Below are 57,671 nucleotides of genomic sequence, written 5' to 3'. Positions count from 1 at the left end.
TACATATTTAAATTATGACCTGCCTTGATGGCCCCTCTACAAGATGCATAAGCTAACATTTCATGTCGTAATTGGGCCTTAGTAGGCTGTTGATGATCATGTAAGTAAGAGAATATATATTGCAGAATTTCAAATGCTTTTGACTCTACTAAATCTACTGGAGCCCCTACTAATTTTATCTTAGTAGGACCACCTAACTCTACATCAAAGCCAAGATCAAGTAATGTTTCTCGTTCTTCCTCTACTAAATTCATTTCATCATTTGTGGCCTCACTATACTGAGGAACCAAAATAGATTGCATAGGAATCGATTCAGAAGACTTACACAACTTATCATAACGCACACGCTCATGTGCAGCATGTTGATCTATGATATATAGATCATCACCTTTTTTAGCTAATATATAACAAGATGCAACTTGACCCATTGGTAAAAAGCCCGAGTTTTGAATTGTACGTTCTTCTATCTCTTCGTTACGAATATCGTGAGACAAGGATTTAAACTTCTCTACATCTTCCGAAGTATAACTAGTGTATGCAGTAGGAACAGCTTCAAAACTTTCATCTACAAAAGAGGATTGTTCATAAGTAGCTTTAGGTGCAGGTGGTGTATACCCCTTTGTTTTAAGATTTTCCACAAACTGCGAAGTTTCACCGCGCATGACTTCATAGCCTTTTGTACGGCGTCCACCAAAAACCTTATCATAATCTATAGCTGTTGCTATATGTTCAGCTGACTGCATCGAATCGTGTACAACAGTAGGTGCTTGATAAGAATCATAAGTAGTATTACCAGCTAAGAATGTACTATTAGAACTAAAATTCTTAATATCACTATTACTATTACTATTACTAGCAATATCATTACCATATTTATCGGATATGTTAGCAACTGTACCAGTCATATAAGATGATGACTCTCGTTCGTATCTCTCATGGAGTGGATTATTTAAAGCATTTAAGATACCGTGATATACGGCTTTAAATATAATCTTATCATCTGAGAATTTAACTTCACTCTTGCGAGGATGTACGTTTATATCAACCATTCTCGCAGGCACAGTAATATTTAGTACCACTAAAGGATGACCATTTTTCGGCAATAGTGCATGGTATGCATTATCGATAGCCTTCATTATGGTTTTATCAGAAATCACGCGATTATTGACGATAATGGTCTGCCATATCCTTGTACTTTTAAGAAGTGTGGGCTTACTCACTACGCCATCGATATAGATAGAATCACTTTCATAAGCAACAGTAAAAATATCATCTTTGGTTTTATATCCATATAGCGCAGCTACAGTATCACTAATATCGCCATTTCCTGGTGTGATAATAGCTACCCGATCATCTATGATAAGCTTAAAAGAAATATGTGGATTACTTAGAGCTAATTTCCCTACAATATCTTGAATTTTAGAGGCTTCTGTACGCTCCGTTTTTAAGAATTTACGACGAGCCGGCGTATTATAAAATAAATCTTTAATTTCGATAGTTGTACCAGGTGCCGCACCATAAGGAATGCAATCGGTAAAAGTGCCGCCATCAACAGTAATACGAGTCCCCAAATCAGAGTCTGCTTTACGAGTAGTCAAAGAGAAATGAGATACAGAGGCAATACTAGCCAAAGCCTCCCCACGGAAGCCTAGGGACGCAATATCAAAGAGGTCCTCTACTTGTTGAATTTTAGAGGTTGCATGACGTAGAATCGCCAAGCGAGCATCTTCCTCCGTCATACCGATACCATTATCAGTAATCCGCATATAGGCCACACCGCCTTCACCAATTTCAACCTCAATATTAGTGGCAGACGCATCAATAGAGTTTTCAATGAGCTCTTTAATAACTGATGCGGGACGTTCAACGACTTCACCGGCAGCTATCTTATTGATTGTCGTTTCATCCAATACGTGAATGGTTGCCATTATTTCCCGCCTCCTTTACGAGCCTCCTCTTGTAGTTCATATAATTTATTTAATGCTTCAATTGGAGTCATGCTCATTACATCGACTTCCAGTAAGCTATCTACTACGGAATGGGTAAATAAATTGCCTAGTGGAGAATCACTAACTTGCTTAACCGCTGGTTTTGCCACATTAGTAAGTTGAGCACCCATAACTCGATTATTTAAGTCACTTGCATCATGACTTTGATCTTCCAAGGATTCTAAAATCACTTCAGCTCGTTTTAATACAGAGTTAGGTAGGCCCGCCAGTCTGGCAACATGGATACCATAACTGCGATCTGCACCACCTTTAATGATACGACGCAAGAAAGCAACATCTTTCCCTTTTTCTTTAACTGCAACGGTATAATTTTTTAATTTACTATAGCTTTCTTCTAAGCAAATCAATTCATGGTAGTGCGTTGCAAATAAAGTCTTGCTATGAATGTGCTTACAAATATGTTCCACTACGGCTTGTGCGATACTCAAACCATCAAAGGTACTCGTACCCCGACCAATTTCATCGAGAATAATTAAACTATTATGAGTAGCATTTTCTAAAATATACGCTACCTCTTTCATTTCTACCATGAACGTGCTTTGACCAGTAGAAATATCGTCGCTAGCACCGACACGTGTAAAAATACGATCCACAGGTGAGATAGACGCTTCACGAGCAGGGATAAAGGAACCAATCTGTGCCATAATCATTAAGATAGCCGCTTGACGCATGTAAGTAGATTTACCTGCCATATTAGGGCCTGTAATGAGTAAAAATTCTTCTTCATCATGATTTAAAACGATATCATTTGGTACGAATACCTCACGTTTTAAGAACTTTTCAATAACAGGATGACGACCATCACGAATATTGATTTGACCATTCATCACAATAGTTGGACAAATATAGTTTTCTTCGTATCCAACTAATGCTAATGAGCATAATACATCAAGGTCTGCAAGAGCACGAGCCGTTTCTTGCACATCTTTGATAACGAGTTTAATATCATTACGCAATTGTTGATATAGTTCGTGCTCTAAAGCGATGATTTTATCTTTTGCGCTGAGAATTTTAATTTCAAACTCTTTTAACTCAGGCGTAATATAGCGTTCAGCATTGGCCAGGGTTTGTTTTCGTATGAAATAGTCTGGTACTTGTTCTGATTTACTATGGGATACCTCGAAATAGTAACCAAACACTTTATTGTAACCAGTCTTAATTTTTGAAAGCCCTGTAGCTTCTTTAATATCCGCTTCCATCTTAGCAAGCCATTGCTCGCTATTAGTCGCTAAAGAACGTAGCTCATCTAAATCAGCATTAAATCCATCTTTAATAACACGACCGTCTTTTAATGTCAACGCTGGTTGCTCTGCAATAGCTCGACATAATAAGTCATAAATATCTTTATGATCTTGCATGCGCTCATTAATAGATGTTAAAGCTAGACTTGAACATGTACCTAATACATTCTTAATATCAGGTAGAACTGCTAATGACTCACGAAGAGCCGTTAAATCTCTGGGAGACACAGATCCGGTTTCAACACGACCAACGATGCGTTCAAAATCGTAAATACAATCTAAAAAGTTACGAATATGAGAACGTTCAGCACCGCGTGTAATAAGTTCTGAAACGGCTGCTTGACGACGTTGTATTTGATTTATATCAGTTAATGGACTTTCAAGCCATTGTTTTAAAAGGCGTGCCCCCATTGGTGTCAACGTACGATCTAGTACATCCAGTAAAGTACCTTTTTGTCCACCATCGCGTAAATTATGAGTAATTTCAAGGTGCCGCAAAGAAGATGTATCAAGAATAAGGCGATTACCTACACTTAATTGATGTACATAGTTGATATGAGAAATTTCAGATTTAATGATATCCTCTAAATATAAAAGCATATAACCTAATGCTTCCCATACATCCTCTTCCATAAGGCCTAAATCACCGAAATGAGTTACAGCTTTTTCAGCTACTTCACGTTGTGTATAGTATGTAGAAAAAGGAGAAAATACGACATTACTAAATTGATTTTCAATAAAATCCTGAATATCTTGCGGTAATATCGTTCCTTCAGGCAATATGATTTCACTTGGTCTATACATGCTGAGTGCATCGTACATATCACTGCGTTTTTCACAATCAGTAATGCGGTGCCAAATAACTTCCCCTGTAGATACATCAGAAAACACAAGAATCCACATATCTTTTACCATATAAAATAATGATAAAAAGTTATTTGACCGTGCATCGTTACCATTTTCTGTCATCACTGTACCAGGAGTAACAACTTTAATGACATCGCGCTTAACAATGCCTTTAACTGCTTTAGGATCTTCTAGTTGTTCACAGATAGCAACTTTATATCCTTTTTTTACAAGCGTTTCTATGTAGCTTTCAGCCGCATGAAAAGGAACGCCACACATCGGTGTGCGTTCCTCATCTCCTGTAGGACGACCTGTTAAGGTAATATTAAGTTCACGTGATGCGACTAAAGCATCCTCATTAAATAATTCATAAAAATCACCTAATCGAAAGAACAATAATTCTTCAGAGTATCTAGATTTAATATCTAAATACTGCTCCATCATAGGTGTTTGCTTTTTACTCATATTCACCTCATATATTATGAGTCATATCACAGATTCCGCTTATATTCGTATATTCCCATACGATTATTAAACAAATATATAAACGGGTATAATAATTTATAAACAATAGGTGCTAAGGACAACATACTTCCTGTAAAATTAATCAATCCAGTCTGTTTAAGCTTAGGATTCATAACTACAATTTCATGACCGTCCTTAGTTCCCCACTGAAAAGAAACATTCATTTTACTAAGCATATCATGTTGTTTAGTGCGTTTCGCCACATATGGAGAAATCATATCAAGATATAACGTAAACTCTTCAAAAGAATCAGTCAGCAAGCCTAAAAACTGCTTCATTTCATCCAATGTAAGATACATAACTACACCTTCACTAACAAGCAGTAGTTTTCGTCCATTTATCTCAATATTTTTAGTCCACAATTCATCAGTTATAGAACTCACTAAATTATGGACTCGTTCATGAGGCTCAAAAAATTGTGTACGTGCTTCAATCACTCCGGCAAAATCGATATTATACCAATCAATATAACCGTTGTCGACTCGATAAAACATAGTATCTAAACCGGCACCTAATGATACGACGATACAATCTGGATATAGAGATATAAAGTTTCGTATCTCTTCATCGATTACTTTTGCTCGTCCTAAAATTCCATAATAAGACATCTTAACATCTTTAAATTGATCAAAATCATAATCAATATGCTTTAAAATATCCCAGGATTTCTGATCCTTTAATACAGATTGATCTGACTCATAATCTTTCGCTCTTGCATATAGTGTCAATAATGCCGTTTCGCCTACAGCGTTTAAATCAAGTTTCATAGTTACACCTTCTTTGTAAAAATACAAAATGTAAATGGTGTTCATACCTATGAATGTCTTCAATATACAACTTTTATATTATTTTATTATTATAACACATATGATTTCTAATCAGCATCTATGGTAAAAAAGAACATCGCCACCACATGTTTAGCAAACTAATTTTAGATAAAAATTCTAACCTTAGAGTTAACATAATAGTGACGAGTTCTTTTTGATTCTAATAGTTTATTTTACAATACTACCATAACAAACCCATGTTTGAGCTTTATCGATATGAGCTGGTACAGTTTGACCAATTGATAGGGAGTCATCCTTAGGGAATAAAACCATTTTATTACCAGATGTACGACCGAACCACATGTCTTCATCACGAGGACTTGGTCCCTCTACAATAATATCAAATACTTGTCCTTCCATAGGTTTATTTAATTCATAAGAGATTTCATTTTGTACATCCATCAATGTTTGTAAGCGAACGCGCTTAATCTCTTCTGGAATTTGATCATCCATAGTTGCTGCTGGCGTTCCAGATCGCTTAGAGTAGATAAACGTATACGCCATGTCATAGCGCACATCTTTTAATAATTGTAATGTAGCTTGAAAATCTTCCTCAGTTTCTCCTGGGAAACCTACAATAATATCCGTAGTCACCACCACATCTTTTATTTTTTCACGGCAATAAGAAAGTAATTCTTTATAATGCTCTACCGTGTAATGACGATTCATTTTCTTTAAAATACGATTGGAACCAGATTGAATAGGTAAATGTAAATGCGTCACAATATTGGATGACCTACCAAGAGCATCAATCATAGACTTACTCATATCTTGAGGATGACTTGTCATATAGCGAATACGTTCTATACCAGGAATACCATCAAGAGCATCAATTAATGTACCAAAATCTGTACCATCTTTAAAATCTAGGCCATAAGAGTTTACATTTTGCCCCAATAAAGTGATCTCTTTAAATCCTTTAACCCCTAGGTCTGTAACCTCTTTAACAATGGCCTCTACAGGACGGCTAATCTCTCTACCACGTACATGGGGAACAATACAATAGGTGCAAAATTTATTACAGCCATTCATAATAGGTACCCATGCATAAAAAGAGCTATTTGGTTTTGCCTCTAATTCAGGCAATACAGAGTTATCCATATCTACGCTGATTTGATGCGTATGTCCATGTTGTACTTCTTCAATCATCTCGTTAATATGTTGAATATTATGAGTACCCAATACAATATCAATATGAGGAGCTCGTTTAAACATTTCTGCTTGATTTTTTTGAGCCATACATCCTGTGACGGCGATAATCAAGTTTTTATTATTACGTTTTAGTCTTTTTAGCTCACCTATACGCCCATAAACTTTAGTTTCTGCATTTTCACGCACTGCACAAGTATTTAGCAGAATTAAATCTGCAGTTTCAACATTCTCTGTTGGTATATACCCAACAGATTCCAGCTGATGCGATAATCGCTCAGAGTCGGCGGTATTCATTTGACAACCATAGGTGTAAATATAATAAGACTTCATTCTAACTCCTACACTTTAACAATCTTACGTTTTGTTTCAATAATATTCTTAACTTTAATGGACATGCGTTCAATAGACATGCCGGTAATATATTCAATTTCATTGCGAACAGATTTTTGTACCTGTTGCATCAACGGTTTAACAGGATATCCATGTTCAATAACTACAGCCATATCAACAACAAGACCGTTTTGACCTTTGTCGCTTTTTTTAAAAGAAATTATACTGGTCTCATCGACACCAGCTACTTTTTTTAACCCATTTCTAATCAATTTAATAATTACTTCATCGTCAAAAGTGAGTCGACCATAGTAGCTAAAAGCAGGCCGTACAACAGAACGTTCAAATCCTTCAGAACCAATTTGACCTAAGGTATCTTGATCTTGTTTTTTCAAAGTCCTGCGGCGCCACATGGTTTTGATTGGATCAATCAAATACCCCCTAAAGTGTGGCTTTAATTCCATAGTCGGCACAGGAATTATATGTTTACCCTCTTTAAGACGTGCATGTTGTGCCTTTTCAATTTCCTTAGGTGTTGCAACATCTTCTATACGAATATATCGATCAGGTTCTTGTAAGCCTAAAGCTTTAGTAATCTTCTTAACCATATTATCAGAAGTGCCGATAATCATAAGCTTATTAGGTTTAATCTTATCTAATTGTTCTCGTACGGATTTAACTTGTACTTCGTCTTGAAAAATAGCACGACGAACAGCTTTTAAACGACTAGACTCTTTTTTTGCAGAAAAGCCAGCTACAATTTTATTATCATGAATCAAAATACCATCATCGATGATACATTCAATTTTATTTTCATGAGCAACTACGAGGGCACGATGACTTTTACCTGTGCCACTACTACCTACAAAAGCAACGACTTCCATAGCCTACCTCGTCATTTATAACAAACTAATAAATTCTGATACATCCTTACCAGATACTAAGTAATCACCAAATCTATCAGGTTTCTTGCCTACAATACCATGGTAATCAGAACCACCAGTAATAAATAGCTTATGCTTTTTAGCGAATTCTTTATATCGCTCCACATCATCATCATTATGCTTTGAGTGATATACCTCCATACCATCAAAATCATAATTTAACATTTCCAACACATATTCATCACTGGTAACCAATTTAGGATGAGCCATAACAGCAAGTCCTCCAGCTTTATGTATAATATCAATAATATAAGGAACCTCTACTTTTACCTTAGGAACATAGCAAGGACTATCTTTTCGAAGAATACCTTTAAATACATCATTAATATCCTTGGCATAACCACCATCAATTAAAAGTTTACCAATATGTGGGCGACCATAAGCTTTAGTATCAGGAAATTGTTTAATGAGCTCTTCTTTTGTAATATAATATCCTTCATTATTACAACGACGGATAATTTCATCGATACGTTCTTCACGTTTTCCTTTAAAAAACGTAATAAAATCGATTAAATCTTTATTATTTTCATCAAAACAATATCCTAAAATATGAATTGACTTATCTTTATAATCAGCACTAAATTCACAGCCATTTACGATTTTAATAGATTCATTAGGATCTAACTTCTTTTGAGCAGCACGCAATGCTTGAATGCCGTCTATTTCATCATGATCGGTTAAAGCCATCATAGATACATTACAGTCTATGGCATGTTGCAATAGATCTTTAGGTGTTTCAACACCATCTGAAAAGATGGAATGCATATGAAAATCTACAAGCATATAGCACCTCCATTCCAAATATTCTATCATTTAATTATGACTTATTTAATCTATTAATTCAAGTTTAGAAAGAAAAATTGCGACCCTAATGAACATTCACTAGAATCGCAATTCTATTATAAGTTTTGAAGCAATTCTGTTACTTTATCAGATACAGAATCAATAGCACATGGAAGAGCTTCTCCAGACTTACGGATTTGAATTTCTACTTCGTTATTCTCAAGAGTATTTTTACTTACTGTAATGCGAAGTGGATAACCAATCAAATCAGCATCTTTGAACTTAACACCTGCACGATCTTTACGATCATCTAACAATACATCTACACCAGCATTTTGTAATGCAGTATAAATAGTTTGACTAGTAGACATTAATGCTTCGTCTTTTGCATTAATTGGAACAATAACTGCTTCAAATGGAGCGATAGAACGTGGCCAAATAATACCATTTTCATCGTGATATTGCTCAATAGCAGCAGCTAGTGTACGAGATACACCGATACCATAGCAACCCATAATCATTGGATTAGGACGACCATTTTGATCTAAGAATGTAGCTTGTAATGCTTCAGAATACTTTGTACCCAATTTAAATACTTGACCCACTTCGATGCCTTTAGCATGTTCTAAAGCACCCCCACATTTAGGACACACATCGTCCTTCGTGATTAAACGAATTGGAGCAACAATAATATCTTCTACATTAAAGTCCCGTTTTGGATTGATATTAACGTAGTGAGCATCTTTTTTATTAGCGCCACCACAAACATTGTAAGTTTCCATAACAGATTCATCAACAACAATAGCAAATTCTTCTGTTTGTTTTAAACCAATAGGACTGATGAAACCAGCTATTAAACCTACTTTTTCCAATTCTTCAGGGGTGGCCATCTCAGGCTCTACAGCACCAAGAACGGCATGTTGTACAGCGACTTCATTTACTTCATGGTCACCACGAACAATGGCTAATACCACTTTACCATCAATAGAAAATACTACCGCTTTGATAGTTTTATGTAATGGTAAATTTAACATGTCTGCCACAGCTTCAATAGAACTTGCATTTGGTGTATCCACAACAGATAACTCATGAAGAACTTCTTCGTCTTGCTTCATGATACCAGGCTTGCCGATTTCAATGTTAGCTGCATAATCACACTTAGTACAATATACGATATCAGCTTCACCAGCTTCGGCAATGGCCATGAACTCATGCGTACCACTACCACCGATTGCACCACTATCAGCCTCTACTGGGCGGAATGTAAGACCACAACGTGTAAAAATACGTGTATATGCATCGTACATAGATTTATAGGATTCATCTAAACCCGCTTCATCTACATCAAAAGAATAAGCATCTTTCATAATGAATTCACGGCTACGCATCAAGCCATAACGTGGACGACGCTCATCACGGAATTTACTTTGAATTTGATATAAGTTGACTGGTAATTGACGATATGAGTTAATCTCATTTTTAACGAGGGTTGTAATCATCTCTTCATGTGTTGGTCCTAGACAAAACTCATTATCATGACGATCATTGATACGCATCATTTCTGCGCCATATGCGTTCCAACGGCCAGACTCTTTCCAAATTTCTGCAGGCTGTAAAATTGGCATCATAATTTCTTGAGCACTAGCACGATCCATTTCTTCACGTACAATAGCTTCAATCTTTTTAATACTTCTCCAACCTAATGGTAAAAAACTATATAAACCATTTGCAGTTTTACGCATAAAACCAGCGCGAAGCATAAGCTGTTGGCTTACTACATCAGCGTCAGATGGAACCTCACGCAATGTAGGTGCATATAATTTAGTGGCTAACATAAAGACTCCTCATCTAAATTTTCTAAATATTGGTCAATTTCTCTAAACAATGTATCTACTAATTCGGCTTCTGGTACAGTCTTAATAACTTTCCCTTTACGGAAAATAATACCTTGACCATCACCACCAGCAATACCAAAGTCGGCCTCACGCGCTTCCCCTGGACCATTTACAACACACCCCATAACGGCAACCTTAATAGGCGCTTTTATGGATGCTAGACGTTCTTCTACAATACCAGCCATATCAAATAAATTTACTTGGCAACGACCACATGTAGGACAAGATATCATAGTGGCCCCAAAATTTCTTAATCCTAAGCTACTTAAAATACTTCTACCTACTTCAATTTCGTGAATTGGATCTCCAGTTAAGGATACCCGTAATGTATCACCAATGCCATCGAGCAATAATGCACCAATCCCCATAGCAGATTTAATAGTGCCTTGTTTAATAGTACCAGCTTCTGTTACCCCTAAATGTAACGGATAAGGAATCTTATCAGATAACTTACGATATGCTTCCACCATTAGAGGTACTTCCGTGGCTTTAATGGATAATTTCATTTGACGATAATCGAGTTTTTCTAAAATTCTTACGTGTTCTAAAGCTGTTTCAACCATACCATCCGCTGTAGGATGTCCTCCATGAGCATCGAGAATATGCTTTGGTAAAGAGCCTGCATTAACACCAATGCGAATTGGGATTTGTTTAGGTTTTGCCTTTTCAATAACGGCTAAAACCTTATCTTCACCACCAATATTTCCTGGATTAATGCGCAATCCATCAACATTATTTTCAATAGCTTCTAAAGCTAATCTATAATCAAAGTGAATATCGGCGATCAAAGGAATTGAAATGCCCGCTCTAACAGCCTTTAAAGCCTTTGCAGATGCCATTGTAGGAACGGCGACACGAACCAGTTCACAACCAGCCTCTGCTAAATGATTAATTTCTGCAATTGCCTTCTCTGTATGTACTGGATCCGTAGTAATCATAGATTGAATACTTACCGGTGCATAATCGCCGATTTTAACTGTACCTACATAGATACCATTTGTTGGTTTACGTACAATCATTGTAATCTCCCATCTGTCTTATAGTAAACGGAAAATATCCTGCGTTGTTACATATAAGAATAATGCTACCATTAAGGCAACCCCAACCATTTGTATATACATAAGAGCTTTAGCAGGTAATCTACGGCCTGTTATAGCTTCCGCCAAGATAATAATCAAGTGACCACCATCTAAAACAGGTAATGGTAAAAGATTAATAACCCCTAAGTTAATACTAAGGAATGCAGCAAAACTTAATAGTGGTGCAAATCCTGATTGTGCAATAGTACCTGCCATTTGGGAAATTCCTACTGGACCAGATAATTCGGCTGCTTGTGTGCCACGAATCATATCATAAATCCCACTGACCATAGCAACAATAGTTTGCCCCGTCCGACTAACAGCAAGGCTCAAAGATTCACCAATACTATAAGTTTCACGAGTAAAGCTAGGGTAGATGCCAATCTTAGGACTATCTTGTTCCATTTTAGGTATTACCGTAGTCTCTATAGTTTTTCCTTCACGCTCTACAACAACAGTTACACCATGGTTTGCTGTGCCTTGTAAACTAGGACGAATATCATCCCAAGTACTAATTTTTTTACCATCAATCGTAATAATTCTATCGTTAGCTTCTAAATGAGCCTGCTCTGCAGAACTACCCGCAATAATGTTACCAATTACAGGTTCATTTGTATATGTAAGATTTCCTACAGTCACATTTAGGCCAAAGAAAAGTACAATGGCTAATATAAAGTTAAATACAGCCCCTGCAGAAATAACAATAAATTTTTTCCACGCAGGTTTATTATAAAAGGAGCGCTCATTAAGAGGCTCGTCAGGTGTCATACCAGCAATACGATTAAATCCTCCAAGAGGAATTATACGAATAGAATATAAAGTTTCCCCTTTTTGTACTTTAAATATAGCTGGACCAAAACCTATAGCAAATTCATCAACTTGCATACCTGACATCTTAGCTGTAATAAAATGGCCTAATTCATGAATAAACACGATTAAACCAAATACAAATATTGTGGCTAATGCCGTAATCATATATTCTCCTATAACATCAACGATGTTGCCTTTTCACGGGCCCATCTATCGATGGATAATAAATTATCTAATGTAAAATCATCTTCTGGTCCCATAGATTCAAGAACAGAAGTAACGACTTTATAAATATCACCAAAGGCGATTTTATCTTCTAAAAAGGCATATACTGCCGTTTCATTAGCTGCATTAAATACAGCAGGTTTAAATCCACTAGCACGTCCCACCTCATACGCAAGTCGAAGTGCAGGAAAATCGTCATACCGTGGAGGTAAAAACTCCAATTGTAGTGCTTGACTAAAATCAAGATGATTCATACTTAAAACTTCACGTTTGGGATACGTCAAAGCATATTGAATGGGCTCGCGCATATCTGGATTACCCATTTGCGCTAATATCGCACCATCCTTCATACGTATCATAGAATGAACAATACTTTGAGGATGTACTACTACATCAATATGATCAAAATCAAAACCAAATAACCAATGAGCTTCTATTACCTCTAAGCCTTTATTGAATAAAGAGGCAGAGTCTATAGTTATTTTATTACCCATATTCCAGGTAGGATGTCGCAAACAATCTGCAGCAGTTGCAGTTTGAATTTTACTAGAATCCCATGTGCGTAAAGGTCCACCAGAAGCAGTGACAATTAAAGAATCAACATTGTCACGTTTCTGTCCTTCTAAGCACTGAAATATAGCACTATGTTCACTATCGATAGGTAGGATTTGTACGCCATGTTCTTTAGCTAAAGCCGTAATTAATGGACCTCCAGCAACAAGAGTTTCTTTATTAGCAAGACCTATAGTCTTCCCTTGTTTTATAGCTTCCACTGTAGGCTCAATTCCCGCAGCACCTACAATAGCAGTAACAATCATTGTTGCTTCTTGAATTGTAGCTGCTGCAATGAGGGCTTCCTTACCACCTATCAATTTTGTAGGACCTGTATAGCGTGCTTGTAATTCTTTAAAAGCACCTTCATCTACAAGACCCGCCACCAAAGGTTTATATTCTTTAATCTGATGTTCTAAGAGGTCAATATTATGATGTGCCACTAAGGCAACCACCTTGAATTGATCTGGATGTTGAGACACCACATCAAGCGTCTGTGTACCGATTGAGCCAGTACTGCCGATAATACTTAGGTATTTCATAAGTGTACCTCTATGAAATTAGTACGAAAATAGTAATATATATACTAATGTAATAGGAGCCGCAAATAATAAACTATCAAAGCGATCCAATACACCGCCATGACCTGGTAATAATGTACCAGAATCTTTTACATTACATAGTCGTTTAATCTTTGATTCAAACAAATCACCTAATGGTGCTAATATACCGCTAATCATACCTACATGGATTCCCATCCACCAAGGAATGCCAACGATATACGAAAATACTGCACCTGTAAGGATACAGCCGATAAATCCACCAATAAAACCTTCTAGTGTTTTATTAGGACTAATGGATGGTACTATTTTACGTTTACCAAAAGCTCGACCTGAAAAATATGCAAAGGTATCACTAGCCCAAGTAGTAAACAATAATAACCAAAGTGTAATAGTGCCCCAGTTATATAGTTCAAAAGGCATTGATAAATTCATGTAAATTGAGTCATGACGAATCAAGAGCAATGAAGTCATACCCATACCAATATATAATAAACCAAATACACTAAAGGATACACTAGACATCGAGTACTTAGTTTCACCAAATGTACACAACATATAATTGGCAAATAAACTTAATACTAAAATAGCTATAGCTATAATATACTGATGACATGCAAGAGCAATCATTAGCAATAAAATGCTAATATATCCCCATATAATGGATATCCAAACACGTTTAGCTTTACCAAGTAATACAAACTCACGCCACCCTAATAAAGCTAAAAGTGTAATTAGCACATCATACACTAATCCACCAAATGTAATGGCCCCTAAGGCAATAATAAAACCAATAACAGCGGTAATAACACGTGTTTTTAACATTTTTTATTCCTCATCACATAAGCCACCAAATCGGCGTTCTCGTTTCTGATATGCCGCCACAGCATCAAGTAAAGTTTCCTTAGTAAAATCTGGCCAATGCAAATCGGTAAACCAAAATTCAGCATACGCTAGTTGCCATAACAAAAAATTACTAATTCTAAAATCACTACTAGGACGAATTAATAAATCTACATCACTAAACTCTTTAGTAAATAATTGAGAACTTACATATTCTTCAGTAATATTGTCCATTGTAATAACGCCATCCGTAACAGATTTTGCAATGTCGCGGATAGTTCTAACTATTTCATCACGCCCACCATAGTTAATTGCTAACTGTAATGTGAGGCCTGTATTATTCTGAGTTAATAATTCCGCATCTTGAATGATTTTTTGTAGGTCTTCTGAAAGCCCTCCAATAAAACCAATAAATCGAATGCGTACATTATGTTCATGCATATACTTAACATTATTATTTAAGTATTCTTTTATGAGAGACATAAGTAAAGAAACTTCCTGTTCAGGACGTTTCCAGTTCTCCGTGGAGAAACCATATACCGTAAGAGCTCTAATTCCGATCTCATCTGCGGCCATAACAATTTCTTTTAATACATCTGCACCAGCACGATGCCCCATGGAGCGCGGCATGCCTCTGCGTTTAGCCCATCGTCCATTACCATCCATAATAATAGCAACATGTTGTGGAATTATATTACAATCAATGACAGGCGTATCAGAACGTTTACGGTTAAATAATTTCTTTAGCATAGTCTACCTCGATAGAATTTCCGAAGTCGCTGGCAATCATTGGTCTATATAGTAGTATATGTAAGCACTCATCAACCTTTGTAATACGTGCCACATAAAATCCTTTATCTGAAATTTCAAAGAAGCGATTAAAGGATCCACCAATCATTACCTTAAAAGGAATATGGGCAGCCTGCAAACGAGACTTTGCAAGCTGCCATGGTATTCCAATAAGGCTATTAGAATCAAACATTATACTTCTAATACGTCCTTTTCTTTTACTACTTTTAACTCATCGATTTGCTTAACTTTAGCATCGGTAAGCTTTTGGATTTGATCTAAACCGTCTTTAGCATCATCTTCAGTAATCGTTTTAGCTTTCTCTTCTTTTTTTAATGCTTCATTTACATCGCGACGAATGTTGCGCACTGCAACTTTTGCATCTTCAGCCTTTTTATGAACTACTTTAACGATTTCTTTACGACGTTCCTCAGTTAATTGAGGAATACTTAAACGAATTTGTGCACCATCATTACCAGGGTTCAAACCTAAATCAGATTGTAAAATTGCTTTTTCAATAGCACCAATCATTGTTTTATCCCAAGGTGCAATCACAATCATGCGAGGTTCAGGCACGGAGATATTCGCAACTTGATTAATGGGTGATGGACTTCCATAGTAATCAACCATTACTTTATCAAGTAGTGCTACACTAGCACGGCCTGTACGAATAGATGCGAATTCATGTTTTAAAGCCTCAATAGACTTATTCATGCGGTCTTCTGCTTGTTGTAACAATTCTTTAATTTCCATATGAATTATTCTCCTCGAACAATGGTCCCTATTTCTTCACCTTTAGCAGCTTTTGTAATATTACCAGGAATATCCATGCTAAATACAATAATAGGAATATTGTTATCTTTACATAAAGTTGTAGATGTAGCATCCATTACTTTTAATTCTTTTGTGATAATCTCGTTATATGTTAATTCATCAAATTTAACAGCATTAGGATTTGTCTTAGGGTCAGAATCATATACGCCATCAGCAAATTTCTTTGCCATTAAAATAGCATCGGCTTCAATTTCAGCGGCCCGTAATGCAGCTGTTGTATCTGTAGAGAAGTAAGGTTTACCAAGACCAGCACCGAAGATGACGATACGTTTTTTTTCTAAATGACGAATAGCGCGACGACGAATATAAGGTTCTGCAATTTCTTGCATTTCGATAGCCGTTTGTACACGTGTATCTACACCAGCTTGTTCTAATGCATCTTGCAATGCTAAGGAGTTCATCACTGTTGCAAGCATCCCCATATAGTCAGCAGTAGCACGATCCATACCTTGATTGCTACCAGCTAAACCTCTCCATAGGTTACCACCACCAACAACAATTGCGATTTCTAAATCAGTGGATTTTGCTAAAGCAGCAATTTCTTTTGCAAATTCTTCGACAACATCAGGATTAATACCAAAACCTTGTTCACCTGCTAATGCTTCACCACTCAACTTTAAAACAATACGTCGAAAGTTTCTTTTTGCCATATTTTTACTCCTCTATTGCAAAATAAGAGAACACTGTACGGTGTTCTCTTATTGTTTATTAATTATTTACCAACAGATGCCATTACTTCTGCTACGAAGTCATCTTGGCGTTTTTCAATGCCTTCACCTAAACCATAGCGAACAAAACGACGTACGTTGATGTTTTCACCGATTTTTGCAATACTTTCATTAATGATGTCTGTAACAGTTTTATCACCATCTTTAATGAATACTTGTTCTAATAGGCAATTTTCTTTATAGAATTTTTCAATACGGCCAGCAACCATTTTTTCTAAAACAGCTTCAGGTTTTGGTTTACGACCAGCTTTAACGTCTTCTTCAGCTTCTACTTTAGCTTGTTCCAATAATACTTGTTTTTCGTGTTCAATGACTTCAGTAGGAACTTCTTCACGGTTCAAGTATGTAGGATTTACAGCCGCAATTTGCATTGCGATATCGCGTGCTAAATTTTGGAAATCATCAGTTTTTGCAACGAAGTCAGTTTCACAGTTAACTTCCACTAAAACACCGATACGACCACCAGCATGAATGTAGGATTGTACTACACCCTCAGCTGCAATACGACCAGCTTTTTTAGCTGCCGCAGCCAAACCTTTTTCACGAAGAAGGTCAACCGCTTTATCGATATTACCGTCAGTTTCAACCAATGCTTTTTTAGCGTCCATCATACCTGCGCCAGTCATGTCGCGCAATTCTTTTACCAAAGCAGCAGTAATTGCCATTATTTTGTTCCTCCTAGTATTAATTAAGGTAAGGATATAGTCCTTACCCCAATTATATATGTTATAGATTTATCTTTCAAATGCTAATACGACAACGATTAAGCTTTACCGTCTCGAACCATTTCAGCAGAGTCAGCTACCATGTTATCTAATGCTTCTTCGAAGGATTCGCCTTGACGACCTTCAAGAACAGCGTCAGCCATTTTACCAGCCAACAATTTAACAGCACGGATAGCGTCGTCATTTGCTGGAATTGGGAAATCAACTTCATCTGGGTCACAGTTAGTGTCAACTGTTGCAACCACTGGAATGCCCAATTTTTTAGCTTCCGCAATAGCAATTTTTTCTTTTTTAGGATCTACTACGAAAAGAGCACCTGGCATTTTAGGCATATCTTTGATACCACCAAGGTATTTTTCCAATTTATCCATTTCATGACGAAGACCGATAACTTCTTTTTTAGGCAATACTTCGAAAGTACCGTCTTCTGCCATAGCTTCCAATTGTTTTAAACGTTTAATACGAGTTTCAATTGTTTTGAAGTTAGTCAACATACCGCCCAACCAACGTTCGTTAACGAAGAACATGTTAGCACGGATAGCTTCTTCTTTAATAGCTTCTTGAGCTTGTTTTTTAGTACCTACGAACAAGATTACTTCGCCTTGGGAAGCAACTTCACGCAAGAAATTGTAAGCTTCTTCTACTTTTTTAACTGTTTTAGACAAATCAATGATATAAATACCATTGCGTTCAGTGAAGATGAATTTCGCCATTTTAGGGTTCCATCTTCTAGTCTGATGACCAAAGTGTACACCAGCCTCTAATAATTGTTTCATTGATACTACTGCCATTGTGGCACCTCCTGTTAATTAACCTCCGCCGCTTCATCCTTCGGGTCACCCAAAATTAGGCACAGTACCGAAGTCCACTGACGTGCATATTTTTCATACCTAATAATTCTAACAAAAAATCATAGCAAAAGCAAGCAAGGAGTGAGGAATTCTTTAAGTATTCCTCACTCCTTATTTTAAATACATTCTCTTTCTTATTGATGTACGATCTTATGTTCAAATTTGAATTATAGAATATTATGAAACTATTTATTCAATTATTGCGAATGGAGTCAATCATACTTGCACGATTTTCTGCTCCAAACACTGCAGAACCAGCAACTAAAACTGTAGCCCCCGCTCTTTTAATCGGTACACAAGTAATATCGTTAATACCACCGTCCACCTCAATGACTGCCGTTGAATTGTCTACTTCTTCTAACAATATCTTAGCTTGTTTAACTTTTTTTATGGCATTCTTAATAAAAGATTGTCCTCCAAATCCTGGATTCACAGACATAATTAAAATCATATCTAAATCTGCAGCTACATCTTCTAGTAGAGATACAGGTGTACTAGGATTCAATGCTACACCAGCCTTCATCCCACACTGCTTGATATGTTGAATCAAACGATGCATATGAGGTACAGTTTCTTGATGAAAAGTAAAATATTCTACACCAATTTTTGCAAATTCTTCTACATAATCACCAGGATTAGTAACCATCAAATGCACATCAAATGGTAATTTTGTATATGGACGAATGGCTTTCACAATGGGAGCACCAAAGGTTAGATTCGGAACAAAGTGTCCATCCATGATGTCGATATGTAATAAGTCAGCCCCCGCTGCTTCAATAGATTTTAATTCTTCGCTTAACACCGCAAAATTTGCGGAAAGCATAGATGGTGCAATTTTTATCATATTAAAACCTCTTTCGTTGACTTTCTATATCATTACGTATAGACATATAAGCATCATATCGTCCTTGATGAATATGACCAGCTTCTAGAGCAGCTTTAATCCCACAAATGGGTTCATGTTCATGATAGCAAGGATTAAATTTACAAGTATCAACATATTCACCAAATTCTGGGAATAATGTAGGCAATCTTTCAAGGGAAACATCATTAAATTCAATAGCACTAAATCCAGGTGTATCCATGATAAAAGAATCTGCATCTAAACTATATAAAGAAGCGTGACGAGTAGTATGTTTACCACGTTTAATCTTATCACTTACCTCCCCAGTCTGGAAGGCAAATTTGGGGTCTACCGCATTTAAAAGACTACTTTTACCAACACCAGATGGTCCTGCAAAAGCCGTTACCTTATGTTGAAGCACATGACGCAAATCATCAATGCCTGTCATATTATATGTGGATGTCATCAAAACCTCATAGCCGATTGATTTATAAAGATCAACCATAGCTTTCGTCTCTGAATCCATCAAGTCACATTTATTGATACATAGTACGATAGGTATATCCGCATGTTCAATCATAACGAGCATTTTATTGAGTAATAACTCATTAATATCTGGTTCATGGGCAGCCACAACTAATACAACTTGGTCAATATTAGCTACTGCAGGGCGAACCATCGAATTATGACGTTCATGGATGGATTCAACGAACCCATCCTCCGAAATCGTAACGCGGTCCCCTACAAGTAAACTATAGCGTCCTTGCTTAAGTCTGCCACGAACCTTACATTCATGAATGGTACCTGTATCATCTTGTACATAAAAGTACCCATTCATATTTTTGACAACAATGCCTGTAATCATAGTACCTCTTATAATGCAGTTTCTTGCACTAATGCACCATTGAGGTACACCTCAATACGTACATTACCTACACCAGACACTTTTTTAACAACACGATCTCCAGGTTTATTCGTATCATCATAGATTACGGCAGAACCTTCATCATCTTTTACGACAATTTTAAGTTCTTGATTTTTAGAACCAGCTGGTACAGTAACATCTATAGTACCAGTTGTTTTATTACCACTGTTTCCTTCTTTTTTATCGGATTTCTTTTTATCATCTTTGAACTCAGTCGTAAGATTTAATGTGGAACCTTCGTCAATTTCGTCGCCAGCTTTAATGCTTTGCTCTATAACCACAGATTTTTCTTCCACAGATCCAGATACTTGGTTTACACCTAGTTGAATATTACTCAATGTATCACGAGCATCTTTTAATGTCATACCAACAAGATTAGGTACTTTGACTTTCTTAGCCTTCGCTTTATTTACTACGAGATCAATTGTTGTCCCTTTAGACACTTTAGAATCTCCTGAAGGACTCTGAGCAATAATTACACCATCTTTTTTACCATCTACAGATTGTTGTGTTATTTTCCCCACAACTAAACCTAAATCTTTAAGTCGTTGACGGGCTTGATCGACAGTTAAATCAGTTAAATCTGGCACCGTAATATCGCCTACACCTTTAGAAACTACAAGGTGAATTGTCCGTTGCTCTTTAACCTTTTCTCCAGCCCCAGGTGTTTGAGAAATAACTTGACCAGCTGGCACATCAGGATTCGTAACTTCACTTGTAGACACACGCAAATGTTTATCTTCTAAGATATTTTTTGCTACAGAAACTTGTTTGCCTACCACATTAGGTACATCTACTGTTGTATTACTCCAGAAATTTCCGTAGCTTAAGAAAGCACCTAAAAATGCTACTAAAAAAATGACAGCAGCACCTAGAACGATGTATTTTTGTGGAATCGATGCAATTTTACTTAACATACTCTTCTTTTTACCCTCGTCTTTACGTTCTTCTTGAATAGTACTTAGATCTTCAAGTGCTTCAGGATCAACCGCAGGAATCATTTGTGTAGCAAAATCATATGGTTCATGACGTTGTGTTTTCCCCATTGTAAAACCTTGAGATAACCGCAAATCACTGATCATATCAGAGATAGAATCAAAGCGATCTGCAGGATTTTTAGATAATGCCTTCATAACAACAGCTTCTAAAAGCGGAGGGATTGATGGATTATATCGAGTTGGAGGTTCTACCTTCTCACGAACGTGTTTTAATGCTACTGCAATTGGCGTTTCCCCTTCAAATGGTACACGACCTGTAAGCATTTCATACAATACAACACCCAATGAATAGATATCTGTATTTCCATCTACTGGTTTACCACTAGCTTGCTCTGGTGATAAATAGTGTGCAGAACCCAAAATCGAATTCGTATACATAACTGTGTTAGTTGCATTTATTGCACGAGCAATACCAAAGTCAGTTACTTTAACGCGCCCCGTATTGGTAATAATAACATTATGTGGTTTTATATCACAATGAACAATACCCATTGTATGAGCGTGTTCTAAGCCTTCAGCTATGGCAATAGTAAATTTAACAGCCTCATCTATAGACAATCTTCCATGACGAGTTATATATTTTTTTAAGGTTTCACCATCTACATATTCCATAACAATGTAATGTAAATTTTGGTCAAAACCTACATCATACATATTTACAATATTGGGATGATTTAATTTACCTGCCGCTTGTGCTTCTCGTTTAAATCGAGTCACAAATTCATCATCATTTGCAAAATTAGCATGCAATACTTTTATTGCTACTTGTCTACCTAGTAAGGTATCTTCTCCAAGGTATACATCAGCCATTCCACCAACGCCAATTTTATCAACAATACGGTAGCGGTTATCTAGAAGTATGCCTTTTATATTCATAGTACTCATTATTTCTCCATTTCTAGATTAGATTGTTCCCACCACAATGGTCACATTATCTCCTGCTCCGACTTCATATACAGCTTCCATCAATGATTCAATAACCAACATATCATCATCCGTTGATTGTAATGCAGAGGCAATTACATCATCAGATACATAGCCACTTAATCCATCAGTGCAAAGTAAAATACGATCACCGGGAAGAATAGACTCTACACCACTATCAACCTCTAAGATTTCATCAACACCGACTGCACGGGTTAATAAATTACGTTGAGGGTGATTTAGCATTTCATCCTTTGTAATCTCTCCAGCTGTTAATAATTCTTGTACCATAGAATGATCCGTAGTAATTTGTCGTAAATGACCATCTCTATATACATACAAACGACTATCACCAACACTTGCCCAGTAAAGTTGATTACCATTTATAGCTGTAACTACAGCGGTAGTACCCATACCAGCAAGTCGTTCTTCACAAGCAACGCGATTTACAATACGTTGATTAGCGTGAATGATAGCATCACATAAGTCTTGTTGACCTATCGTTTCAAGGGAGGACAAATATTCTTTTATTTCATCTACAGCATAGGTACTTGCAATTTCACCACCGCTATAACCACCCATGCCATCAGTAACAGCACAAATATGGCCATCAATGAAAAAACGGTCCTCGTTACGCTGGCGTACAAGCCCAATTTTACTTAAACCAACAAAATTATTCATGATTCTCCTTTTTCCGACCATGAGCAGCCTTTAACTGTCCACATGCGGCTTGGATTGCATCGCCCATTTCCTTTCGTACCGTTACTGATACGCCATAGGAACTAACGATGTCTTTAAATGTATTCATATTCGTAATAGATGGTTTATATAATTCAATATGTTCATTGCCATTAACTGGGATCAAGTTAACATGACAATTTGGGAAATCTTTACAGATTTTCCCCAAAGCATGAGCATCATCTATAGATGCATTTACAGAATCTATAAGAATATACTCAAAGGTAACACGACGCTGTGTCGTATTATAATAGTATTTTACCGCATCTAAGACTTCCGTCAATTCATAACGTGCCCCAACGGGCATAATACTACGACGAACTTCATTATTTGTAGCATGTAATGAAAGTGCTAAGGTTATTGGCAAACCTTCATCAGCTAATTTATAAATATTAGGAACCCAACCACAAGTGGAAATCGTCATCTTACGATAACTAATATTACAAATCATAGGATCATGTAGTAGTTGTAATGCTTGTAATACATTATCATAATTTTGTAACGGCTCCCCAGCGCCCATAACGACAACAGAGTGTATTTCCTCTTTAGTAAGAGCCCCAAATATGACAACTTGTCCAATAATCTCAGCGACTGTTAAATCTCTGTATAAGCCACCTTGTGTAGAAGCACAGAATACACATCCCATAGCACACCCCACTTGAGAGGAAACACATACAGAATACCCATAGTGTTGCTCCATCAAAACTGCTTCCACACGACTTTGATCTGACATCTCTACAAGTATTTTGCGAGTCTTTCCATCAGGGGCAATAGACTCTGTAATTAATGTAGGTAAAGAAATAACACAATTATCACCTAGCCATTGACGCAAGTCTTTCGGAAATTGTGTCATGTCTTCAAAATCAAAAATATATCTATGATAGATATATTCAATTAACTGTTTCGCTCGAAACTTTTGTATATTATGGGTCTTAAAGATAGATTGTAATTCTTCTAAAGACTTACCCAATAATTCTATCATGGTGCTCCATTTCTTATATTATGATAAGCGTTTCATGCGAACCATAAAGAAACCATCCATATGATCTCGCGGTGGATAGGTTGTAATCATACCATCTATAGCTTGTGGTGCCCCTTTATATGATACAGGATCGATGATAAAGTTCTTATGAATTGCCAAGAATTTATTTAGAACAGCTTCATTTTCACCACTATTCATAGTACATGTGGAATATACTAAATATCCATTAACCTTAACCATTTCAGAAGCTTTTTCTAATATTTCAAGTTGTAACGGCGGCAACTCAATAAGTAAAGACTCTGTTTTACGCCAACGCATGTCTAATTTCTTTTGTAATATACCTAGACCAGAACAAGGAGCATCAACTAAGACGCGATCAAATTGTTCTTTCCAATTATCAGGAAGATAACGACCATCTTGAAGCTTAGTAGAAATAATAGATACACCTAATCGCTCAGCATTTTGATTAATCAGTTCTAATTTATGGTCGTAAATATCACAACTCATAATAGCTCCTGTATTATTCATAAGACTTGCCATATGCATAGACTTGCCACCTGGTGCAGCACAACAGTCTAAGATAAGCTCTCCTGGTTGAGGATCTACCACATGGGCTACTAACATAGATGCTTTATCCATAAAAGTAATATGACCTTCTAAAACAGGTTTAGCTTTTTCTAAATGACCTTGATGTCCATCAATATAAACTACTTCAGGAATATATGTATCCTGTTCTACAATCCAATCTAAATCTTCTAATTCTTTTAAACAATCCTCAATAGATACTTTCACTGTATTTATGCGAGCCGTCAAACGAGGTTGTTCATTAAACCAAGAACAAAGATCTACGGTCTTATCTTTTCCCATTTCTTTTATCCATAAGTTGACAAGCCATAATGGTTGATTGTAGATAAAGGAAATTTCTTCAGCTTCGGACTTAGCTAGTTCACCGATAGAAATGCTATCACTTTCACGTAAAACCGAACGCAAAACAGCATTTACAAAACCAGATAAACCTCTAGTTAGCTTTTTGGCGAGTTTAACAGATTCGTTAACAGCCGCACTTTCAGGAACCTTATCCATATAGATAATTTGATAAATACCAAGTCTAAGGATTTCCACAACCATAGAAGATAGTTTCTTTAAGGGTCGCTTTGCAAAGTGAACAATAATAGCATCCAAGTAATTTTTTCTACGAATGACCCCATACACAAGTTCAGTAAAGAATCTTCGATCTAAATCGGATAGATGATATTTCTGTAAATACTCTTGCAACTTTATATTTGCATAAGCACCATTGCGATTAATTTCACTCAATGCTTTTACAGCGAGCAATCGAATATTTTGTTGTTGATTAGTCTTTACCTCTATCATTACTATTCCTACCAATCAATTGTTCTACTACTGCTCGAACACGTTCAGAATCGACTGTTGTATTACAACATGGCCCATTAGGACGTTCATTTAATACCCCAATAACTGGGATGGGAAATACATCAGCCATTCCACTTGCTAAATCTCGTTCGCAAGCTATTGCTACAATAGCTTTTGGGCGTGCTTCCTTTACCTTCATCCGCGCTAAGGTGCCTCCAGTGACAACTATAAATTGACAACCATAGTCCTTAGCCACTTGCAACAAATTACCAACCTGGCATCGCCCACACTGCTTACAATTATATACATCATGTGTAACCTTATGAACACACGAACTTTCTTGTAAACAGTGAGGAGTTAATAATAATATACGTTCTGGATCTACCGTATACATATCTAGCATTACTAAATGATTGATTAAATCAATCATAGACTGTCGGAGTTGATCCTTAGTAACCCCTCTCACCTTACCAATCGCCAAAGTTAATGGAAATAATCCATAAATAAACTGATTGGCTAGTCTTAAAACAATAGGATGTAACCTTATAATACCTGTGCTAGCAACAATTAAAGATAAGCACAAAATCCATATAATAGCAATAAGTATAGATATAACTACACTACTTATAATTGATGCAAATGGATGCAATTGTAAAAGTCCTGGTTCTAATATATACATTAGAAAGGCTAGTACTGCTGTGAGCAAAGCACATGTAATAGTTGATAAAATCAAGTATAACGGATACGTTTCGTACTGCTTATATTGAGTCCCCAAAAACGATACCTTCCTTTATTTGATGACCATTTATAAAATCAATTGCAGAAATGCGTTTTTTATTTTCTGGTTGGACTTCTGTTAATAGAATTATATTTCCATCACCACAAAATACACCTAAACCGGCTATTTTAGATACGATTGTACCAGGCACAGTTGTGGCTGATATAGCAATTGGTACATGTTTACCATGGACATCTATCAAACAGTGAGTCGTATCACTGGGAACCACTTCTCCAGACCATACTTTTAAACGTTTTCCATCGAGATATGTATAACATCCAGGTGCTGGATTAAGTCCTCTAATGAGATTTGCAATTTCATTAGCCGGCTTAGACCAGTCGATCTGCCCCATTTCCTTTGTAATCTTAGTAGTATGTGTAGCCATTGAATCATCTTGTGGTGTAGCCACAATTTCTCCATTAACCCAACGAGTTAATACAGGCACTATAGTTTCACCCCCCAGTACAGCTATACGTTCAAATAACTGTCCTGTCGTTTCACCGGGTAAAATATCTATCTCCACAATGTCAATGATATCACCTGTATCAAGGCCATCATCCATATGCATTATGGTAACACCCGTTTTAGAGTCTCCATTAAGAATTGCATAATGAATTGGCGCAGCGCCTCTATAACTAGGTAAAATAGAGGCATGAACATTAATACAACCATATTGCGGCAATCGAATAAGCCAAGGAGGTAATATTTTACCATACGCAATAACAATCACTACATCTGGTTGTAATGCTTCTAATTCGGCTCTCACTTGTTCATCACGCAAAGTGACTGGTTGATATACAGGCAAGTCATGCTCTAAAGCAGCTACTTTTACAGGGGGCATTTGAACTTGTTTACCACGCCCTTTTTGTTTATCAGGCTGGCAATACACACCGACAATAGAATGACCAGCTTGAATCAAAGCCTCTAAGGTAGGCACAGAAAAGTCTGGTGTCCCCATAAAAACGATGCGTAATTGTTTATTATCAGACAATTTCTTTCTCCTCTGGATGATCAGTAATTAATCGTAAGTTAGTTGCTTTTTCAATAAACAAATGACCTTCCAAGTGATCAATTTCATGTTGGAAAATACGCGCCAAAAAACCTTCAGCTTTTATAGTTACCTTCTTATTATGTGGATCAATACCTTTAACAGTGACTTTATTAAATCGTTCCACATCTCCGAAATATCCTGGCACACTTAAGCATCCTTCAGGTCCAACTTGAGAACCTTCAGCATGAGTGATTTCAGGGTTAATTAGCGCAATAAGACCACTACCAGATTGGTCATCTACAACGATAATACGTTTAGCTACAGCCACTTGAGGTGCTGCAAGACCAACCCCTTCAGTCTTATACATAGTTTCAGCCATATCATCGATAAGGGCTCTAAGTTTTTTATTAACATGCTCTACAGGTTCCGCCACTTGTTTTAAAACGGGATGACCTGCTTTCACAACATCTAATACAGCCATTGATACTCCTACACTACACGGGATCCACGTCAATCAGCAGTCCTTCTTGCGTGAAAATCCATGAGTTATATATATATTCTTTCAAATTCGTTAAATCTGTACCGCGAATCATAATAGCTAAACGATACATATCGCGCACTTTTTTTATAGGCGCTTCATAAGGACCATTAATCAAAATATCCTGATTTCCTTTATAAGACTCCAAGTCATCGACAATACGATTTGCTATAGACTCTAATGTTTTCATATCTTGATGACGCACAACCATATGAATCATTTCGCGAAATGGAGGATATCCTAAAGCTTTACGGTTTTGAATTTCTTCATTGTAAAAGCCTATATAATCATGAGCCTTACTCTTTATTATAGCATAATTTAAAGGATTATATGTTTGTATTACAACGCTACCCGGTTTTTCACCCCTACCGGCACGTCCAGAGGTTTGAGTAAGTAAATCAAAAGTTCGTTCTGAAGCTGTATAAACAGGAATATTCAAAACTGAATCGGCTGTTAAAATACCAACAGCTGTTACATCTTTAAAGTCATGACCTTTAGATACCATTTGTGTTCCCAACAAAATATCATATTTATGAGCCCCAAAGTCATGTAAAATATCTTCTGCTAATTGCTTATTTTTTGTCACATCTTGATCAAGACGAGCAATGCGGGCCGATTTAAAGTGACGACGTAACTCTTCCTCTACCTTTTGTGTGCCTGAACCAAAAAACTTAATCCTCTTACTATTACATTTGGGACAAACAGTTGGAATTGGTTCATGATGTTCACAATAATGACAACGCAATTCTTCACCAGCTTGGTGATAAACCATAGCTACATCACAATGAGGACACATAATAGTTTCCCCACAATCCCGGCACATAACAAAAGTACTATAACCGCGTCTATTTAACAGAATAATCATTTGATTATGCTCATCCAATGTATGTTGAATTAAGCGACTCATGGCATCAGAAAAAACGGAGTAATTTCCATGAAGAATTTCTTCCTTCATATCTACTATAGTAACCTTCGGCATAGGTTGCTCAAAAATGCGATTTGGCAACTCTAGTAAATGATACTCCCCTTGCTTAGCTTTATAGTACGAAGTAACAGATGGTGTAGCAGAGCCTAAAATAACGGGACAACCATGTGCCTCAGCACGCCACAATGCCACGTTACGTGCATGATATCGAACCATATCCTCTTGTTTATAAGATGGATCATGTTCTTCATCGACCACAATAAGGCCGATATCCTCAGCTGGCGCAAATACGGCAGAACGAGCGCCAATAATAATGTGACTATCCTTACGGCGCAAACGCTCCCAATTATTGTTCCGTTGTTGTACCGTCAATTTACTATGAAATACTACGACTTCGTCACCAAAAGTTTCTACAAATCGTCTCACAATTTGATCAGTCAATATAATTTCAGGTACTAAAATAATAGCCGTCTTATCCTGACTAATACATTTTGCTGTAGCACGTAAATATAATTGAGTCTTACCACTACCAGTGACACCATGAAGTAAAAAGGTTTTATGTTCATGGCTATTCATTGCAGCTTGTATTGATCCATATACAGCTTGTTGAGCTTCAGTAAGAGGAATATTAACTTCTTCTGTTAAAAGCTCATCAAATGTTGTTTTTGTGGCTTTAAAACGAGCTTCAACGACAATACCTTTAGCTTCACTCACTTGTTTAATGACCATACGAGAATAGCCTTTAGCTAGCAGTAATGCCTTAGATGCTCCGCCCACTTCAAGTAAGTATTTTGCTAATTCTCGTTGTTTCTTTTTCCGTTCACTAAATTGTGCCATCGAAAATTCTGGCATAACTACTAACCATTCTTCCTTTGGTGCCTCGTAAGATTTTAATGTCTTATTCACTGTAAACAATCGCAATGCATCGCCATAAGAGAATAAATAATACTCATTTAGACGACGGGCCGTATCCATCATTTCCGGTGTAAACCAAGGTTCACTATCTAATACTTGCACAATATTTCGTAAAGTGAACTCTGGTGGCTCAACTAACTCGGCGTAACCAATAAGAATGCCTTCTTCACGACTATGTCCTAAAGGAATGAGTACGCGCGTACCAGGCAAAACATTACCAAACTTTTCAGGCATTAAATAGCTCAAAGGTTTATGAAGTTGTTTGGCTGGTCTGTTAATTATAACTTGTGCTACGCGCATACATTATTTCCTTTCGTTTATTATAAAAGGTCTCAGTAGAAATTCTACCAAGACCTTTTGTATTATAAGCCAGCTTCTTCTTTTAGAATTTGTGCTTTATCTGTACGTTCCCAAGGTAAATCCACATCAGTTCTACCAAAGTGACCATACGCTGCAGTTTTGCGGTAATGAGGCTTTAACAAATCAAGCATTTCAATGATTCCTGCTGGACGAAGGTCGAAATGTTTATTAACAAGCTCTTGAATTTTTGTTTCCTCTATGCGACCTGTACCAAAAGTATCAACTAAAATAGATACAGGATGAGCAACCCCGATTGCATAAGCAACTTGCACTTCACATTTATCAGCAAGACCTGCTGCTACAACATTTTTAGCTACATAACGCGCTGCGTATGCTGCGGAACGGTCCACTTTAGATGGATCCTTACCGGAGAATGCACCGCCACCATGACGGGCCATACCACCGTATGTATCTACAATAATTTTACGGCCAGTTAAACCAGCATCACCATGAGGGCCTCCGATTACGAAACGACCAGTTGGATTGATGAAGTATTTAGTATTTTCATCAACGAATTCAGCAGGCAACGCTGCGTCAATTACATAACGCTTCAAATCAGCTTTAATTTGTTCTTGGGTCACTTCAGGGCTATGTTGCGTAGAAATAACAATTGTATCAATGCGCTTAGGTTTACCATCAACATATTCTACAGTAACTTGAGTTTTACCGTCTGGACGTAAGTAAGTTAAAGTCCCATCCTTACGAACTTCTGTAAGACGACGGGATAAACGATGTGCCAAGGAAATTGGCAACGGCATGAGTTCAGGTGTTTCATTAGATGCATAGCCAAACATCATACCTTGGTCACCAGCACCGATTTTATCAAGCACTTCACCATTGCCATCTTTTGATTCAAGTGCTTCATCAACGCCCATGGCGATATCCGCAGATTGTTCATCGATGGATACAAGTACACCACAAGTATCACAATCAAAACCAAATTTTGCACGAGTATAACCAATTTCACGAATTGTATCACGTACGATGCGAGGAATATCAACATATGTATGAGTAGAAATTTCACCTACTACATGAACTAAACCAGTAGTAACTAAAGTTTCACAAGCCACACGAGCAGTTGGATCCTTTTCAATAATCGCATCCAAAACAGCATCAGAAATTTGGTCAGCTATTTTATCTGGATGGCCTTCAGTAACAGATTCAGAAGTAAAAAACATATGTTTTTCAGCCATTTTATCCTCCTAATACGAAAAAAAGTCTCTCATGCACTCATGAGAGACCCTCCCATCTAACGACATTTGTCATAGGAATTAGCACCTTTTCCGCTTGGAATGGTTGCTGTAGCTTCACAGGGCCTATCCCTCCACTACTCTTGATGAGTTACAAAAATATTATAGTGTATTTACAGTGAGAAAGCAAGTCATTATTATACCTCTCTTGCCTCTTTTAAAGCTAAATCATGTTCTGCCTTATGAAGGGCACTTTCAAACTGACGATACATATGATGACGGCCCAGAATATCCAAGAAATCAGATTTATACATCTCTCTACGTATATTGTAACTCACATCACTAAGCAAAACTTCTATGCCTCTTTTTTGAAGTTCTTCAATAATACCTCGTAAAATACGTAAACCCGTTAAATCTACAAATGGTACTTTTACAAAACGAATGATTAAATATTTAGGATCTTTATGTATAGAGTTTAACGCTCTATCAAATGCACTTATAGCACCAAAGAATAATGGGCCATCTACAGTGTATACCATTATTTCTGGATGGATTGTAATCTCATGCCTAATCTGAGCTGATAATTCGGCACTACTTGCTTCATGCACATCAATTGTATTAACCATTTTGCGCATAAACTGCAACACTGCAAGTACTACACCTACATTTACAGCTACTACTAAATCCGTAAAAATAGTCAGGAAAAAGGTAAGCAATAATATTATTTGATCTGGACGAGGTGCGAGAATAAGCATTCGTATAAAACGTGGTACATCACTCATATTGTAGGCTACTACAAATAATATGGCTGCCATAGATGCCAACGGAATATACACTGCATATGGGGCTAAAAATAAAAGAATGGCACCTAATGTAATGGCATGAACAATACCTGCCATCGGAGAATTACCACCTTGTCGAATATTTGTGGCAGTTCGCGCAATAGCACCGGTTGATGCAATTCCACCAAACAATGGCGCAAATATATTAGCTAATCCTTGTCCAAATAATTCAGTATTAGATTCATGCTTGGTTCCACTCATACCATCAGCAACAACTGCAGACAATAAGGATTCAATAGCGCCTAGCATGGCAATTGTAAAAGCCGGCCCGATTAAGGATAAGATTTTATCAAAACTCAATTTTGGTACAGAAAATTCTGGCAAACCTTGAGGTATGCCACCAAATGCACTACCAATGGTTAAAACCGTAGGAAATTGGTAGATGGCTTGAATAACCGTAGCAACAACCATAGCTACAATAGGAGCTGGAACTTTATTGATATATGGGATTTTAGGTGAAACTAACAGTAGACTTAAGCTTAAGAGCGCAATACCCAATGTAGGTAAGTCAGAGTATGGTAAGGACTGAATCATAGCCCATAATTTTTCATGGAAATGAGCCATATACGGCAACTGCGGAAAGCCAAAGAAATATGGCCATTGCCCCACCCAAATTGTAACACCAATACCTGCAGTAAAGCCCATGATAACAGGTGCTGGTATAAACCGAATCACCGTTCCTAACTTTGCAACACTCATTAAAACCAGAATAACTCCTGCCATCATGGTCGCAATTTGTAAACCTTCAAAGCCATAATTGACAACGATACTGCTCAATAGAACGATAAATGCCCCTGTAGGGCCCGCAATCTGAACAGGGGAGCCACCAAACAAGGATACAAATATACCTGCAATGATTGACGTATAAATGCCCGCTTGCGGTGTAACTCCACTAGCAATAGCAAAGGCCATTGCTAGAGGCAGAGCCACAACCCCTACGACCAATCCGGCGATAATATTATTAATCCATTTTCCCTTTCCTAAGGAGCCCTCTAAATACGCTTTTTGTATAGCAAACATATAACAAAAACACACCCTTCTTAAAAGAACACACACAAGAATTAATTTATGTTAGCTATGTTTGTTTGCTACTAAGTCAATAACTTCTCTAAGGATATGTCGAGCAAGGTCAGATTTTTTCATATTAGGCATTTCTTTAGGCTCTTTATCAGGATATAAAAAATAGCCTTCATTCGTATCTACATTAAAACCTGCATTCGATTTGCTTACATCATTGGCCACAAGCATATCTAGATTTTTTTTAGCCACTTTATCCTGACCATACTTGATTACATGTTCTGTTTCTGCCGCAAAACCAACAAGAATTTGATGACTTTTTTTAGAGCCCAATCCTTGTAAAATATCTGGATTTTTTACAAGTTCTATGGTCATAGACTCCATTTTTTTTATTTTTTGCTCTGCTTTATGAAGGACTCTAAAGTCAGAAACAGCGGCAGCCATAATAACTACATTAACATCATTATAACGAGCTTCAACAGCCTCCTGCATAGATACCGCAGAATCTACAGAAATAAAGTCTACGCCACTTGGTATAGGCAAGGATGTGGGAGCACTTACTAATATCACCTTAGCCCCCATGTGTGCAGCCTGTTCTGCAATGGCATATCCCATCTTACCGCTAGAACGATTTCCAATATACCGAACAGGATCAATACTCTCCTGTGTTCCGCCAGCTGTAACAAGTATAGTAGTACCTTCAAGCTCATTGGTACTGCACATTTTAGCTTCTAGCCAATCCACAATTGCTTCGGGCTCCGGTAAACGTCCTACACCAGTAATACCACAAGCTAACCAGCCTTCTGCAGGGTCCATAATATGGTACCCCAAAGAACGTAATCCTTCTAAATTGCGTTGAGTAATAGGATTATTATACATTTCTGTATTCATAGCAGGACAAAGGTACTTAGGTGCTGTGGTAGCCATAATTGTTGTAGTTAACATATCATCAGCAATGCCTGCATAAATTTTTCCGATCACATTTGCTGTTGCAGGCACAACTACATATGCATCTGCCCAAGTGGCCAGTGCAATATGTTCTACATCCCACTGATGAACTTGTTCAAACATGTCTAGAGCTACAGAATGTCCACTGATTTCGCCAAATGTTAAAGGTGACGCAATATACGTTGCATTTTGTGTCATTACAACCTTTACTTCAGCCCCTTTTTTACGAAGTCTGCTTACCACTTCAATTGCCTTATACGCTGCAATACCTGCAGATACTGCGACAATGATATGTTTTCCGCGCATGTTCTTCTCCTTTTAAAAATTCCTTGTATCAATGATACAAGGAATTGATTTTTTATTTAATGCCTTCTTTAGTGCGTTTATATGTCACTTCACCTTCAGCAATTTCATAAAATGCCAAAGATACAGGCTTGTCAGTCGCATGTGTAGATTCTGCTAAGCAAGGTTCGCCATCTGTTAATTCGCGAGCGCGTTTAGCCGCTAAAGTCACCAATGTATATTTGCTATCTACTTGGCTTTCCAATTTTTTTAATGGAGGTTTTACCATCATACTATCACTTCTCCTTAGACTCTTGATATTGTTTATAAATATATTGAATTTGCTCTTTATTACGACTAATCTTACAAGACTCAGCTCGCAAGATAGAGGCAACCTTTTCAGAAGCCTCTGCTAAATCATCATTTACGACGATATAGTCATAACGATGAGCTAAGGCCAATTCTGAACAAGCCAATGACAATCGTTTATCAATGACTTCTTTAGCATCTGTGCCACGATTATGTAAACGTTCAGATAACTCAGATAGTGAAGGCGGTACAATGTAAATAAATACAGCATCGCTAAAACGTTCCTTAACCTGCATAGCGCCTTGAATATCGATTTCTAATAGTACACTTTTTCCATCATCTAATAAATCCATTACATGTTGTTTTGGAGTACCATAGTAATTATCATATACCTTAGCATATTCTAAGAATGCGTCTTCACTAAGTAAAGACTCAAATTCCTCTTTAGAGCGGAAGAAATAGTTAATTCCTTCCTTTTCACCCACACGTGGAGCACGGGTTGTCATAGAAACGGAATAAACTAAATTAGGCATTTCTTTACGAATATTCGCACAAATCGTACCCTTACCTGCGCCAGATGGCCCGGATATAACGATTAATAATCCTCTGTCTGACATATGCACTCCTATGATTCCACTGTATCTACATCCACATCATGTTGCACAAGTCGATGTGCTACGGTTTCAGGTTGAATTGCAGATAATACAATTTGACCACTATCCATAACTAATACAGCACGTGTCTTACGACCATATGTGGCATCAATGAGCAATCCCTTGTCTCTAGCATCTTGAACCATCCGCTTTATAGGGGCGGATTCAGGACTAATAATAGCCATAACACGGTTAGCAGATACCATATTACCAAAGCCTATATTCAGTAATTGAATACTCATTCATAGACCTCCTATTACTCTACATTCTGTACTTGTTCTCTAATTTTCTCTAACTCACATTTAAGTTGAACCACAAGCTCAGTAATAATCGAATCCATTGCTTTGGATCCGATTGTATTTACCTCACGATTCATTTCTTGCAAAATAAAATCGACCTTACGACCGATTGAGTTTGTATCTGCAAGTGTATTTCTTAATTGTACCACATGAGAGGTAAATCGGACAATCTCTTCCGTAATATCCGTCTTATCAGCTAATAGAGCAATCTCTTGTATAAAACGATCCTCACTAATACTCGCTTCTAAAGAAACTAAATATTCCTGAATTTTAGTTTTTATGTGTTCGCGATATGCTTCTACAGCACCAGATTTATTAGTGTCAATTTTAGTAATGATCTTTTCAAGTGTATCGATACGATCTAATAAATCCTGCTTGATATGTTGACCTTCCGCAGTTCGCATTGCTATTAAAGCATCTAATGCTTGAGTCGTAGCTTCTTTCACAATATCTAATAGAACATCTTCTGCAATTGGTGTATCTTGTTGTTGAACCCATTCGGTAGAAATCGAATTTACAGCTTGTAAAGGTACCTTTTTTGAATCATCATAGAATTCTTCTTGTACCAACAACTCTTGTATTTGTTTTCTCAATACACTATTAATAGTAAAAGTTTTAGGTCGCTCCCCTGCATCTAAAATAGAAACTGATACCTCAACCTTACCACGAGTAATACGATCTTGTATCATTCCACGAATAGTACTTTCAAAAGGATTCATTTGTTTTGGACTACGAATAAACAGATCCAAGAAGCGAGCGTTTACGGACTTAATTTCTACCGTACAGGTAATGCCATCTTTGGTTGCTGTGCCAGAACCAAAACCGGTCATACTTTTCATAAATCATCCTCCTTAGTAGTTTTTATTATTGTACCACGAATTACACAATCCGTGTTTAAATACTAAGAATTATATGTACACTATGGTATACTAAACTATACTTCTAAATATATTTGAAAGGAGTACTATGAATTTAGACGGACTTACCATGTCTGTACTCGCTAAAGAATTAAACGAGCGACTACAAACAGGTCAAATACAAAAACTATATCAAATAGATAAAACTACATTATTATTTAAAGTTCGAGCACTTAACGAAGACCAAAACTTAATTATTACCGTAGGTGCCACACCAGCAATGTATCTTAGCCAACCACTTCAAGATCTACCAAAAGAACCAAGCTCACTTTGCATGTTCTTACGAAAGCATATTGAAGGTAGCCGCATCGTAAAGGTGGAACAAATCAACGGTGACCGTATCATGTGTATCCAAACGGATAAACTAGAAATGGACGGTTCTATTACGAGTACATATATTTATATTGAATTAATGGGCAAATATTCCAACTGTATCTTCGTACAAGACGGTATTATTTTAGAATCCTTAATTCACGTCTCCCCTCTCATGAACCGTGAACGTATTATTAGTCCAAAAATACAGTATGATTTACCACCTAATGCTAATCGCGTAAGTTTAATGGACTTTGATAATAATGAAATAAAAAATCTACTTACTTCCTTTGGTAATGGCTCTGTGCAGCAATCTATTCGAGCTATCTTTAACGGTTTTGGTAAACCTTTATTGGATGAGCTTTTATATATTTCCAAATTAAGTGGTGAAGAAATCATAACTGATTTAGATACTTCTCAACTAGATACACTTGCTAAAGCCTTGTACGACCTCAAGGTAAAACTCGAAAATAGCAAAGGTTTGTTTACTTTAGTCAACGATAACAATAAAAAAGCTTACGCAAGTATTTTATTACATAACTATAAGGTATTAAAAGAATACAACACTATTTCTGAAGCCTTAGAGGAATCCATTCATAATACAAAAGCAATTCATACAGCTGATAAAGAGTTAGAAAAAATCTTAACAGCAGCCATCAAAAAGGAAGAAGGTCGCCATCAAAAGATTAAAGATGAATTAGAAGATACTAAGAAAATGGAAACCTATAAATTATATGGTGATCTTCTAATGATAAATGCACACCTTCAAGTGCAATATGAGCCTTCTATTGAATTACAAAATCTGCTCTCTGAAGAAAATGAAATGTTAACGATTCCTTTAAAGCCAAACTTAACGATTGTGGAAAATGCACAATGGTATTATAAGCTTTATACAAAACTAAAAAATCGTATGGTTAGTGGCGAGTTCCAACTCAATGCTAGTACTACAAAACTAGCATACTTACAATCTATTCTGTACAGCATCTCTTTAGCCACAACTCGTGAAAGCTTAGAAGAAATACGCAAAGAATGCATGGATGCAGGTATCATAAAAAAATCAAAAAAACCACTATCTTACAAGCTTGGCAAATCTAACTACATTCACTTAACAATTGATGAAGGTGAAATATTCATCGGTCGTAACAATCAACAAAACGAATATTTAACACACCGATTTGCAAAGCCAACTGACATTTGGTTCCATACACAGGATATCCAAGGTTCGCACCTTATTTTAAGACTCAATGTTGAGCCAGACGATATGATTCTATCTAAAGTAGCTCAATATGCAGCCTACTTCAGTAAAGCTCGTGATACTAGTAAGGTCCCAGTAGATTATACATACATTAAAAATATCAAAAAGCCACCTGGATCTCCTTTGGGATTTGTTATTTTTAATACCCATCAAACTATGATTGTGGAGCCTAAAAAGCCAGAAAACTATAATGAATGATAAAAAGCGAAGGTATCCCTTCGCTTTTATTTTTGGTTTATTATTTCGCTCACATTATTTTTTACATATTTATCTGAAAATTGATATTACTTATCTTAAATTTTCTATGGAATTTAAAATATAAAAAAAGAGGCTAGATATAATATGATATCTAGCCTTTGTTTAAACTATTGGTTTTCTTCTGTACGTTGTTCAGTTTGTTTCAAACTTTCACGATTTTGACGCAAACTTTCCAATGTTTTTTCCAAGTTGTTTTCAACATATTTAAGAACATCACCAGCATATTGAATAGAACTAGCTTTCAACTCATCAGAGGATTGATTTGCTGCATTAATAATTTGATTCGCTTGTTCTTGAGCTTGTTTTACAAGTTCACTTTCAGCTGTCAATTTAGCAATGTAGTCTTTAGCTTGATCGATCAAAGTTTCAGCCTGACGTTGAGCATCAGCTAACACTTTATCTTTATCTGCTACAATACGACGAGATTCTTCAAGTTCCAAAGGTAAGGATTCCTGAATAGAATCAATAATACGCATAATTTCGTCTTCCTCAACCATACGTTTTGTAGTCATAGGAATACGGCTGCTAGATTCAATAAGAACCTCTAAATCTTCTAATAATTTTTCTGTTTTCATACAATTCACCCCTATTTATTATGGACCGTATTAAAGCGTTCTTCAAGTTTTTCCTTAACATCATCCGGAACAAGACCATCTAGCTTACCACCAAATTTAGCTAGTTCACGAATACCCGTGGAGCTGACAAAAGAGTATTTGTTATTTGTCATAATAAATACTGTTTCAATGTCATCATCCAAATATTTTGCAAATAATGCGCGCTGAAATTCATATTCAAAGTCGCTCAATGCACGTAATCCTCGAATAATAATAGTAGCATTCTTGGATTTAACATACTCATTGAGTAAGCCACCTGTACAATCAATTTCAACATTAGGAATATGTTTGACAGAATTTCGAATCATCTCAACCCGTTCTTCCATAGAAAATAAGGAATTTTTATTCGGATTTGAGCTGACAGCAATGATTAATTTATCAACCAATCGGCTGCCCCGTTCAAAAATATCAACATGTCCATTAGTAACTGGGTCAAAACTACCCGGACATACACCTATACGCACAGGTTTAGCTCCTTTCAGCTGTCTTTACAAAATAGGAAACCAACGTATAACCAAATTTCTGTTCTTTTATACATTCCCATGATTCTGGTAAGGTAAAAACCTCATCCTTATGATGTTCTAATAATAAAACACCTTCAGGTTTTAACAAATCATAGTTCACAACCAAATCTATAGTATCTTGTATAAATCCATTTTCATATGGCGGGTCAGAAAATATATAATCGAACTGTCGCCCTACTATATAATTTTTTAATTGTGAAAGTTTCCTCGGAATAATTTCTAACCGATCATCCACACGACAATGTTTAGCATTCTCTAAAATTAGTTTTCCCGTTTTAAAGTCCACTGCTACTGCATGTGCTGCACCACGACTTAAGGCTTCAATTGCTACTGCACCAGTGCCAGAAAATATATCTAGTATATCAGAACCAAATATACCTCTATTTGCTAATACATTAAATACACTTTCACGAACACGATCAAGTGTAGGTCTAGTATCTAATCCTTTAGGTGCTTTTATAGCATGTCCCTTAGCAGTTCCGCCAATAATTCGCATACAACCCTCACAAGATTATACTCATTAATTATAGTATATAAATAACCAAATTAAAAGTATCTTTTATTTATGATACTTCAATTTTAATATCACGCCCCATCAACTCAGCTAATGCTATGGATGGAGATTTTTTTTCGTATAAAACCTCATATAAAGCCTTCGTTATAGGCATTTCAATTTGATGTTTACAAGCCATTGTATAAATAATTTCTGTTGCGAAAAATCCTTCTACAACCATATTAGTATGATTAACAATAAAATCCATAGTCTTACCCTCGGCTAGTTTTTGACCAGCCGCACGGTTACGACCATGTGGGCTCATACAAGTAGCAATCAAATCCCCCATACCAGCAAGACCAGCATAGGTTTCTTTTTGGGCCCCTAAGGCCACCCCAAAGCGAGTCATCTCATGAAGACCACGTGTTAATAGTAAAGCCTTACAATTATCCCCTAAAGCTAAACCATCTGCAATACCAGCTGCAAGGGCAATGATGTTTTTCGTGGCTCCTGCTAGTTCAACACCAATCATATCAGTATTTGCATAAATTCTAAAATTTTGACTACATAATGCCTTTTGCAATGTTGTAGCTACCTCTAGGCTTTCAGTACTCAGCACAGATGCAGCAGGTAAGTTGCGACCAACCTCTTCTGCATGATTAGGTCCAGACAAAACCGCTAAATTACACCCTATGGTAGCAAGAACCTCTTTCATCACAGTCGTCAAAAGTTTGCCACTGGTTCGTTCTACACCTTTTGAACATAGAATATAGGCTTGATTTTTATGAGCATACGGTTTAATAGCCTCTAAACTGGTACGTACATGTACAGAAGGAGTAACCATTAATACCACTTCGGCATTACTAATACAGGCCTCTAAATCAGAACTATATTGTAATTCTTCTGGAAGTTTTACACCTGGTAAATAGTCTTTATTCTCTAAGTCTTTTGCAAGTTTATCTGCAAATTCTGGACGACGACAATATATAGTTGTAGTATTTCCAGCTAAAACGGATTTAATAGCAAGGGCCGTCCCCCAACTACCAGAGCCGATAACAACAACATTCATTCTTTAATCCTTTTTAATGCGCTCTACTTTTAACTCATTTCCAGCAAGTAGACGCTTAATATTATCCCAGTGACGTACAATGACAAACAAAGCTGCTAATCCGCCAAAGCCAACAAACCAGAAGGATTCTCCAGTGAAATACATCAGTACTGGTACTAATGCAGCGGCAATGATAGAGCCTAAAGATACAAGTTTAGTGAAGTATACGATAACACCCCATACCAAAAAGCAAATCAATGCTACTATTGGTGAAAGAGCAATAAGTACACCTAAACCCGTAGCAACGCCACGACCACCTTTAAAGCCCAGAAAAACAGACCAGTTATGCCCCATCATTCCAAGAATACCACCTAAGATCATAAACATAGGCCCATAGGGTGAGAGTAGCACTACTCCTACTGCCCCTTTTAAAGCATCACATAGAAATACAGGTAAGGCTGCTTTAAGACCTATAACACGATATGTATTAGTAGCGCCAATATTTTTAGAGCCATATTGCCGTACATCTGTATTAAAGAAAAACTTACCTATAATTAATCCACTAGGAATCGAACCGATAAGATATGATAATACAGCATATACAATAATCATAATATCCATTAGTCTTCATCATCCCGTTTCTTGCCACGTAATACTAAACGAATCGGTGTTCCTTCAAAACCAAAGGATTCACGCAATCGATTCTCTAAGAAACGCATATAAGAGAAGTGAATTAGCTCTGGTTCATTTACAAATAAAATGAATGTAGGCGGTTTAACACTAGCTTGCGTCATATAATAGATTTTTGGAATTCTACCATTGCGAGACGGCACAGGATTTACGGTTTGTGCATCTTGTAATAATTGATTTAACGTCCCTGTAGATACACGACGGTATTGTTGTTCAGATACGAACTTCAACATATCAGCTAAACGATGAATACGTTGCTTAGTTAAAGCAGAAGCAAACAGGATAGGTGCAAACTGCAAGAAACCTAATTCATCATAAATATCTTCAGTAAAACGCAATGTTGTTTTGTCATCTTTTTCAACAAGATCCCATTTATTTACAACAATCACTACACCCTTGCCAGCTTCGTAAGCGTAACCTGCAATTTTTTTATCTTGTTCTGTAACACCATCTTGAGCATCTAGTACAAGGACTACAATATCAGCACGATCTACTGATCGCAAAGAACGAACAATACTATATCGTTCAACGGCTTCTTCGATTTTAGACTTACGACGCATACCTGCTGTATCAATAAGTACAAACTTTTGATTCTCATGAGTCCAATACGTATCAATAGAGTCTCGAGTAGTACCTGCTACATCAGATACAATTACACGATCTTGTCCTAACAATGCGTTAGTCAAAGAAGATTTACCCACATTTGGACGACCTATAATAGCAACATGAATAGTATCTTCATCATCTACATTAGTACCTACTGGAGGAAAATGTTTTACAGTATCATCCAATAGATCACCTAAATTCATAAGATTTTTAGCGGAAATACCAATGGGGTCCCCCAAACCAAGATTGTAAAATTCATAAATATTCGGTTCTTGATTTACACTATCAATCTTATTAACTACGAGTACAACAGGTTTTCCACTAGCTCTAAGAATATTTGCGACCTCTTCATCAGCAGGTACAATACCTTGTTTACCATCAACGACAAATAGAATTACATCTGCTTCTTCAATTGCTAATTCCGCTTGTAGTCGCATCATCTTAGGAATAACATGACTATTGTCAGTAATGAACTCGATACCACCAGTATCGATCATTGTAAACTCACGATTTAACCACTCTGCATCGAAGTAAATACGGTCCCTTGTCACACCAGGAATATCTTCAACGATAGAGATACGTTTATTAACAATGGCATTAAAAAGTGTAGATTTACCTACGTTTGGACGGCCTACAACAGCCACTAATGGTTTTGCCATAGTTTCACCTCATTATCTAATCTAATACATTACTATATTTTATCATATACTAAGTAAAGTACGCAAAAAGGCTAACCAAGGAAACCTTGGCTAGCCTTATATTAGACAATGAATTATTCAGCGTCTTCTGCAGTTTCTTTTGATTCCATCAATTCAGTCAAAGCCAAACCCAATTTCTTTTCATCTTTGTTAAGAGAAATGATTTTAACTTCAACTTCTTGACCACGATTCAAGTAATCTTCAACTTTCGCATTACGTTGTTTTGTAATTTGAGAAATGTGAAGTAAACCTTGGATGTCGTCATTAACAGCTACGAATGCACCGTAAGCTACTAAACGAACAACTTTGCCTTTAATAACATCGCCAACATGCAATGTTTCTTCAGCAACGTCCCATGGGCTCTTAGATAAAGCTTTTAAGGACAAGGATAATTTATTGCTTTCAGCGTCGAAAGATTGTAATTTAACTTCGATTTCTTGGCCAACGGAAAGAACATCTTCCACTTTTTTGATTTTTTGCCAAGAAATATCGGAAATGTGAAGTAAACCTTCAATACCGCCGATATCTACGAATGCACCATAAGGCATAATTTTACGAACGATACCTTTATAGTTTTCGCCAACGTTGATATTTTTCAATGCTTCAGCTAATTTAGCTTGACGTTCCACTTCCAATACTGCACGACGAGAAAGAACCAAACGGTTTTTCTTTTCATCGATTTCAAGTACTTTAGCTTCAAATTCTGTACCAACCAAGTTGTCCAAGGATTTCACGAAATGAACATCACCTTGGGACAATGGAATGAAACCACGAAGAGATTTAACTGTTACTACTAAACCTGCTGGGATAGCATCAATACCTTTACATACGATAGCTTCATCTTTTTCTTGTGCTTCGATAACATATTGCCAATCTTCATCTTTAGCCAAGCGAGTCATGGAAAGATAAATAGGATTATCTTCTTTGATGTGATTCATGATAACTGCTTTAATTTCATCACCATTTTTTAACACATCTTTGGCAGATTCTGGTGCTGGATAAGAAATTTCAGTTCTGTTCAAAATGGCTTCAGTTTTGTAGCCAAAAGATACATAAGCTCGTTCATCTTCGACTTGAACTACTGTACCTTCTACAACGTTCCCTTTCTTAAATTCTTCTTGACCTTCGGCTGCTAATAATTCTGCAAAATCTTTCATTGTCTCAATGACCTCCTTAATAATCCAGTCGGGAGTCGATGCTCCTGCTGTTACTCCTACCGTCTGTACTCGGTTAAACCATTCCAGTTGTAATTCAGTAGAAGTTTCAATGTGATACGTTGTACATCCAACGTCACGACAAACCTCTGCCAATCGGTTTGTGTTGCCGCTGTTTTTACCGCCTATCACTATCATAAGATCTACATTACGTGCTAAATCAACGGCAGAATTCTGTCGTTCTTGCGTTGCATTGCATATCGTTTTGAAAACCTTAAGATTCTTAGATTTTTTCTCTAATATGTCTATTATACTGTTAAATTTGAATTGTGAAAAGGTTGTTTGTACAACAACGCCCATTTTTTCCACAACTTGTAGTTTTTGAGCGGATTCTTCATCTTCGATGATTATTCCTTCGTTATTTGCCCATAAATTAATGCTTTTGACCTCAGGATGGTTTTTTTCTCCCAAAATCACCAAAGTCATACCTTCATCTATAACAGACTTTGCATCTTGCTGTGCCTTTTTTACATGTGGACATGTGGCATCCACAACATGTAATCCTTTTTCTTCTGCCTCTTCATAAATAGCAGGTCCTACACCATGAGAGCGAATAATCATTGTGCCTTCAGCGATATCAGACACTTCTTGAACAGGGCTTACCCCTTTATCTTCAAGACGACCTACAACTTGAGGATTGTGAATAATAGGTCCTAATGTATAGCTTTTACCATCGCTATTTGCAGCTTCATTTGCCATTTCGACAGCCCGTTTTACACCATAGCAAAAACCATGGTTTTCAGCCAAAATTATTTCCATAAAGTCTCCTCTATACAATTGTTATGATAAGAATCTATCATTCGTTGGATTTCACTTTTAACACTATCATTTACTTTTTGAATTGCTTCTGGAGTCGCTTTAGCTTTTTCAACTGGGATTGGTTTACCAATAATACAAGCCACTTTATTACGTTCCATATTGTGAGAGCCAATGATAGCAACAGGCACTATGCTAACACCTGTTCTAAGAGCAATTGATGCTGCACCATCATGGAATCTACCAAGTTTACCACTTTTTTGACGGTTTCCTTCTGCAAATATGCCTAAAACCTTATTGTCTTTAAGTAGTCCCATGGCATGACGAATAGCAACTTTATCAATAGCACCGCGATTTAACGGAAATGCACCAAGCCATGTACAAAAAAAACGTGAAATGGGATTCACAAATAATTCTTGTTTAGCCATAAAGTGTACATGTCTAGGCAAAGCATAGCCGCAGATAGGGGGATCGTTATTACTTAAATGATTAGGCACCACGATAACAGGCCCTTCCATTGGAAAATTATCGCGACCATATACTTTCAACCCATACCCTACCTTATAGCGAAGCCAAAAAGCGGTACGCCATAACCAGGTAGAAAATTTATTCATGATTGATTGTCTCCTGTACTAAATTCAATATATATGCCACAGTTTCATCGAAATTCATATTACTAGAGTCTACAACTACTGCATCTTCAACGCATACAAGTGGAGACTCTTCACGATTTTTATCCATTTCATCACGACTAACAACATTCTTTTTAATTTCATCTAGTGTTTGCTCGTTTGATGTACCTTGTACTTCTAACCATCTACGTTTTGCACGCGCATCTACAGAAGCGGTTAAATAAATTTTTAGCTCTGCATTAGGTAATACGACAGAACCGATATCACGTCCATCTAATATAACTCCCCCAACGGCGGCCATCTCTTGTTGGCGTTCTACCAAATATTGTCGAACCCCTTTATAAGAAGCTATAGTCGATACATTATCATTAATTTGCTGCTGGCGAATTAATGATGTAACATCTTTCCCTTTAATATAGACCTTGCATGCTGTTGCAGTAGGCTCTAAAGTCAAATTTAAAGAAGGTAATAAAGCTTCTACAGCAGCTTGATCCTTAACATCGATTTGACTATCAAGAACTGCCCATGTAACACCGCGATACATGGAACCTGTATCGATATATAAATACCCTAATTCATTGGCCACTACTTTAGAAATGCTACTTTTACCAGCCCCAGCAGGACCATCAATAGCAATGGCAATTTTTTTAGTGTTCATAATAACCTCTATTCTTTATCACCGTGTACGGCATGCATAGCCGCCACATAGCCTGTGGAAAAGGCAGCTTGTAAATTATAGCCTCCTGTAAAAGCATCTATGTCTAGTACTTCACCAGCACCATATAAACCACCAATCAATTTAGACTCCATAGTTTTAGGATTAAATTCTTTTAATGAAATACCACCTGCTGTAACAATAGCTTCCGCTACAGGTCGTAATTCCTTAACAGTTACTGTCATATGTTGCAATACATGGCATAAGCGCAAACGCTCTTCCTTTGTAATTTGATTAATTGGTTTAGCCGGATTTAACTCAGCAAGCTTTATAACAATGGGAATAAGATTAACAGGTAGTAAATCCTTCATCCCATTAGACAATTGTTTTTTAGAGTATAAATCAAAATCCTTTTGCAAGCGCTTATCCAATACTTCTGCAGTTAAAGCAGGTTTAAGATTAATTTCAATGGTAACTTGAGGATTTTTCTTACGAAGCAACTTACCTACCGTGTGACTTAATGATAAAATTGTAGGCCCCGTAAGACCAAAATGAGTAAACATCATTTCCCCAAATTGTTTTGCTTGTACCTTACTTTTAGAAATTACGGAAACCTCAACATTACGAAGACTAAGCCCCATAATTTCCTTTACCCACGTTTCGTTTGTAACGATAGGAACCAAGGATGGACGAATATCAGTAATAGTATGTCCCACTTTTTCGGCTAAAACGTAACCATCACCAGTAGAGCCTGTCAATGGATAAGATGCACCACCAGTACAAATAATAGCAGCATCACAAGCATATTGTTCCTTATCCGTTGTAACACCAACTACACGATTTTCCTGTACAGTAATCGATGTAACAGGTTCATTTAAATGAACTTGAACATTATACTTTTTTAGGATTTTCATAAAGATATTGCGAACTTCTAATGCAGAATCGGATTCAGGAAACACTCGTCCCCCACGTTCTACTTTAGTTTTTAACCCCCAGCTATGCAAAAGGTCCAGAAGATCTTCATTACTAAAGCGTTCATAAGCACCGTACAAGAACTTACCATTACCAGGCGTATTTTTTATAAATTCGGTCATATCTGCACTATTCGTAATATTACAGCGACCTTTACCGGTAATGCCCATTTTCTTGCCAACCATATTCATTTTTTCCAATAAGATGACGCGTGCTCCTTCACGGCCTGCTATAACAGCTGCCATTAGACCTGCCGCACCACCGCCAATGACTATGATTTGCTTCATGCCTTATCTGTCCCCAATGCTTTTAGCGCTTTTACTTCACGAATTGTTAGTTGACGAGAAGCGCCTCGTTTCACACCACCTAAAGTAAGACCAGCATACGCAATACGTTTTAAATTATGAATACGATAGCCAAAGTGTTCAAACATACGACGAACTTGACGATTACGACCTTCATGAATTGTAATTTCTACTTCATGTACACCATTATGATCATCAAAACCTAAATCTACAATTGTTGCAGGTGCAGTTATACCATCTTCAAGCTCTACACCATTTGCAATAATTTGTAAATCATCATCGCGAACACGACCTTTGATACGAACTTCATAAGTCTTTTCAATGCCTTTAGATGGATGTGTTAGATTTTGTGCCAACTCTCCATCATTCGTAAGCAGTAACAAACCTTCTGTATATAAATCGAGACGACCAATAGGGTAAATTCTTTTCGTTTCATTTTTTATATAATCTAAAACCGTTTCTCGACCTTGAGGGTCAGACACAGATGTAATGACACCCTTTGGTTTATTTAACAAATAATATACTGGTTTCTCTTGAGCCAATAATTGGCCATTAACCTTAACCTTATCTTTTTGTGGATTAATTTTGACCCCTAATTCGGTTACCTTGCGACCATTGACCTGTACTTTACCTTCTGTAATTAGTTCTTCTGCCTTACGCCGTGATGCAATACCACAACTGGCAATATATTTTTGTAATCGTTCCATGCTATCCTTCTGTTTCCGAAACTTCTTGATGTAAGGCTTCTATCGATTCTACACCAGCACTTCTCAAAAATTCATCAGTCGTGCCATATAGAATCGGTCTACCTACAGTATCCTTATGACCTAATTCAGCTATAAGAGATCGAGTTAATAATTGTTTTATAATTTTATCGCTATTTACACCGCGCACCTCTTCGATTTCAGCCTTTGTAATAGGCTGCTTATAGGCGATAACAGCTAATGTTTCCATAGCCGCATTAGATAATTTATCTTCTCTTTTACGAATATGCCCAACATAATCAGCACATTCAACAGCGCTTACTAATTCAACACCAGCTCCAGATATACGTATTCGAATACCTCGATTCTGTTCTTCTAGTTCTCGTTGTAATTCTTCTATATATTTTTGTGTCGCCTCTGTGGAAAGCCCAAACACTTCTGCTAACATATCTATCGATATAGGCTTTGCCGATGAAAACAAAACGGCTTCTAAATGCATCGTTGGTAAGCTCATATGGCCCCCTTTCTACACGGCCCTCTCTAAGGTAGCAGTGAATATAATATCATCATCTTCATAGCGCATTTCAATAACTTGTTGTTTTAATAATTCTAAAACAGCCATAAAGATAGTTACCATACCACTTTTCGTATCAATTGCTACTAATAACTCCCTAAAATATAGACATTCGCCACGATGTATACGACTAGACAAGGATATAATCATGTCCTCTAAACTATACGTATCCTTTTCAACCTTTACCTCACGAATTGTCTCTTCTTCTGGTAACTCTTTAGCCCGTTTTATAGTTTGATAAAAAATTTGATATAACTGTGAAAGTTCCAAATTATATACACTATCTAATCCAAGCACACTCGTTTCTTCAGGACGACTAAATATATTCGCAGATACAGCGGTACGCTCCATTAATAGAGATGTAATATCCTTAATTTTCTTAAATTCTACTAATTTTGCTACCAACTCGTCACGTGGATCCTCTGCTTCATCAGGCTCAGGTTCAGCCTTAGGTAATAACATGCGTGATTTAATCTGTAATAAGGTAGATGCCATAACAAGAAATTCACTACTATAATGAATATCAAAATGGTTCCAATTGTCTAGATATGCCAAGTATTGACTCGTTATTTCAACGATAGGAATATCGGTAATTTCTATTTTATGTTTTTCAATGAGATGCAAGAGCAGATCAAGGGGACCTTCAAAAACGTCCAACTTGTAGTTATAATCTCCCATAAAACCCAATCCTCAGAAAAAATGTTTTTAACTATATAATTATAAAGCATTTATAGTAGTACTTTCAAATAATTGTTTTTTTTACACTCATCTGCTATCTTTATTATTGTAATTATTTTATATTAAAAAAAGATACGTTATTGTGTATTCCTTTTAGAGAGGATTTATTATGTCATCGAGTGTGAGGCAAATTGGGCGAAATCCAATTTTTCGCTTTGGTATTATAGGTATTGTTTTATATATCATCTTATTTTTAATTTATGAGCCCATAACCTTAGGGCTTGATGTAGAGGATATTACGATTTTAGCTGTACCAACAATTGTAGGTACCTTTTTATTTCAATATTTTATGGGGTGTACCGTTTTCCACAGGCCTTTTTTAGGGTATGGCCTAGTCGGAATCTTATGGGCACTTACCTTTCCTCTTTTATTCCATTGGTCCTATGTGAAGCCATTATACTTCTATGAATTTGCTAATGATTTTTTATTTGGCTTATTAATTTTCATGGGATTATCAGGCATTCAGTTTTTACTGAACCAAACAAATCGCTTCCATAAAACAACATCCTTAATCATGGCTATCATTTCCATGATCTTGAGCTTAATACCATTCTTACAAATTGGCTATTACATGACTACTTGGCATTGCTTAACGCCAGCCAGTCTGCTAGCCGTATATATGACCAATCCAGAAGAAGCATTTGGTTTTTTAAAGAATGCAGCTGGAATACCTGGTCTTATAGCAATAAGTATTGGTCTTATCTTATGGACTTATTTATTGTACTGGTCTAACTTAGGGATGAAAGCAGTAGTAAACTTAAATACTACACGCCCTATGCGCTCAGCTATGCTTATCGCATCCCTTGTAGCTTTTTTAGTATATGTACCATTCTTCTTGTTCCCACAAACCTGTATTGTGGCGAACTGGATTGCTGCAGGCGATTATGTAAAACAAATGCAACAATATAATGATAATCACCACTTAGTATTTGATTCCTTTAATTTAGACACAAAGGAAACAGCGGTGAACAAAACACCTGGTACTATTATTCTAGTCATTGGAGAATCTAGTTCTCGAGATTATATGAAAGTATATAATCCAAACTTCCCATATGACGATACTCCATGGCAAGGCAATATGCGTTCGGACAATAAAGACTTTGTCTTCTTTGATAATGCCTATTCATCCTACGTACAAACAGTACCAACCTTGGAGCGTGCACTATCTGAACGAAATCAATATGATGATAAACCATTTCTTGATTCAGCCAATATCTTAGATATTGCTAAAAAAGCGGGATACACGACTTCTTGGTTTAGCAATCAAGGTGTATTCGGTGAATATGATACAGCTATTTCATTAATGGCTAAGACTGCAGACACAACAAAATGGGCCCATGAATCTTATGCATTCTCAGATCGATATGATGAAGCTCTATTGCCATTATTAGAAACTGTAGATCCTACCAAAAACAACTTTATCGTTATACATATTATGGGTAGTCATATTTATTACAATGACCGTTACCCTCATGAATTTAGCAAGTGGAAACAAGGTCCGTATCCTGATGGTCAAGAAGCATATGCTAACAGCCAATTATACACAGACTGGTTATTACAACAAATTTACAATTATGGCAAAGACAAATTAAACTTACAAGCCATGGTGTATTTCTCCGATCACGGTGAAAGTTTAGACAAATCGCATAACCCTGATACATTTGATTTTGTTATGACACATATTCCATTCTGGGTATACCTATCTCCACAATATCGCTCAACCTATCCACAGACTGCTGAGGTACTTGCAAAACACGAGCATCAATTCTTTACTAATGATTTGCTATACGATACATTAGTTGGTCTCATGCATGCTCCAAGTCAACGATATGATGCAACACGAGATTTTAGTAATGCTCAATATCGATTTAATCTACATAACTTAACTACATTACTTGGTGAACAACCATTAGCAAATGATCCTGTTAATGCAAACAAGTAGTCTTTAATTAATATTGTAGCCATTATTTTTCTATTATATTGAGTTATTTTACCAGTAAAATAACTTGATATAATCAAAAAGAGATGAGTTAAACTCATCTCTTTTTTTCTGCAAGTAAAAGCTCTATATCATTTTCAGTATAAATTGTTATATTCTTTTCAAGTAGAGCCTCTACAGTACATCCATGGCCATTTTTCATTGTTCTAGTAAAAGTTCCATCATAAATGCGCTTATATCCACAGCTAGGACTTTTCGCCTTCATCAAAGCTTGCTTGCAACCATATTTTAGTGCAATATCAACTGTTAATTGAGCACCTCTTACAAACTCATCGGTAACATCAGCTCCATTAACAGTACATATACGTTCACCCTGCCGCTCCGCAGGATCACGAGGCGTACTAAGTCCCCCTAACACTTCCGGACATACAGGTACTAATTCATAATATTCCTTTAGAGCCTCTATCGTTTCTATATAATTATCTTTGCCATCATATCGACAAGGTACACCAAATAGGCATTCACTAATTAATAACTTAGGTTTCTTATTCATAGATTTATCTATCTCTTATATATTTATACGTAACTTATAGTAATAATTTTCACAAATCGTTTTAATTGTATATAAGAAAAAAAGACTAACCCAAAGTTAGTCTTAATTGGTGCCGAGGACCGGAATCGAACCGGTACGGTTGTTTCCAACCGACGGATTTTAAGTCCGTTGCGTCTGCCTGTTCCGCCACCCCGGCATGGGTAACGATTGTGGAGGCGGCACCCAGAATCGAACTGGGGAATAAAGGTTTTGCAGACCTCTGCCTTACCGCTTGGCTATGCCGCCATATAAAATTGGAGCGGGAAACGAGATTCGAACTCGCGACCCCCGCCTTGGCAAGGCGGTGCTCTACCGCTGAGCTATTCCCGCATATAAATGGTGCCTCAGGACAGAATCGAACTGTCGACACACGGATTTTCAGTCCGTTGCTCTACCAACTGAGCTACCGAGGCATAAATGGCGACCCCGATCAGATTTGAACTGACGATCTTCGCCGTGACAGGGCGACATGTTAACCGCTACACCACGGGGCCGTAACCAAAGTACTTGCTTAGTATATCGGTTATCAGGACTTTTGTCAACACTATACTACAATATTTTTAATAAATTCTTCCTCATTTTTTAATATGGTAGATTCCCTATGTCCTGGCTCAACAATCAAATCCTTGGACAAGGTTAAAAGATATTTCAAACTCTTAATCAAATCAGCTGGATCACTTTTATAATTATCTGTATTTCCCACATTTTGCTTAAATAAGGTATCACCAGTAAATAGATAACCTTCAATTTCTAAACAAACCGATCCCGCACTATGCCCAGGTGTATGATGAACTAATATATCAAAAGGATCTAAATTTAATTGCCCCTCTACTAAATCATTACAGTGTGTATACATTTTTTTCTTATATACACTTGGTCTCCGTCGAATTAACTGTAACAACTCTTGATCTAAAGGATGTAAATAAGCGGGAATATTATAATGTATACACACTTCATCCAAGGCTGACACATGATCACAATGACCATGTGTCAATAAAACTGCTATGGGCTCAGAATCTGCAACCATATCAATAATGTGGTTACAATGAAAGCCCGGATCAATGATTATAGATTTTCCCTCTTTGATAAGCACATAACAATTTGCTTTATAAAGCCCTAGAGGACGTTTTATAACTTCCATATAGTTCCCGCCCTTCTATAGAATACGATATCGTTTAGGAACCTCTTTTTTAATAAAATACCCTTCCCAAAACTGAGGGTGAAGCATAACTAAAATCGTAAATAACTCCAAACGACCTAGTAACATGTCTACAATAGCAATACATTTAGCAGTATCCGGCATAACACTAAAGGAGTCAGTAGGACCAAAGCCACCAAACCCTAGTCCTACATTGCTAAGAAAGGCCGTAACCACTTGCATAGAATCATATGTATTAAGACCAGTACAAGTCATTAGAAAAACAGATACCACATAAATCATTAAATATAAAAATAAAAATTGATGTGTCATCTGGATCCATTTAGTAGGCATCGGTTTGCCATTAATACGTACTACTTGAACCATATCAGGATGAATTGATTTTCGCAGATAAATTATAGAACTCTTAATCAAAATAATAAGTCGTATAATTTTTACACCGCCCGTTGTAGAACCACTACAGCCACCAAAAAATGTACAAATAAATAACATCATCTGTGCTGCAGCAGGCCACAAATCATAATCACTAATAGCAAAACCACTACCAGTTTGAAGCGAAACTAAATTAAAGGCAGCATTTCTAACAATCTCTAAAGGACTAGAATAGCTAGATTGTAATGCTAGAGATATTGATACAATGGCAATACCAATAAACACTACAAGCCAGTACATACGTGTTTCAAAATCATTAATTAAAACGCGAATTCCTTTTTGAAGTGCATTGTAATACACAGAGAAATTGCCACCAGCAAGAAACATAAAGAATATAAATACGAAACAAATATAATTACTTTGTTCATAAATAAAAGCCCCTGCTGATGTCGGTGCAAATCCACCCGTGGCAATAATAGAAAAGGCATAATTTAACGCATCAAAAGGTTCAATACCGCCAGCCCACAGCATAAGAAAGCAAAGAGCAGTAAAGGCAATATACAACTGCCAAAGCTTGCTGGCCATTGATTGAATACGTGGCATTACAACGCCAGGCTTTGGTACAGATGCCTCTGCATTAAAGAAATGTGCTGCATCTGCTCCTAAATTCTTTAAAAATGATAAGATAAGGACGATGATCCCCATCCCTCCAACCCAGTGCATAAGACCACGCCACAATACAAATGTGTTTGGTAACGCATCAACACTATAAATAATAGTTGCACCAGTTGCAGTAATACCCGAAGTGGCTTCAAATAAAGCATCAAAAACATTAGTCAATATGCCACTCCCCAAAAAAGGTAAAGCCCCCAAAATAACCGTGAATATCCAAGTAGAGGATACAACTAAGAACCCATCACGAATACTAAAGCTTTGACTTTCACAACCGTAATAAGATAAAAGCGTCCCCAAAACTAAAGAAAGGCTTGTAGTTATAAGGAATGACCAATATGCAGTTTCAAATACAACACTGTATATAAAAGGGATTAAAGTAAAAACCCCAAATATATAGAGTAGTCGACCCACTAAGGACATAACGATTTGAATTCGCATAGCCCCTCCTTACTAAGTAAGATATTTAAGCAATTTGCTTACCGATTCAGGTAATGTAAAGAGAACGATATGATCACCATCTAAAATTTGAGTATTACCACGAGGTACGATAGCTTCATTTTCCCGTAAAATTACACCTACTAAGGCCTTCCCAGGTAAACGTATATCTTTCAATTGTTTACCTGCCACAGGCGATTCATTGGTAATTTCAATTTCGATAGATTCAGCTTTACCACCTTCAAAGGTGGAAATAGATACAACCCCTTCTCCACTTCGTACAAAGCGCAAAATTTGACTTGCTGTTAATAAACGTGGAGAAAATACAACGTCAATACCTACTTGCTCCATCAGCATAATATATTCTGGCCGTCCCACACGAACAACGGTTTTTGGGATGCCCATATGCTTACCTACGAGTGCTACTAGTAAATTAAGTTTATCGTCATCAGTTAGAGCAATAATTACATCACTATCAGCAATTTCCTCAGCTTCGAGCAAATCAAAATCAGTGCCATCTCCATTGATAACCATGGCTTTATCCACTTGATTTGCCAGGTTCTCACAACGGTCAAAGTCTTTTTCAATAACCTTCACAGAAAAACCAGCTTTTTCTAGTAATACAGTTAAGTTCCGACCTAAGAGACCTGCCCCAATAATGACAGCCCGTTTATAGAATGTATTATAATTATGGAACCAAAGGTTCTCCACTTCAGAAACGGACTCTTTCAAACCTAGGAAAAATACACTATCATCAGCCTGTAATCGACTTTCACCATGAGGAATAATCATTTCACCATAGCGTAAAATACCAACTAACAGAACACCTTCAGGAAAGCGAATCTCTTTTAATGGCTGTCCTAATAGAGGAAATTCATTATTCAATTTGAATTCCATAAGGCGCACAGCACCCTGTCCGAACTCCTCAACATCTATAGCTGATGGTGTTTCTAAAATTCGTAATAACTCTTGAGCTGTAACCATTTCAGGATTGATGAAGAGATCAACACCTAATTGAGCTCGTATCTCCTCATCCATATGTTCCGCCACACTATTATCGCGAACGCGTGCAATAGTCGTAGGAACACCTTTTATTTTTGCTACCGAACAGGATAGCATATTAACCTCATCTGAATCAGTAACAGCAATAAACATACCAACATCAGACATATCGATTTCATTCAATAATTGAACATCACTGCCATTCCCTAGAACTAGACTAACATCTAACGTATTTTCAAGATTATGAATGCGTTCTGGAGAACGGTCGATGACATATACATCATGATCATCTTGAATAAGTCGTTGTGCTAATGAATAACCAACCTTACCAGCACCTACAATGACTATTTTCATTGACTTTATTCCTCATCTTGGGACTCATTATTAGCAGGCGGTGTCCACTGCCGACCTATGTCGGTAAGTAATGTCCACCCCTCCTCTTGAACAATCTTTTTCTCTTTCATTAAATGCCCCAAAGCACGTTTGAAGGCAGATTTGCTAATGTTAAATTTATCTTTAATCAACATAGCAGAAGATTCATCACTATAAGGCATCTTACCCCCACGATTTAACAGGTACCCCATGATAATATCTCCATCTGAAACAAGAGCCTTTTCCTTTGTAGGACGCATAGAGACATTAACGCGACCATCATCACGTTTGAAAGTAATACGGCCTTCAATCATTTCCCCTACTTTTAACTTTCTCGTCATTTCGGAACGATGCAAAAAGGCAATCCAACGCTCAGGGGTAATAAAAAAAGCCCCCTCACTAGTTAAATTATAGATTGCCCCCTTTACAAGTTGTCCTACCATAGCTTCTGTTGCAGCTTTAGAAGCACGACGCATTTCATCATCTACATCCATGGATACCGCCAAACGACCGGATTTATCAGTATATAGACGAACCCATACTTTTTCACCTACCTGAGGTCTACCACGCATCTCCGCATGAGGCATAAAGATACCACGTTCTGTACCTACCTCAACAAAACAACCAAAATTTGTAGTATTGATAACCTCAACATAACCAATTTGGCCAACCTTCATGGCTGGTAGACGCATAGAGGCAGTTAAACGACCTTTTGGATCTCGATATAAAAAAACCTCGACTTCATCTCCGATAGCCACAGGAGCAATTTGTTGATCTTTATGAAGCAATATATCATCATTAGTATTGCCAGTTTGACCATCTAAAAAAGCACCTTGATCACTAGTACGCAACACTTTTAATGTGGCAATTGTATTTTCCAACAATTCTGTAGCCATATTATACTCCTTCAAATGGAACTCGACCAGCATCATTCCACAATTCTTCTAGACTGTAGAATTCACGCAATTCATCACCACCAAAGACATGACAAATTATATCGCCAAAATCCAATAAGATCCATTCACCTTCACGATAACCTTCTCTATGCTGTACTGTTATACCTAATTCGGCTGCTTTATCTTCCATTTCATCAGCAATACTTTGAGATTGCTTACTATTATTTGCACTAACAATTAAGAAATAGTCGCCTAACATAGAAATTCCTTCTAAATCAAGAATCTCAATATCTCTCCCCTTTTTATCAAATGCAGCTTGTGCAAGCTCTAATACGATTTGTTTAATATCTTCTTTCTTTTTCATTATTTAGCCTCTTATCTTATCGCTTACTACCGCTCTCCTCACCAGGTTCTGTTGGCTTTGTAATAGTGCCACCATTATGTTCTGATTCAGGTGCAACCTTCGACGTACTATTAGTTGGTGCAGATATAAATTGTGTCATTTCATTAGCTGGCAAATTACCCATTGTTATCCCTACTAAACGTTGAGCTTCCGTAGGGTTTACCTTCCAATAAGTCGTTTCACCTATAAGCTCTTTTTCTCCAGGAAGAATATAGAAATGAATTTCTTCCTTATTTATTTTGCTCGCATTGTATACCAACTTAATAGCATCTAAAGTAGAAATATTACTATCATAATGATCCCAAATACGCCAAATATGCCATGCATTTGTTAAGAAAAATGCATTATGTTCTTGTTCCACCCACAATTTTAGGAATCTTTCTTGTCGTTGCACACGAGTAAAGGTATCGTGTTTAGGATCTGAATATCGTAAATACGCTAAGGCATTATTACTATCTAAAGTTTGGTAACCACGTCGCAA

At 36.9% G+C, this 57,671-nt stretch carries 56 protein-coding genes, 5 tRNA genes and 1 riboswitch (2 of these 62 running past the window's edge); of the genes, 2 read left to right on the top strand and 59 right to left on the bottom strand.

Features of this window, described 5'->3' with window-relative positions; translation table 11 throughout:
- The 34 genes from mutL to B1A77_RS07385 all read right to left on the bottom strand — a co-directional run.
- A protein-coding gene (gene mutL / locus B1A77_RS07550) for a DNA mismatch repair endonuclease MutL (protein WP_077708390.1) crosses the window boundary here: on the bottom strand, window positions 1-1,928 show its 5' portion. Its footprint begins 124 nt before the window's first position; the window shows 1,928 of its 2,052 coding nt (coding positions 1-1,928); its start codon is at window positions 1,926-1,928; the stop codon falls past the left edge of the window.
- Window positions 1,928-4,561 carry a DNA mismatch repair protein MutS gene (mutS, locus tag B1A77_RS07545; protein WP_077708389.1) on the bottom strand — a complete coding sequence of 878 codons (2,634 nt, stop codon included), beginning with the start codon at window positions 4,559-4,561 and terminating at the stop codon, window positions 1,928-1,930. The genes mutL and mutS overlap by 1 nt, the downstream gene beginning before the upstream one ends.
- A 26-nt stretch (window positions 4,562-4,587) precedes the next feature.
- Window positions 4,588-5,388, bottom strand: coding sequence for a class I SAM-dependent methyltransferase (locus tag B1A77_RS07540; RefSeq protein WP_004697379.1), 801 nt, complete (start codon window positions 5,386-5,388; stop codon window positions 4,588-4,590).
- 228 nt (window positions 5,389-5,616) lie between these two features.
- A complete protein-coding gene (miaB, locus tag B1A77_RS07535) occupies window positions 5,617-6,930 on the bottom strand; it encodes a tRNA (N6-isopentenyl adenosine(37)-C2)-methylthiotransferase MiaB (protein ID WP_077708388.1) in 1,314 nt (437 codons plus the stop codon).
- An 8-nt stretch (window positions 6,931-6,938) separates the two neighbouring features.
- Complete coding sequence (locus tag B1A77_RS07530) at window positions 6,939-7,814, bottom strand: Asp23/Gls24 family envelope stress response protein (RefSeq protein ID WP_004695710.1); 876 nt, start codon at window positions 7,812-7,814, stop codon at window positions 6,939-6,941.
- Between the two features lie 15 nt (window positions 7,815-7,829).
- Window positions 7,830-8,657: a PHP domain-containing protein gene (locus B1A77_RS07525; RefSeq protein WP_004695708.1), complete on the bottom strand. Its 828-nt coding sequence runs from the start codon at window positions 8,655-8,657 to the stop codon at window positions 7,830-7,832.
- Between the two features lie 116 nt (window positions 8,658-8,773).
- Complete coding sequence (locus B1A77_RS07520) at window positions 8,774-10,492, bottom strand: proline--tRNA ligase (RefSeq protein ID WP_008600855.1); 1,719 nt, start codon at window positions 10,490-10,492, stop codon at window positions 8,774-8,776.
- Window positions 10,486-11,571 (bottom strand): flavodoxin-dependent (E)-4-hydroxy-3-methylbut-2-enyl-diphosphate synthase, encoded by a 1,086-nt coding sequence (gene ispG, locus B1A77_RS07515; protein ID WP_004695704.1) that lies wholly within the window; start codon window positions 11,569-11,571, stop codon window positions 10,486-10,488. Before ispG ends, B1A77_RS07520 begins: the two co-directional genes overlap by 7 nt.
- 18 nt (window positions 11,572-11,589) lie before the next feature.
- Entirely contained in the window at window positions 11,590-12,606 is a 1,017-nt protein-coding gene (rseP, locus tag B1A77_RS07510; protein ID WP_077708387.1) for an RIP metalloprotease RseP, read from the bottom strand.
- An 8-nt stretch (window positions 12,607-12,614) separates the two neighbouring features.
- Entirely contained in the window at window positions 12,615-13,760 is a 1,146-nt protein-coding gene (locus B1A77_RS07505; RefSeq protein WP_008713852.1) for a 1-deoxy-D-xylulose-5-phosphate reductoisomerase, read from the bottom strand.
- A gap of 18 nt (window positions 13,761-13,778) precedes the next feature.
- Window positions 13,779-14,603, bottom strand: coding sequence for a phosphatidate cytidylyltransferase (locus tag B1A77_RS07500; protein WP_077708386.1), 825 nt, complete (start codon window positions 14,601-14,603; stop codon window positions 13,779-13,781).
- A gap of 3 nt (window positions 14,604-14,606) precedes the next feature.
- Window positions 14,607-15,371 (bottom strand): isoprenyl transferase, encoded by a 765-nt coding sequence (locus tag B1A77_RS07495; protein ID WP_077708385.1) that lies wholly within the window; start codon window positions 15,369-15,371, stop codon window positions 14,607-14,609.
- Window positions 15,352-15,603: a hypothetical protein gene (locus B1A77_RS07490; protein ID WP_004697100.1), complete on the bottom strand. Its 252-nt coding sequence runs from the start codon at window positions 15,601-15,603 to the stop codon at window positions 15,352-15,354. Before B1A77_RS07490 ends, B1A77_RS07495 begins: the two co-directional genes overlap by 20 nt.
- Window positions 15,603-16,163, bottom strand: coding sequence for a ribosome recycling factor (frr, locus tag B1A77_RS07485; RefSeq protein ID WP_008713847.1), 561 nt, complete (start codon window positions 16,161-16,163; stop codon window positions 15,603-15,605). The genes B1A77_RS07490 and frr overlap by 1 nt, the downstream gene beginning before the upstream one ends.
- Window positions 16,164-16,168: 5 nt before the next feature.
- Complete coding sequence (pyrH, locus tag B1A77_RS07480) at window positions 16,169-16,894, bottom strand: UMP kinase (protein WP_004697414.1); 726 nt, start codon at window positions 16,892-16,894, stop codon at window positions 16,169-16,171.
- A 62-nt stretch (window positions 16,895-16,956) separates the two neighbouring features.
- Complete coding sequence (tsf, locus tag B1A77_RS07475) at window positions 16,957-17,637, bottom strand: translation elongation factor Ts (RefSeq protein ID WP_004695689.1); 681 nt, start codon at window positions 17,635-17,637, stop codon at window positions 16,957-16,959.
- Between the two features lie 98 nt (window positions 17,638-17,735).
- Complete coding sequence (rpsB, locus tag B1A77_RS07470; protein WP_004695687.1) at window positions 17,736-18,488, bottom strand: 30S ribosomal protein S2; 753 nt, start codon at window positions 18,486-18,488, stop codon at window positions 17,736-17,738.
- A gap of 253 nt (window positions 18,489-18,741) precedes the next feature.
- Window positions 18,742-19,392, bottom strand: coding sequence for a ribulose-phosphate 3-epimerase (gene rpe, locus B1A77_RS07465; RefSeq protein ID WP_004695686.1), 651 nt, complete (start codon window positions 19,390-19,392; stop codon window positions 18,742-18,744).
- A gap of 1 nt (window position 19,393) precedes the next feature.
- Window positions 19,394-20,257, bottom strand: coding sequence for a ribosome small subunit-dependent GTPase A (gene rsgA, locus B1A77_RS07460; protein ID WP_004696976.1), 864 nt, complete (start codon window positions 20,255-20,257; stop codon window positions 19,394-19,396).
- A gap of 8 nt (window positions 20,258-20,265) precedes the next feature.
- Window positions 20,266-22,191, bottom strand: a complete 1,926-nt coding sequence (gene pknB / locus B1A77_RS07455; protein WP_008600842.1) for a Stk1 family PASTA domain-containing Ser/Thr kinase — start codon at window positions 22,189-22,191, stop codon at window positions 20,266-20,268.
- 27 nt (window positions 22,192-22,218) lie between these two features.
- Window positions 22,219-22,920, bottom strand: a complete 702-nt coding sequence (locus tag B1A77_RS07450; RefSeq protein WP_004697417.1) for a Stp1/IreP family PP2C-type Ser/Thr phosphatase — start codon at window positions 22,918-22,920, stop codon at window positions 22,219-22,221.
- The gene (gene rlmN, locus B1A77_RS07445) at window positions 22,913-23,959 is read right to left on the bottom strand and encodes a dual-specificity RNA methyltransferase RlmN (protein WP_077708384.1); all 1,047 of its coding nucleotides are present in this window, start codon (window positions 23,957-23,959) and stop codon (window positions 22,913-22,915) included. Before rlmN ends, B1A77_RS07450 begins: the two co-directional genes overlap by 8 nt.
- An 18-nt stretch (window positions 23,960-23,977) precedes the next feature.
- Entirely contained in the window at window positions 23,978-25,333 is a 1,356-nt protein-coding gene (gene rsmB / locus B1A77_RS07440; RefSeq protein ID WP_077708383.1) for a 16S rRNA (cytosine(967)-C(5))-methyltransferase RsmB, read from the bottom strand.
- On the bottom strand, window positions 25,314-26,108 hold the full coding sequence (locus B1A77_RS07435) for a DUF116 domain-containing protein (RefSeq protein ID WP_004695673.1): 795 nt from the start codon (window positions 26,106-26,108) through the stop codon (window positions 25,314-25,316). Before B1A77_RS07435 ends, rsmB begins: the two co-directional genes overlap by 20 nt.
- The gene (gene fmt, locus B1A77_RS07430; RefSeq protein WP_004695671.1) at window positions 26,092-27,102 is read right to left on the bottom strand and encodes a methionyl-tRNA formyltransferase; all 1,011 of its coding nucleotides are present in this window, start codon (window positions 27,100-27,102) and stop codon (window positions 26,092-26,094) included. Before fmt ends, B1A77_RS07435 begins: the two co-directional genes overlap by 17 nt.
- Window positions 27,095-27,583 (bottom strand): peptide deformylase, encoded by a 489-nt coding sequence (gene def, locus B1A77_RS07425; RefSeq protein ID WP_004695669.1) that lies wholly within the window; start codon window positions 27,581-27,583, stop codon window positions 27,095-27,097. The genes fmt and def overlap by 8 nt, the downstream gene beginning before the upstream one ends.
- A 13-nt stretch (window positions 27,584-27,596) precedes the next feature.
- Window positions 27,597-29,780, bottom strand: a complete 2,184-nt coding sequence (gene priA, locus B1A77_RS07420) for a replication restart helicase PriA (protein ID WP_077708382.1) — start codon at window positions 29,778-29,780, stop codon at window positions 27,597-27,599.
- A 62-nt stretch (window positions 29,781-29,842) separates the two neighbouring features.
- Window positions 29,843-31,033 carry a methionine adenosyltransferase gene (gene metK / locus B1A77_RS07415; protein WP_077708381.1) on the bottom strand — a complete coding sequence of 397 codons (1,191 nt, stop codon included), beginning with the start codon at window positions 31,031-31,033 and terminating at the stop codon, window positions 29,843-29,845.
- Between the two features lie 49 nt (window positions 31,034-31,082).
- A riboswitch (SAM riboswitch) is annotated at window positions 31,083-31,183 on the bottom strand.
- Window positions 31,184-31,227: 44 nt separating this feature from the next.
- A complete protein-coding gene (locus B1A77_RS07410) occupies window positions 31,228-32,892 on the bottom strand; it encodes a SulP family inorganic anion transporter (protein ID WP_077708380.1) in 1,665 nt (554 codons plus the stop codon).
- 51 nt (window positions 32,893-32,943) lie between these two features.
- Complete coding sequence (gene coaBC, locus B1A77_RS07405; RefSeq protein ID WP_077708379.1) at window positions 32,944-34,143, bottom strand: bifunctional phosphopantothenoylcysteine decarboxylase/phosphopantothenate--cysteine ligase CoaBC; 1,200 nt, start codon at window positions 34,141-34,143, stop codon at window positions 32,944-32,946.
- A gap of 52 nt (window positions 34,144-34,195) precedes the next feature.
- Complete coding sequence (gene rpoZ, locus B1A77_RS07400) at window positions 34,196-34,411, bottom strand: DNA-directed RNA polymerase subunit omega (protein WP_004695660.1); 216 nt, start codon at window positions 34,409-34,411, stop codon at window positions 34,196-34,198.
- Window positions 34,412-34,415: 4 nt separating this feature from the next.
- Window positions 34,416-35,045: a guanylate kinase gene (gene gmk, locus B1A77_RS07395; RefSeq protein ID WP_004695659.1), complete on the bottom strand. Its 630-nt coding sequence runs from the start codon at window positions 35,043-35,045 to the stop codon at window positions 34,416-34,418.
- 8 nt (window positions 35,046-35,053) lie between these two features.
- Window positions 35,054-35,323 (bottom strand): extracellular matrix/biofilm regulator RemA, encoded by a 270-nt coding sequence (gene remA / locus B1A77_RS07390; protein ID WP_004695657.1) that lies wholly within the window; start codon window positions 35,321-35,323, stop codon window positions 35,054-35,056.
- Window positions 35,324-35,337: 14 nt separating this feature from the next.
- A complete protein-coding gene (locus B1A77_RS07385) occupies window positions 35,338-36,219 on the bottom strand; it encodes a YicC/YloC family endoribonuclease (RefSeq protein ID WP_008600822.1) in 882 nt (293 codons plus the stop codon).
- A 127-nt stretch (window positions 36,220-36,346) separates the two neighbouring features.
- On the opposite strand from B1A77_RS07385, the gene B1A77_RS07380 reads away from it, so the two are divergent.
- On the top strand, window positions 36,347-38,062 hold the full coding sequence (locus B1A77_RS07380; RefSeq protein ID WP_077708378.1) for an Rqc2 family fibronectin-binding protein: 1,716 nt from the start codon (window positions 36,347-36,349) through the stop codon (window positions 38,060-38,062).
- A 167-nt stretch (window positions 38,063-38,229) separates the two neighbouring features.
- Here the strand turns inward: B1A77_RS07380 and B1A77_RS07375 are convergent, their stop codons facing one another.
- The 13 genes from B1A77_RS07375 to B1A77_RS07315 all read right to left on the bottom strand — a co-directional run bounded on the left by B1A77_RS07375 (window position 38,230) and on the right by B1A77_RS07315 (window position 49,285).
- The gene (locus B1A77_RS07375; protein ID WP_004693228.1) at window positions 38,230-38,697 is read right to left on the bottom strand and encodes a hypothetical protein; all 468 of its coding nucleotides are present in this window, start codon (window positions 38,695-38,697) and stop codon (window positions 38,230-38,232) included.
- 11 nt (window positions 38,698-38,708) lie between these two features.
- A complete protein-coding gene (gene coaD, locus B1A77_RS07370) occupies window positions 38,709-39,200 on the bottom strand; it encodes a pantetheine-phosphate adenylyltransferase (RefSeq protein WP_004693226.1) in 492 nt (163 codons plus the stop codon).
- A 4-nt stretch (window positions 39,201-39,204) separates the two neighbouring features.
- A complete protein-coding gene (gene rsmD / locus B1A77_RS07365) occupies window positions 39,205-39,756 on the bottom strand; it encodes a 16S rRNA (guanine(966)-N(2))-methyltransferase RsmD (protein ID WP_008713828.1) in 552 nt (183 codons plus the stop codon).
- Between the two features lie 67 nt (window positions 39,757-39,823).
- Entirely contained in the window at window positions 39,824-40,822 is a 999-nt protein-coding gene (locus tag B1A77_RS07360) for an NAD(P)H-dependent glycerol-3-phosphate dehydrogenase (RefSeq protein WP_004693223.1), read from the bottom strand.
- A 3-nt stretch (window positions 40,823-40,825) separates the two neighbouring features.
- Window positions 40,826-41,422, bottom strand: coding sequence for a glycerol-3-phosphate 1-O-acyltransferase PlsY (gene plsY, locus B1A77_RS07355; protein ID WP_008713826.1), 597 nt, complete (start codon window positions 41,420-41,422; stop codon window positions 40,826-40,828).
- Window positions 41,422-42,756 carry a ribosome biogenesis GTPase Der gene (gene der, locus B1A77_RS07350; RefSeq protein ID WP_008600817.1) on the bottom strand — a complete coding sequence of 445 codons (1,335 nt, stop codon included), beginning with the start codon at window positions 42,754-42,756 and terminating at the stop codon, window positions 41,422-41,424. The genes plsY and der overlap by 1 nt, the downstream gene beginning before the upstream one ends.
- A 113-nt stretch (window positions 42,757-42,869) precedes the next feature.
- Window positions 42,870-44,768 (bottom strand): bifunctional 4-hydroxy-3-methylbut-2-enyl diphosphate reductase/30S ribosomal protein S1, encoded by a 1,899-nt coding sequence (locus B1A77_RS07345; protein WP_008600816.1) that lies wholly within the window; start codon window positions 44,766-44,768, stop codon window positions 42,870-42,872.
- Entirely contained in the window at window positions 44,759-45,379 is a 621-nt protein-coding gene (locus B1A77_RS07340; RefSeq protein ID WP_008600814.1) for a lysophospholipid acyltransferase family protein, read from the bottom strand. Before B1A77_RS07340 ends, B1A77_RS07345 begins: the two co-directional genes overlap by 10 nt.
- Complete coding sequence (gene cmk, locus B1A77_RS07335; RefSeq protein WP_004693214.1) at window positions 45,372-46,055, bottom strand: (d)CMP kinase; 684 nt, start codon at window positions 46,053-46,055, stop codon at window positions 45,372-45,374. The genes B1A77_RS07340 and cmk overlap by 8 nt, the downstream gene beginning before the upstream one ends.
- A gap of 8 nt (window positions 46,056-46,063) precedes the next feature.
- A complete protein-coding gene (locus B1A77_RS07330) occupies window positions 46,064-47,311 on the bottom strand; it encodes a BaiN/RdsA family NAD(P)/FAD-dependent oxidoreductase (RefSeq protein ID WP_024061799.1) in 1,248 nt (415 codons plus the stop codon).
- Window positions 47,308-48,036, bottom strand: coding sequence for a pseudouridine synthase (locus tag B1A77_RS07325; protein WP_004693208.1), 729 nt, complete (start codon window positions 48,034-48,036; stop codon window positions 47,308-47,310). Before B1A77_RS07325 ends, B1A77_RS07330 begins: the two co-directional genes overlap by 4 nt.
- Before the next feature lies 1 nt (window position 48,037).
- Window positions 48,038-48,547, bottom strand: a complete 510-nt coding sequence (gene scpB, locus B1A77_RS07320) for an SMC-Scp complex subunit ScpB (protein ID WP_004693207.1) — start codon at window positions 48,545-48,547, stop codon at window positions 48,038-48,040.
- Between the two features lie 12 nt (window positions 48,548-48,559).
- Window positions 48,560-49,285, bottom strand: coding sequence for a segregation and condensation protein A (locus B1A77_RS07315; protein ID WP_077708377.1), 726 nt, complete (start codon window positions 49,283-49,285; stop codon window positions 48,560-48,562).
- Between the two features lie 169 nt (window positions 49,286-49,454).
- Between B1A77_RS07315 and B1A77_RS07310 the strand changes: the two genes are divergently transcribed.
- Window positions 49,455-51,287, top strand: a complete 1,833-nt coding sequence (locus B1A77_RS07310) for a phosphoethanolamine transferase (protein ID WP_004693202.1) — start codon at window positions 49,455-49,457, stop codon at window positions 51,285-51,287.
- Window positions 51,288-51,381: 94 nt separating this feature from the next.
- Here the strand turns inward: B1A77_RS07310 and B1A77_RS07305 are convergent, their stop codons facing one another.
- The 12 genes from B1A77_RS07305 to B1A77_RS07250 form a co-directional block, all read right to left on the bottom strand.
- Window positions 51,382-51,837, bottom strand: a complete 456-nt coding sequence (locus tag B1A77_RS07305; RefSeq protein WP_004693200.1) for a 2-thiouracil desulfurase family protein — start codon at window positions 51,835-51,837, stop codon at window positions 51,382-51,384.
- Window positions 51,838-51,944: 107 nt separating this feature from the next.
- Window positions 51,945-52,033: transfer RNA gene (locus B1A77_RS07300), tRNA-Leu, on the bottom strand.
- Between the two features lie 14 nt (window positions 52,034-52,047).
- Window positions 52,048-52,122, bottom strand: a tRNA-Cys gene (locus B1A77_RS07295).
- A 9-nt stretch (window positions 52,123-52,131) separates the two neighbouring features.
- A tRNA-Gly gene (locus tag B1A77_RS07290) sits at window positions 52,132-52,206 on the bottom strand.
- A gap of 7 nt (window positions 52,207-52,213) precedes the next feature.
- Window positions 52,214-52,289, bottom strand: a tRNA-Phe gene (locus B1A77_RS07285).
- A 5-nt stretch (window positions 52,290-52,294) separates the two neighbouring features.
- Window positions 52,295-52,370 (bottom strand) — tRNA-Asp (locus B1A77_RS07280).
- Between the two features lie 50 nt (window positions 52,371-52,420).
- On the bottom strand, window positions 52,421-53,017 hold the full coding sequence (locus B1A77_RS07275) for an MBL fold metallo-hydrolase (protein ID WP_060918837.1): 597 nt from the start codon (window positions 53,015-53,017) through the stop codon (window positions 52,421-52,423).
- Between the two features lie 15 nt (window positions 53,018-53,032).
- Window positions 53,033-54,520, bottom strand: a complete 1,488-nt coding sequence (locus tag B1A77_RS07270; RefSeq protein WP_060918836.1) for a TrkH family potassium uptake protein — start codon at window positions 54,518-54,520, stop codon at window positions 53,033-53,035.
- A 12-nt stretch (window positions 54,521-54,532) separates the two neighbouring features.
- Window positions 54,533-55,873, bottom strand: coding sequence for a Trk system potassium transporter TrkA (gene trkA / locus B1A77_RS07265; RefSeq protein ID WP_008713810.1), 1,341 nt, complete (start codon window positions 55,871-55,873; stop codon window positions 54,533-54,535).
- A 5-nt stretch (window positions 55,874-55,878) separates the two neighbouring features.
- Entirely contained in the window at window positions 55,879-56,787 is a 909-nt protein-coding gene (locus B1A77_RS07260) for a CvfB family protein (RefSeq protein ID WP_024061794.1), read from the bottom strand.
- A gap of 1 nt (window position 56,788) precedes the next feature.
- Complete coding sequence (gene rsfS, locus B1A77_RS07255; protein ID WP_021148083.1) at window positions 56,789-57,151, bottom strand: ribosome silencing factor; 363 nt, start codon at window positions 57,149-57,151, stop codon at window positions 56,789-56,791.
- 16 nt (window positions 57,152-57,167) lie between these two features.
- On the bottom strand, window positions 57,168-57,671 hold the 3' end of the coding sequence (locus tag B1A77_RS07250) for an LCP family protein (RefSeq protein ID WP_021148082.1). 618 nt of this gene lie beyond the right edge of the window; the window shows 504 of its 1,122 coding nt (coding positions 619-1,122); its start codon lies off the right edge, out of view; the stop codon is at window positions 57,168-57,170.

This window comes from Veillonella parvula (assembly GCF_002005185.1).
In the GTDB taxonomy this organism is placed as follows: domain Bacteria; phylum Bacillota; class Negativicutes; order Veillonellales; family Veillonellaceae; genus Veillonella; species Veillonella parvula_M.
This window is presented reverse-complemented; position numbering and strand designations above follow the sequence as displayed.

Excerpts from the sequence above, each read along its gene's own strand:
- B1A77_RS07380 (WP_077708378.1), top strand. The coding sequence starts at position 36,347 with ATGAATTTAGACGGACTTACCATGTCTGTACTCGCTAAAGAATTAAAC.
- der (WP_008600817.1), bottom strand. The coding sequence starts at position 42,756 with ATGGCAAAACCATTAGTGGCTGTTGTAGGCCGTCCAAACGTAGGTAAA.
- rpsB (WP_004695687.1), bottom strand. The coding sequence starts at position 18,488 with ATGGCAGTAGTATCAATGAAACAATTATTAGAGGCTGGTGTACACTTT.
- frr (WP_008713847.1), bottom strand. The coding sequence starts at position 16,163 with ATGGAAATTAAAGAATTGTTACAACAAGCAGAAGACCGCATGAATAAG.
- miaB (WP_077708388.1), bottom strand. The coding sequence starts at position 6,930 with ATGAAGTCTTATTATATTTACACCTATGGTTGTCAAATGAATACCGCC.
- B1A77_RS07490 (WP_004697100.1), bottom strand. The coding sequence starts at position 15,603 with ATGTTTGATTCTAATAGCCTTATTGGAATACCATGGCAGCTTGCAAAG.
- rlmN (WP_077708384.1), bottom strand. The coding sequence starts at position 23,959 with ATGATAGAATTATTGGGTAAGTCTTTAGAAGAATTACAATCTATCTTT.
- B1A77_RS07520 (WP_008600855.1), bottom strand. The coding sequence starts at position 10,492 with ATGTTAGCCACTAAATTATATGCACCTACATTGCGTGAGGTTCCATCT.
- rsgA (WP_004696976.1), bottom strand. The coding sequence starts at position 20,257 with ATGATTACAGGCATTGTTGTCAAAAATATGAATGGGTACTTTTATGTA.
- priA (WP_077708382.1), bottom strand. The coding sequence starts at position 29,780 with ATGCGCGTAGCACAAGTTATAATTAACAGACCAGCCAAACAACTTCAT.
- metK (WP_077708381.1), bottom strand. The coding sequence starts at position 31,033 with ATGGCTGAAAAACATATGTTTTTTACTTCTGAATCTGTTACTGAAGGC.
- B1A77_RS07375 (WP_004693228.1), bottom strand. The coding sequence starts at position 38,697 with ATGAAAACAGAAAAATTATTAGAAGATTTAGAGGTTCTTATTGAATCT.
- B1A77_RS07270 (WP_060918836.1), bottom strand. The coding sequence starts at position 54,520 with ATGCGAATTCAAATCGTTATGTCCTTAGTGGGTCGACTACTCTATATA.
- B1A77_RS07345 (WP_008600816.1), bottom strand. The coding sequence starts at position 44,768 with ATGGAAATAATTTTGGCTGAAAACCATGGTTTTTGCTATGGTGTAAAA.
- gmk (WP_004695659.1), bottom strand. The coding sequence starts at position 35,045 with ATGTCAGACAGAGGATTATTAATCGTTATATCCGGGCCATCTGGCGCA.
- rsfS (WP_021148083.1), bottom strand. The coding sequence starts at position 57,151 with ATGAAAAAGAAAGAAGATATTAAACAAATCGTATTAGAGCTTGCACAA.
- B1A77_RS07315 (WP_077708377.1), bottom strand. The coding sequence starts at position 49,285 with ATGGGAGATTATAACTACAAGTTGGACGTTTTTGAAGGTCCCCTTGAT.
- rpe (WP_004695686.1), bottom strand. The coding sequence starts at position 19,392 with ATGATAAAAATTGCACCATCTATGCTTTCCGCAAATTTTGCGGTGTTA.
- B1A77_RS07525 (WP_004695708.1), bottom strand. The coding sequence starts at position 8,657 with ATGCTTGTAGATTTTCATATGCATTCCATCTTTTCAGATGGTGTTGAA.
- B1A77_RS07325 (WP_004693208.1), bottom strand. The coding sequence starts at position 48,036 with ATGGAACGATTACAAAAATATATTGCCAGTTGTGGTATTGCATCACGG.
- trkA (WP_008713810.1), bottom strand. The coding sequence starts at position 55,873 with ATGAAAATAGTCATTGTAGGTGCTGGTAAGGTTGGTTATTCATTAGCA.
- B1A77_RS07410 (WP_077708380.1), bottom strand. The coding sequence starts at position 32,892 with ATGTTTGCTATACAAAAAGCGTATTTAGAGGGCTCCTTAGGAAAGGGA.
- B1A77_RS07385 (WP_008600822.1), bottom strand. The coding sequence starts at position 36,219 with ATGAAAAGTATGACCGGTTTTGGTTCTGGCACAGCAACCAAAGATGGC.
- B1A77_RS07330 (WP_024061799.1), bottom strand. The coding sequence starts at position 47,311 with ATGAAGCAAATCATAGTCATTGGCGGTGGTGCGGCAGGTCTAATGGCA.
- cmk (WP_004693214.1), bottom strand. The coding sequence starts at position 46,055 with ATGAACACTAAAAAAATTGCCATTGCTATTGATGGTCCTGCTGGGGCT.
- rsmD (WP_008713828.1), bottom strand. The coding sequence starts at position 39,756 with ATGCGAATTATTGGCGGAACTGCTAAGGGACATGCTATAAAAGCACCT.
- B1A77_RS07275 (WP_060918837.1), bottom strand. The coding sequence starts at position 53,017 with ATGGAAGTTATAAAACGTCCTCTAGGGCTTTATAAAGCAAATTGTTAT.
- rpoZ (WP_004695660.1), bottom strand. The coding sequence starts at position 34,411 with ATGATGGTAAAACCTCCATTAAAAAAATTGGAAAGCCAAGTAGATAGC.
- coaBC (WP_077708379.1), bottom strand. The coding sequence starts at position 34,143 with ATGCGCGGAAAACATATCATTGTCGCAGTATCTGCAGGTATTGCAGCG.
- B1A77_RS07450 (WP_004697417.1), bottom strand. The coding sequence starts at position 22,920 with ATGAATAATTTTGTTGGTTTAAGTAAAATTGGGCTTGTACGCCAGCGT.
- tsf (WP_004695689.1), bottom strand. The coding sequence starts at position 17,637 with ATGGCAATTACTGCTGCTTTGGTAAAAGAATTGCGCGACATGACTGGC.
- B1A77_RS07540 (WP_004697379.1), bottom strand. The coding sequence starts at position 5,388 with ATGAAACTTGATTTAAACGCTGTAGGCGAAACGGCATTATTGACACTA.
- B1A77_RS07495 (WP_077708385.1), bottom strand. The coding sequence starts at position 15,371 with ATGCTAAAGAAATTATTTAACCGTAAACGTTCTGATACGCCTGTCATT.
- B1A77_RS07360 (WP_004693223.1), bottom strand. The coding sequence starts at position 40,822 with ATGAATGTTGTTGTTATCGGCTCTGGTAGTTGGGGGACGGCCCTTGCT.
- pyrH (WP_004697414.1), bottom strand. The coding sequence starts at position 16,894 with ATGGCAAAAAGAAACTTTCGACGTATTGTTTTAAAGTTGAGTGGTGAA.
- rsmB (WP_077708383.1), bottom strand. The coding sequence starts at position 25,333 with ATGATAGAGGTAAAGACTAATCAACAACAAAATATTCGATTGCTCGCT.
- rseP (WP_077708387.1), bottom strand. The coding sequence starts at position 12,606 with ATGATTACGGCATTAGCCACAATATTTGTATTTGGTTTAATCGTGTTT.
- B1A77_RS07500 (WP_077708386.1), bottom strand. The coding sequence starts at position 14,603 with ATGTTAAAAACACGTGTTATTACCGCTGTTATTGGTTTTATTATTGCC.
- ispG (WP_004695704.1), bottom strand. The coding sequence starts at position 11,571 with ATGATTGTACGTAAACCAACAAATGGTATCTATGTAGGTACAGTTAAA.
- mutS (WP_077708389.1), bottom strand. The coding sequence starts at position 4,561 with ATGAGTAAAAAGCAAACACCTATGATGGAGCAGTATTTAGATATTAAA.
- B1A77_RS07530 (WP_004695710.1), bottom strand. The coding sequence starts at position 7,814 with ATGGAAGTCGTTGCTTTTGTAGGTAGTAGTGGCACAGGTAAAAGTCAT.
- B1A77_RS07305 (WP_004693200.1), bottom strand. The coding sequence starts at position 51,837 with ATGAATAAGAAACCTAAGTTATTAATTAGTGAATGCCTATTTGGTGTA.
- B1A77_RS07260 (WP_024061794.1), bottom strand. The coding sequence starts at position 56,787 with ATGGCTACAGAATTGTTGGAAAATACAATTGCCACATTAAAAGTGTTG.
- scpB (WP_004693207.1), bottom strand. The coding sequence starts at position 48,547 with ATGAGCTTACCAACGATGCATTTAGAAGCCGTTTTGTTTTCATCGGCA.
- plsY (WP_008713826.1), bottom strand. The coding sequence starts at position 41,422 with ATGGATATTATGATTATTGTATATGCTGTATTATCATATCTTATCGGT.
- B1A77_RS07310 (WP_004693202.1), top strand. The coding sequence starts at position 49,455 with ATGTCATCGAGTGTGAGGCAAATTGGGCGAAATCCAATTTTTCGCTTT.
- def (WP_004695669.1), bottom strand. The coding sequence starts at position 27,583 with ATGGCTGTATTAGATGTTGTGAAAGCAGGTCATCCCGTTTTAAAACAA.
- pknB (WP_008600842.1), bottom strand. The coding sequence starts at position 22,191 with ATGAATATAAAAGGCATACTTCTAGATAACCGCTACCGTATTGTTGAT.
- B1A77_RS07505 (WP_008713852.1), bottom strand. The coding sequence starts at position 13,760 with ATGAAATACCTAAGTATTATCGGCAGTACTGGCTCAATCGGTACACAG.
- B1A77_RS07340 (WP_008600814.1), bottom strand. The coding sequence starts at position 45,379 with ATGAATAAATTTTCTACCTGGTTATGGCGTACCGCTTTTTGGCTTCGC.
- remA (WP_004695657.1), bottom strand. The coding sequence starts at position 35,323 with ATGAGTATTCAATTACTGAATATAGGCTTTGGTAATATGGTATCTGCT.